Annotated in this window: 40 protein-coding genes and 2 pseudogenes; 23 read left to right on the top strand and 19 right to left on the bottom strand. The window is 73.1% G+C overall.

The window, feature by feature from the left end; genetic code table 11:
• Window positions 1-173 precede the first annotated feature (173 nt).
• Genes ACWD10_RS30785 through ACWD10_RS30775 form a run of 3 tightly spaced genes read left to right on the top strand, consistent with a single transcriptional unit; the run spans window position 174 to window position 4,302 of the window.
• Window positions 174-848 carry a class I SAM-dependent methyltransferase gene (locus ACWD10_RS30785; RefSeq protein WP_451096848.1) on the top strand — a complete coding sequence of 225 codons (675 nt, stop codon included), beginning with the start codon at window positions 174-176 and terminating at the stop codon, window positions 846-848.
• A 14-nt stretch (window positions 849-862) separates the two neighbouring features.
• Entirely contained in the window at window positions 863-1,732 is an 870-nt protein-coding gene (locus tag ACWD10_RS30780) for an ABC transporter ATP-binding protein (RefSeq protein WP_451096846.1), read from the top strand.
• Complete coding sequence (locus ACWD10_RS30775; protein ID WP_451096844.1) at window positions 1,726-4,302, top strand: ABC transporter permease; 2,577 nt, start codon at window positions 1,726-1,728, stop codon at window positions 4,300-4,302. Before ACWD10_RS30780 ends, ACWD10_RS30775 begins: the two co-directional genes overlap by 7 nt.
• Before the next feature lie 45 nt (window positions 4,303-4,347).
• Here the strand turns inward: ACWD10_RS30775 and ACWD10_RS30770 are convergent, their stop codons facing one another.
• The 4 genes from ACWD10_RS30770 to ACWD10_RS30755 form a co-directional block, all read right to left on the bottom strand.
• Complete coding sequence (locus tag ACWD10_RS30770) at window positions 4,348-6,282, bottom strand: serine/threonine-protein kinase (protein WP_451096842.1); 1,935 nt, start codon at window positions 6,280-6,282, stop codon at window positions 4,348-4,350.
• Window positions 6,283-6,355: 73 nt separating this feature from the next.
• Complete coding sequence (locus ACWD10_RS30765; protein ID WP_451096840.1) at window positions 6,356-7,099, bottom strand: Mut7-C RNAse domain-containing protein; 744 nt, start codon at window positions 7,097-7,099, stop codon at window positions 6,356-6,358.
• 110 nt (window positions 7,100-7,209) lie between these two features.
• Window positions 7,210-7,488 carry an acylphosphatase gene (locus ACWD10_RS30760; protein WP_451096838.1) on the bottom strand — a complete coding sequence of 93 codons (279 nt, stop codon included), beginning with the start codon at window positions 7,486-7,488 and terminating at the stop codon, window positions 7,210-7,212.
• Between the two features lie 26 nt (window positions 7,489-7,514).
• Window positions 7,515-8,288 carry a DUF72 domain-containing protein gene (locus tag ACWD10_RS30755; protein ID WP_451096836.1) on the bottom strand — a complete coding sequence of 258 codons (774 nt, stop codon included), beginning with the start codon at window positions 8,286-8,288 and terminating at the stop codon, window positions 7,515-7,517.
• A 101-nt stretch (window positions 8,289-8,389) separates the two neighbouring features.
• On the opposite strand from ACWD10_RS30755, the gene ACWD10_RS30750 reads away from it, so the two are divergent.
• The 4 genes from ACWD10_RS30750 to ACWD10_RS30735 all read left to right on the top strand — a co-directional run bounded on the left by ACWD10_RS30750 (window position 8,390) and on the right by ACWD10_RS30735 (window position 13,468).
• On the top strand, window positions 8,390-8,818 hold the full coding sequence (locus ACWD10_RS30750) for a GNAT family N-acetyltransferase (RefSeq protein ID WP_451096834.1): 429 nt from the start codon (window positions 8,390-8,392) through the stop codon (window positions 8,816-8,818).
• Window positions 8,819-9,204: 386 nt separating this feature from the next.
• Complete coding sequence (locus tag ACWD10_RS30745) at window positions 9,205-10,533, top strand: hemolysin family protein (RefSeq protein WP_451096832.1); 1,329 nt, start codon at window positions 9,205-9,207, stop codon at window positions 10,531-10,533.
• A complete protein-coding gene (locus ACWD10_RS30740) occupies window positions 10,530-11,543 on the top strand; it encodes a hemolysin family protein (RefSeq protein ID WP_451096830.1) in 1,014 nt (337 codons plus the stop codon). Before ACWD10_RS30745 ends, ACWD10_RS30740 begins: the two co-directional genes overlap by 4 nt.
• 257 nt (window positions 11,544-11,800) lie before the next feature.
• Window positions 11,801-13,468 (top strand): ABC-F family ATP-binding cassette domain-containing protein, encoded by a 1,668-nt coding sequence (locus ACWD10_RS30735; RefSeq protein WP_451096828.1) that lies wholly within the window; start codon window positions 11,801-11,803, stop codon window positions 13,466-13,468.
• A gap of 52 nt (window positions 13,469-13,520) precedes the next feature.
• Here ACWD10_RS30735 and ACWD10_RS30730 read toward each other — a convergent pair whose 3' ends face one another.
• Window positions 13,521-13,976 carry a VOC family protein gene (locus tag ACWD10_RS30730; protein WP_451096826.1) on the bottom strand — a complete coding sequence of 152 codons (456 nt, stop codon included), beginning with the start codon at window positions 13,974-13,976 and terminating at the stop codon, window positions 13,521-13,523.
• Between the two features lie 114 nt (window positions 13,977-14,090).
• Between ACWD10_RS30730 and ACWD10_RS30725 the strand changes: the two genes are divergently transcribed.
• From ACWD10_RS30725 to mug, 3 genes are all read left to right on the top strand, one after another.
• Complete coding sequence (locus tag ACWD10_RS30725) at window positions 14,091-14,927, top strand: SGNH/GDSL hydrolase family protein (protein WP_451096824.1); 837 nt, start codon at window positions 14,091-14,093, stop codon at window positions 14,925-14,927.
• An 87-nt stretch (window positions 14,928-15,014) separates the two neighbouring features.
• A complete protein-coding gene (gene purB, locus ACWD10_RS30720) occupies window positions 15,015-16,448 on the top strand; it encodes an adenylosuccinate lyase (protein ID WP_451096822.1) in 1,434 nt (477 codons plus the stop codon).
• Between the two features lie 62 nt (window positions 16,449-16,510).
• Window positions 16,511-17,008 (top strand): G/U mismatch-specific DNA glycosylase, encoded by a 498-nt coding sequence (gene mug / locus ACWD10_RS30715; RefSeq protein ID WP_451096820.1) that lies wholly within the window; start codon window positions 16,511-16,513, stop codon window positions 17,006-17,008.
• Between the two features lie 31 nt (window positions 17,009-17,039).
• Here mug and ACWD10_RS30710 read toward each other — a convergent pair whose 3' ends face one another.
• The 4 genes from ACWD10_RS30710 to ACWD10_RS30695 all read right to left on the bottom strand — a co-directional run bounded on the left by ACWD10_RS30710 (window position 17,040) and on the right by ACWD10_RS30695 (window position 20,024).
• Window positions 17,040-17,819: an SAM-dependent methyltransferase gene (locus ACWD10_RS30710; protein WP_451096818.1), complete on the bottom strand. Its 780-nt coding sequence runs from the start codon at window positions 17,817-17,819 to the stop codon at window positions 17,040-17,042.
• Between the two features lie 64 nt (window positions 17,820-17,883).
• Entirely contained in the window at window positions 17,884-18,273 is a 390-nt protein-coding gene (locus tag ACWD10_RS30705) for a hypothetical protein (RefSeq protein WP_451096816.1), read from the bottom strand.
• Window positions 18,274-18,332: 59 nt separating this feature from the next.
• On the bottom strand, window positions 18,333-19,073 hold the full coding sequence (locus ACWD10_RS30700) for an ABC transporter permease (protein ID WP_451096814.1): 741 nt from the start codon (window positions 19,071-19,073) through the stop codon (window positions 18,333-18,335).
• A gap of 3 nt (window positions 19,074-19,076) precedes the next feature.
• Window positions 19,077-20,024, bottom strand: coding sequence for an ABC transporter ATP-binding protein (locus ACWD10_RS30695; RefSeq protein ID WP_451096812.1), 948 nt, complete (start codon window positions 20,022-20,024; stop codon window positions 19,077-19,079).
• A gap of 108 nt (window positions 20,025-20,132) precedes the next feature.
• Between ACWD10_RS30695 and ACWD10_RS30690 the strand changes: the two genes are divergently transcribed.
• From ACWD10_RS30690 to ACWD10_RS30680, 3 genes are all read left to right on the top strand, one after another.
• A complete protein-coding gene (locus ACWD10_RS30690) occupies window positions 20,133-21,368 on the top strand; it encodes a sensor histidine kinase (protein ID WP_451096810.1) in 1,236 nt (411 codons plus the stop codon).
• A gap of 19 nt (window positions 21,369-21,387) precedes the next feature.
• The gene (locus ACWD10_RS30685) at window positions 21,388-22,050 is read left to right on the top strand and encodes a response regulator transcription factor (RefSeq protein ID WP_451096808.1); all 663 of its coding nucleotides are present in this window, start codon (window positions 21,388-21,390) and stop codon (window positions 22,048-22,050) included.
• Window positions 22,051-22,184: 134 nt separating this feature from the next.
• Complete coding sequence (locus tag ACWD10_RS30680; RefSeq protein ID WP_451096806.1) at window positions 22,185-23,342, top strand: ROK family transcriptional regulator; 1,158 nt, start codon at window positions 22,185-22,187, stop codon at window positions 23,340-23,342.
• 161 nt (window positions 23,343-23,503) lie between these two features.
• Here the strand turns inward: ACWD10_RS30680 and ACWD10_RS30675 are convergent, their stop codons facing one another.
• Window positions 23,504-24,226, bottom strand: coding sequence for a GntR family transcriptional regulator (locus ACWD10_RS30675; protein ID WP_451096804.1), 723 nt, complete (start codon window positions 24,224-24,226; stop codon window positions 23,504-23,506).
• A 260-nt stretch (window positions 24,227-24,486) separates the two neighbouring features.
• The gene (gene sigJ / locus ACWD10_RS30670; protein WP_451096802.1) at window positions 24,487-25,380 is read right to left on the bottom strand and encodes an RNA polymerase sigma factor SigJ; all 894 of its coding nucleotides are present in this window, start codon (window positions 25,378-25,380) and stop codon (window positions 24,487-24,489) included.
• Between the two features lie 250 nt (window positions 25,381-25,630).
• On the opposite strand from sigJ, the gene ACWD10_RS30665 reads away from it, so the two are divergent.
• The gene (locus ACWD10_RS30665) at window positions 25,631-26,461 is read left to right on the top strand and encodes an alpha/beta fold hydrolase (protein ID WP_451096800.1); all 831 of its coding nucleotides are present in this window, start codon (window positions 25,631-25,633) and stop codon (window positions 26,459-26,461) included.
• 555 nt (window positions 26,462-27,016) lie between these two features.
• On the opposite strand, the pseudogene ACWD10_RS30660 reads toward ACWD10_RS30665, so the two are convergent.
• Window positions 27,017-27,376, bottom strand: a pseudogene (locus ACWD10_RS30660) (EamA family transporter); the annotation flags it as partial.
• Between the two features lie 323 nt (window positions 27,377-27,699).
• On the opposite strand from ACWD10_RS30660, the gene ACWD10_RS30655 reads away from it, so the two are divergent.
• The 4 genes from ACWD10_RS30655 (at window position 27,700) to ACWD10_RS30640 (ending at window position 33,210) form a co-directional block, all read left to right on the top strand.
• Complete coding sequence (locus tag ACWD10_RS30655; RefSeq protein WP_451096798.1) at window positions 27,700-27,882, top strand: hypothetical protein; 183 nt, start codon at window positions 27,700-27,702, stop codon at window positions 27,880-27,882.
• A 542-nt stretch (window positions 27,883-28,424) separates the two neighbouring features.
• On the top strand, window positions 28,425-29,882 hold the full coding sequence (gene pdxR / locus ACWD10_RS30650) for a MocR-like pyridoxine biosynthesis transcription factor PdxR (protein ID WP_451096796.1): 1,458 nt from the start codon (window positions 28,425-28,427) through the stop codon (window positions 29,880-29,882).
• Window positions 29,883-30,074: 192 nt separating this feature from the next.
• On the top strand, window positions 30,075-31,655 hold the full coding sequence (locus ACWD10_RS30645) for an alkaline phosphatase D family protein (protein WP_451096794.1): 1,581 nt from the start codon (window positions 30,075-30,077) through the stop codon (window positions 31,653-31,655).
• Window positions 31,656-31,761: 106 nt separating this feature from the next.
• The gene (locus tag ACWD10_RS30640) at window positions 31,762-33,210 is read left to right on the top strand and encodes a GNAT family N-acetyltransferase (protein WP_451096792.1); all 1,449 of its coding nucleotides are present in this window, start codon (window positions 31,762-31,764) and stop codon (window positions 33,208-33,210) included.
• A gap of 6 nt (window positions 33,211-33,216) precedes the next feature.
• Here ACWD10_RS30640 and ACWD10_RS30635 read toward each other — a convergent pair whose 3' ends face one another.
• Window positions 33,217-34,461 carry a trans-sulfuration enzyme family protein gene (locus ACWD10_RS30635; RefSeq protein WP_451096790.1) on the bottom strand — a complete coding sequence of 415 codons (1,245 nt, stop codon included), beginning with the start codon at window positions 34,459-34,461 and terminating at the stop codon, window positions 33,217-33,219.
• A gap of 60 nt (window positions 34,462-34,521) precedes the next feature.
• Here ACWD10_RS30635 and ACWD10_RS30630 point away from each other — a divergent pair, with 60 nt between their 5' ends.
• Together ACWD10_RS30630 and ACWD10_RS30625 are read left to right on the top strand one after the other, a co-directional pair.
• Window positions 34,522-35,061 (top strand): Lrp/AsnC family transcriptional regulator, encoded by a 540-nt coding sequence (locus ACWD10_RS30630; RefSeq protein WP_451096788.1) that lies wholly within the window; start codon window positions 34,522-34,524, stop codon window positions 35,059-35,061.
• 84 nt (window positions 35,062-35,145) lie between these two features.
• Entirely contained in the window at window positions 35,146-36,840 is a 1,695-nt protein-coding gene (locus ACWD10_RS30625) for a DUF885 domain-containing protein (protein WP_451096786.1), read from the top strand.
• Between the two features lie 86 nt (window positions 36,841-36,926).
• Here the strand turns inward: ACWD10_RS30625 and ACWD10_RS30620 are convergent, their stop codons facing one another.
• On the bottom strand, window positions 36,927-37,421 hold the full coding sequence (locus ACWD10_RS30620) for a rhodanese-like domain-containing protein (protein WP_451096784.1): 495 nt from the start codon (window positions 37,419-37,421) through the stop codon (window positions 36,927-36,929).
• Between the two features lie 93 nt (window positions 37,422-37,514).
• Here ACWD10_RS30620 and ACWD10_RS30615 point away from each other — a divergent pair, with 93 nt between their 5' ends.
• Complete coding sequence (locus tag ACWD10_RS30615; protein ID WP_451096782.1) at window positions 37,515-37,961, top strand: Lrp/AsnC family transcriptional regulator; 447 nt, start codon at window positions 37,515-37,517, stop codon at window positions 37,959-37,961.
• Here the strand turns inward: ACWD10_RS30615 and ACWD10_RS30610 are convergent.
• The 4 genes from ACWD10_RS30610 to ACWD10_RS30595 all read right to left on the bottom strand — a co-directional run bounded on the left by ACWD10_RS30610 (window position 37,922) and on the right by ACWD10_RS30595 (window position 43,973).
• Entirely contained in the window at window positions 37,922-41,467 is a 3,546-nt protein-coding gene (locus ACWD10_RS30610) for an AAA family ATPase (protein ID WP_451096780.1), read from the bottom strand. The two genes, ACWD10_RS30615 and ACWD10_RS30610, sit on opposite strands and share 40 nt — an antisense overlap.
• Entirely contained in the window at window positions 41,464-42,630 is a 1,167-nt protein-coding gene (locus ACWD10_RS30605; protein ID WP_451096778.1) for an exonuclease SbcCD subunit D, read from the bottom strand. Before ACWD10_RS30605 ends, ACWD10_RS30610 begins: the two co-directional genes overlap by 4 nt.
• A gap of 95 nt (window positions 42,631-42,725) precedes the next feature.
• Entirely contained in the window at window positions 42,726-43,352 is a 627-nt protein-coding gene (locus ACWD10_RS30600) for a YigZ family protein (protein WP_451096776.1), read from the bottom strand.
• A gap of 180 nt (window positions 43,353-43,532) precedes the next feature.
• The gene (locus tag ACWD10_RS30595; protein ID WP_451096774.1) at window positions 43,533-43,973 is read right to left on the bottom strand and encodes a hypothetical protein; all 441 of its coding nucleotides are present in this window, start codon (window positions 43,971-43,973) and stop codon (window positions 43,533-43,535) included.
• A gap of 165 nt (window positions 43,974-44,138) precedes the next feature.
• Between ACWD10_RS30595 and ACWD10_RS30590 the strand changes: the two genes are divergently transcribed.
• Together ACWD10_RS30590 and ACWD10_RS30585 are read left to right on the top strand one after the other, a co-directional pair.
• A complete protein-coding gene (locus ACWD10_RS30590; protein WP_451096772.1) occupies window positions 44,139-45,155 on the top strand; it encodes a rod shape-determining protein in 1,017 nt (338 codons plus the stop codon).
• Between the two features lie 99 nt (window positions 45,156-45,254).
• Window positions 45,255-45,662 carry a CoA-binding protein gene (locus tag ACWD10_RS30585; RefSeq protein ID WP_451096770.1) on the top strand — a complete coding sequence of 136 codons (408 nt, stop codon included), beginning with the start codon at window positions 45,255-45,257 and terminating at the stop codon, window positions 45,660-45,662.
• Window positions 45,663-46,310: 648 nt separating this feature from the next.
• On the opposite strand, the pseudogene ACWD10_RS30580 reads toward ACWD10_RS30585, so the two are convergent.
• Window positions 46,311-46,894, bottom strand: a pseudogene (locus tag ACWD10_RS30580) (hypothetical protein); the annotation flags it as partial.

Genomic DNA, 46,894 nt, shown 5'->3' with positions numbered 1-46,894 from the left:
TCGAGGACGGCAGCGACATCGGGCGCGCCAAGGCGCAGCACATGTACATGAATTCGATGGTCCGCCCAGGATTTGTCGCCGCGGGCTTGCCTGCGGGCTTTCCTGCGGACTGGGGAAAAATCACCCACCCCGGGGGACAATCGAGAGAGGTCCGACCCGAGGAGGCCACACCCATGCCGCCACGCCGCGCCGCAGACAAACTGCCCGGGGACCCCGTCCACCACCCCATCTTCGCCCGGTTCTACGCCCGCCAGAGCGTTGCGGCCGAACGCATGGTCGGCCCGTACCGCGAGGAACTCCTCGACGGCCTCTCCGGCCGCGTCATGGAGATCGGCGCGGGCAACGGCCTGAACTTCGCTCACTATCCCCGCACCGTCTCGGAAGTCGTGGCGCTCGAACCCGAGCGCACCCTGAGGCAGTTGGCGGTGACGGCGGCCCTCCGCGCCGAGATCCCGGTCGACGTGGTGCCGGGCGCGGCCGAGGCCCTGCCGGTGAAGAGCGAGGCGTTCGACGCGGTCGTGGCCTCCCTGGTGCTGTGCACCGTGCGCGACCTGCCGCGGTCCCTGGCCGAGATGCGGCGGGTGCTGCGCCCGGGCGGCCAGCTGCGGTTCTTCGAACACGGCCTCGCCCCGGAGAGCGCGGCGATGCGCGGGGTGCAACGGGCCCTGGACCGCACGGTGTGGCCGTTCTTCGCGGGCGGCTGCCACGTCGCGCGGGACCCGCTGGCCGCGATCGCGGCGGCGGGCCTGGAGGTGGAGACTTACCGCAGGGTGCTGCTCCCGCCGAAGGGGCCGCGGCTGCCGATGTCGTACTGCGTGCTCGGAACGGCCCGCCGCCCCCTGGAGTAAGGAGGCAGCCTTTGTTGACCGAGGAACCAGAGGAGCCAGCGGGGCAAGCCGGACCAGCGGGCATCGCCGCCCGGGCGCGCGGCCTGACCAAGGCGTACGGCACCGGCCCGACCGCGGTGCTCGCCCTGAACGGGGTGGACGTGGACATCGCGCGCGGCCGGTTCACCGCCGTCATGGGCCCTTCCGGCTCCGGCAAGTCCACGCTGATGCACTGTCTCGCCGGGCTCGACTCGGTCACCGCGGGTGAGGTGTGGCTCGGCGAGCGGGAGATCACCGGGCTCAAGGACCGGGAGCTGACCCGGCTGCGCCGGGACTCCGTGGGCTTCATGTTCCAGTCGTTCAATCTGCTGCCCACGCTCACGGCCGCCGAGAACATCACGCTTCCCATGGACATCGCGGGCCGCAGGCCCGACCGGGCCTGGCTCGACCGGGTCATCGACACGCTGGAGCTGCGGGACCGGCTCACGCACCGCCCGGCGCAGCTCTCCGGCGGCCAGCAGCAGCGCGTGGCCTGCGCCCGGGCGCTCGCCTCGCGGCCCGAGCTGATCTTCGCGGACGAGCCGACCGGGAACCTGGACTCGCGGGCCAGCCTCGAACTGCTCGGCTTTCTGCGCGAGGCGGTGGACTCGCTCGGCCAGACGGTGGTCATGGTGACCCACGACCCGACCGCGGCGGCCCACTCCGACCTGGTCCTTTTCCTGGCGGACGGCCGGATCGTGGACCGGATGCCGGGCCCGACGGCCGAGGCGGTCCTGGAACGGATGCGCCTCTTCGCCGGGGAGCTCCCCGAACCCGCCGAGCGCCCCACTCCCTCTCCAACCACCGACTCTCCACCCACCGAACTCCACGACCCCGAGAACCCCCCAGAGGCGGCCTCATGCTGAAGGCGACCTTCCGGAGCTTTCTCGCGCACAAGGGGCGGCTCGCGCTCTCCGCCCTCGCGGTCGTCCTGTCCGTGGCGTTCGTCGCCGGGAGCCTGATCTTCTCGGACACGGTGTCCCGTACCTTCGACCGGCTCTTCGCCTCGACCGCGGCCGATGTCGCCATCACCCCGAAGGAGGGCGTCGCCGAGCACCTCCCGTCCGGGACCACGCCGACCCTGGCGGCCGACGTGGCCGAGCGCATCGCGGACGTGCCCGGCGTCGCGCGCGCCCACCTGGACGCGCGCGTCGAGCGGCTGACCGTCGTCGACGAGCGCAACGAACCGGTCGGGCCGACCACCGGCGCCCCCACCATCGCCACCAACTGGTATGTCACGGACCGCAGTCCGGTGCGCCTGACCGACGGGCACGCCCCGCGCGGCCCCGGCGAGGCGCTGCTCGACGCGGACACCGCAAAGAAGAAGGACGTGGCGATCGGCGACACCCTGAAGGTGCTCGCGCCGCCCGGCTCGTTCGAGGTCGAGGTGGTCGGCATCGCCACCTTCACGACCACCAACCCGGGCGCGGCCCTCGTCTACCTGGACACACCGACCGCGCAGCGGAAGCTCCTCGGCGACCCGGACCGGGCCACCGGCATCTCGGTCACCGCGGCGCCCGGCATCAGCGACGCCGAGCTCAAGCGGAACCTCGCCGAGCGCCTCGGCACCGCGTACGAACTCCGTACCGCGGACGAGCAGGCGAAGTCGGCCGCCGCGCAACTGGGCACGTTCCTGGACGTCATCAAGTACGTGATGGTGGGCTTCGCCGGGGTGTCGGTCCTGGTCGGGATCTTCCTGATCGTCAATACGTTCTCGATGCTGATCGCCCAACGCACCCGTGAGCTCGGCCTGTTGCGGGCGCTCGGCGCGGACCGGCGGCAGGTGCGCCGCTCGGTGCTCGCCGAGGCGCTGCTCCTCGGTCTCGTCGGTTCGACACTGGGCCTGGCGGCGGGGGTCGGGCTCGCGGTCGGCCTGATCGCGTTGATGGGTGTCTTCGGGATGAACCTGAAGAGCACCGAGATGGTGTTCGCGTGGGTGACTCCGGTGGCGGCGTACGTCATCGGGGTCGGTGTCACGCTCATCGCCGCGTATCTTCCGGCCCGCCGGGCCGCCCGTGTCCCGCCGATGGCGGCGCTGGCGGACGCCGAAGTCGCGGGGGTGGGGCGGCCGTTGACCGTGCGGGCGGTGGCGGGTGGTCTGGTCGGCGCCGCCGGGGCGGCCGCGCTCGCCGGGTGTGCGGTCAGTGCGGACACCGGGTCGGCCGCGGCGCTGCTCGGCCTGGGTGTGGGCCTCACGCTGATCGCCACGGTCGTGGCGGGGCCGCTCCTGGTACGCCCGGTGATCCGGGTCCTGGGCGCCGCGTTCCCCGCGGTGTTCGGCTCTGTGGGCCTGATGAGCCGGCGTAACGCGCTGCGCAACCCGCGCCGCACCGGTGCCACCGCGGCCGCCCTGATGGTGGGCCTCGCCCTGGTGACCGGGCTTTCGGTGGCGAGCGCGTCCATGACGGCGTCGTTCGACGAGCAGATCGACAAGACGCTCGGCGCCGACTTCGTGGTGCAGGACCGGACCTTCCGGCCGTTCCCGCGGGAGATCACCGAGAAGGTGCAGGCCGCCGCGGGCGGCGGTCTCGTCGTACGCCACCGCTTCGTGCCGCTCGCGCTGCGGCTGCCGGACGGTACGCGGGTGGAGTCCATCGCGGGGGCGTACGAGCCGCGGCTCGACGAGGTCGCGAACATCGAGTACGTCGCCGGGGACACGGCGGCGGCGCTGGCCGAGGGCCGGATCGCCATGGACCACGCGTTCGCCGCCGAGCACCGGGTGCGCGTCGGCACGGAGCTGGCGGCCGAGTTCCCCGGCGGCCGCAGGACCGAGCTGACCGTGGGGGCGCTCACGGACCAGGGCGGTACGGGCGGTCCTGGGGCGCGGGGCAACCTGTTCATGGGCATGGCCACGGCGGACGCGCTGCTGCCCGGCGGTGGGCGGGCCGTCCAGGACGGGGCGCTGTTCGTGAACGCCGCGCCCGGCACCGACCCCGCGACGCTGCGGGCCACCCTGGAGCGGGTCCTCGACCCGTATCCGCAGGTGCAGGCGCGCGACCAGGCCGACTACAAGGATCTGATCCGCGAACAGATCTCAGTGCTGCTGTACCTGGTGTACGCGCTGCTCGGCCTGGCGATCGTCATCGCGGTCCTCGGCGTGATCAACACCCTTGCCCTGTCCGTGGTGGAGCGCACCCGTGAGATCGGGCTGCTCCGCGCCATCGGCCTGTCCCGGCGGCAGCTGCGCCGGATGATCCGCCTGGAGTCCGTGGTGATCGCGGTGTTCGGCGCGGTGCTCGGCCTGGGCCTCGGCCTGGTGTGGGGCCTGGCCGTGCAGCAGGTACTCGCCCTGGAGGGCATGACCGCGCTGGCCATTCCGTGGGGCACGGTCGTGGCGGTGGTCCTGGGGTCGGTGGTGGTGGGGCTGGCGGCGGCGCTGCTGCCCGCGCTGCGCGCGTCGCGGATGAACGTCCTTGAGGCCATCGCTCACGAATGACGACGGGGCGTGGGGACTGTGCCCCCAGACCCCGCCATCATTTTTCTACTTCTCCGGCTCCCACATCGTCGCCGTCGTCAGATACGTCGGCAGGCTGTCCTTGGTGTCCCGGTTGATCTTCCGGATCCAGAGGTGGACGACGCGCTTCTCCTCGGTCTCCAGACAGATCCCGGTGTTCGCCTTGAACACCGAGTCGTTGCGCAGCTTGTCCAGGGGCACCGGGTTGGGCAGCGAGCTGTTGCGGGCGCTCTTCAGGCAGGCGCTCGGGGTGGGGAACTCCTGCGTGGTGGTGCTCATGATCGAGCCCGCCGTGGCCTGCAGGCCCTCCTCCTCGTCCGGCTCCTGGCAGGCGTGGTACGCGAGCGCGCCCAGGTAGTCCGCGGCGCCGATGTTGCCGGGGTGCGCGATCTGGAAGTCCTCGTCCGGGTCGATGTGGATCGTGTCGCACTTGGAGACGCTGGTGGACGTCTGCGGCTTGGGCGCCTGGAGGGTGACCGCCTTGTCCTGCTGCGTGAGGCGCCAGCCCGGCTCGGTCTTGGTGTTCCCGGCGGGCTCCTCGCCACCCTCGTTGCCGCCTGTGGAGCCGCCCGGAGTCTCGGCGGGGTCGACGTCACCGTTCTTGCCGCCGCCGTCGGCGTCGGCGTCGCTGCCGCCGTTCGACGCGTCGCCGCCCTGGGTCTGCTTCCCCGCGGCCTGCCCGCCCGGCTCCGCGGAGCCGTCCTCGGCGAGCAGCTTGTAGCCGAACACCGAACCAACGCCGCCCACGACCAGGGCTCCGGCGACGGCCGCCGCGACGATCAGCGGGGTACGGCTCTTCCGCCGGGTGCCGTCCCCCTGCGCCGCGGGCTGCGGGGGCTGCGTCGGCAGCTGGGCGAACGGGCCCGGGGCACCCGCCGGGGGCTGGGCCGGAGGTGCGCTCGGGGCCGGGGGCCCCGCGGCCGGGGGCGTACTCGGGGCCGGGGGCTGGGCCGGGGGCGTACTCGGGGCCGGGGGCTGGGCCGGGGGCGCGCTCGGGGCCGGGGGCCGAAAGCCGGGGGGCGTGACCTGGGGCGGCGTGATCGGCCCCGCGTTCGACCCCCCGTCCATGGTCTGCCGCTCCTGCGCCGCGACGGCCGCGGCCACGCCCGGCGGCAGCCACCAGCCCTCGCCGCGGCTCAGGCCCGCCTGCCCGGCGAGGGCGGCGCAGCGCTCGACGATGTCCTCCGGGGACGGCCGCGCCGTCGGCTCCTTGGCCAGACAGCTCTGGATCAGGCCGCGCAGCTCCTGCGGACAGTCCTCAAGGTCCGGCTCGTTGGCGACGATGCGGTACAGGACCGCCTGCGGGGAGCTGTCGCCATCGCCCCCGTACGGGTGCCCGCCGGTGACCGCGTAGAACATGATCAGGCCGAGCGCGAACACGTCCAGGGCGGGGGTGAGTTCACCACCGGTGGCCTGCTCGGGCGCCATGTACGCGGGGGTGCCGAGGGCCACGCTGGTGCCGGTGAGCGCCGCGCTGTCGGCGGCGCGGGCGATGCCGAAGTCGATGACGCGCGGGCCGTCGGCGGCGAGCAGCACGTTGGAGGGCTTCAGGTCGCGGTGCACGATGTCCGCGCCGTGAATCGTCTTGAGGGCCTCGGCCATGCCACCGGCCAGCTTCAGAACGGTCTCCAGCGGCAGCGCCCCGTACTGCGAGACGGCGACGGAGAGCGGGGGTCCGGGGACGTACGCCGTCGCGAGCCACAGCTCGGTGCCCTCGGTGCGGCTGTCCAGGACGGGCGCGGTGTAGGGGCCCTGGACCCGGCGGGCCGCGGTCACCTCCTGGGTGAACCGCTCCTTGAACACCGGGTCCTGCGCGTACTCACGGCGTACCACCTTCAGCGCCACCGGCTGGCCGCCGCGGGTGTGCGACAGATAGACCACGCCCATGCCGCCCTGGCCCAGACGTCCCCTGAGGTGGTAACCGGCTATCTCCGTGGGCTCGTCCGGAGCCAGTTCTTCCATCGCTGTGCGCCTCCCCGTGTGGTGGAGTGCACATGATACGAACGCGTCCCGACGGCCCGACCCGCACCCGTCCTCAGGGGATGACCCGGCGCTGCGCGGCCAGGACGATGCGCTCAAGGCTGGGGCTGTGCGCGCCCCGCCAGTAGACGCGGCCGCACTCCGGGCAGCGCGTGAAGGTGTCGTACGTACGGCGGGTGCCCGGCCGCAGCAGGTGCTCGACCTCGTCCTTCGGCACCGGTGTGAGCGGGGTGGCGTTGCACGCCACGCACCGGGTCCACGGTTCGAGCCGCGGCTCGAACCGCTCGAGCACATCGGCGAATTGACGGTCCGTGCCACTGCCGCGCACATACGCGCCCATCCACAGCGCCCTGCGGCGAAGCAGCCCGCGGTCCTGGGTCAGCAGCACCCGGCGCTCGGCGTTCGCCTGCGCGATCAGCGCGTCGTCGTCCATGTCGTTGCGGTACGCGGCGTCCAGGCCGACGAGCCGCAGCCGCCGGGCCAGTGCGCCCAGATGGACATCGAGGACCAACCGCAGCGGCTCGGGCCGTGCCTGCGGGCGCGCTACGGGTCGTACGTCCACGTGGTCGCCCGCGCGCGGCCGGTACGAGGGAGCGACGGGCCGCCCGTCGACGAGCAGCAGGCCGACTTCCGGCAGCGGAACGCCGAGGGACTCGACGACATGGCCGAGCGACGAGGTGCCGTCGGGCGTCACCCGTATCTCGCCTGCCCCTCGGTGCCGGGACGGCAGGAACAGGCGGAGCTCGACGGGAAAGCGGAGGCGGAGCACCGACTCATCCACATTTTCATTCTTCCGCATCACGTATCCGTGCCGTCGACTCGGGTGCCGCACCTGGGGGCTGCGCCCCCAGACCCCCCTTTCGCCCCTGAACTGGGCTCGTCCTCAAACGCCGGACGGGCTGAAATGGCTCAGTAAGGAGTCGGGCGGACTTCGAAGCCGTTCAGGCCCTCCTGTTCCTCGTCTTGGACGAATACGTGGTCCACGATCGCGGTGGGCGGGCCCTGGTGGGCCCAGTCGACCAGGGTCGCCACGCGGTCCGGCGGGCCTTCGAATACGGCCTCCACCGTCCCGTCCGGGAGATTCCGCACCCAGCCCGCGACCCCGTTCTCCAGGGCCGTACGGCGGCAGGTGTCGCGGAAGAAGACGCCGTGCACGTCCCCGGTGACCACCACGCGTTTGCGCGCCATGCCTGCCTCCTATTCCGGGTGTCCCGCTATTCCGGGTGTCCCGCGTGCTCCGGCGTCCGGCTGACCGTACAGCCCGCCGCCGCGGCCGCGCGGGCGAAGACGACGGCATCGTGGACGGCCGCCCCGCCCGGGTCGTTGTTGAAGTAGACGTACACATCCGCCGTGTCCGGCCAGGTGTCGGCGATGCGCCGGGCCCAGCTGGTCAGGGCCTGGCGGCCGTAGCGCGGCCAGGGCTCGGCGCGGCCGTGGTGCAGCCGCAGATAGCCCCAGTCGGCGGTCCGCCACAGCGGCGTCACCGGCCGGGACTCGGCGTCCGCCCAGCACAGCGCGGCGCCCCGCTGCTCGAGTACCTCCCGCACCTCGTCCGTCCACCACGAGTCGTGCCGCGGCTCGACGGCCACCCGGGTGCCGGACGGGAAGGAGCGGAGGCACGCGTCGAGGGTGGCCGCGTCGGCGCGCAGCGTGGGCGGCAGCTGGAGCAGCACGGGGCCGAGCCGTGGGCCGAGGCCCACCGCGTGGGTCATCAGGCGGTGCACCGGCTCCTCCGGGGCGCGCAGCCGCTTGATGTGCGTCAGATAGCGGCTCGCCTTGAGCGCCATCACGAAGCCGTCGGGGGTGCGCTCCCGCCACGTGGCGAAGTTCTCCTCGGTGGGGAGTCGGTAGAACGCGTTGTTGGACTCGACCGTGGCGAACTTTCTGGCGTACTCCTCCAGCCACAGCCGTTGCGGCACATCGGACGGGTAGAGGACGCCGCGCCAGTCCTTGTACTGCCACCCGGAGGTTCCGACGAGGACGCTCATGCCGCCAGTATCAGCGGCCGCCCGCGGACCCGCAGACCGGCGCCGCTGGGCCCAGGGAAACCCGGTCGCCGGGCAGGCCGGTGCTCTGCTTGGCTCGCCCCATGAGTGATCTCCACATCCGCTGCGCCACCCTCGCCGATATCGACGCCGTGCTCGAGTTCTGGCGTACGGCCGCCGAAGGCACGAGCATCAGCGACGACCGGGACGGAGTGGCCCGCCTCGTCACGCGGGACCCCGAGGCCCTGCTCCTCGCGGAGTGCGAGGGCGTCCTCACGGGGACCGTGATAGCGGGCTTCGACGGTTGGCGCTGCCACCTGTACCGGCTCGCGGTCCACCCGGACCACCGCCGCCAGGGCATCGGCGGTGCGCTGCTCGCCGCCGCGGAGGAGCGTTTCGTACGGCTCGGTGGGCGCCGCGGGGACGCGATGGTCCTGGTCGAGAACGAGCAGGGCAAGCACGCGTGGCGAGCGGCGGGCTACGGGCCCGAGGAGCGGTGGCGGCGCTGGGTGAAGCCGCTGACGGACCGCTAGGGCGTGTCCGATGGGTCCTGCCGGGGTCGCGGCGTCTGGCACGCACATCTGCGGCGTTGTCGTCAGTTGCCGACGCTCCGCGTCGCCGCCTTCCTCCGCCTTGCAGCTGCACGCACCAGACGCCGCTCGGGCCACCCGGCCAGTGCCGCCGTCCGAATCCGGCCTGACCCATCGGACACGCCCTAGAGCCCCTGCCCGCCGGTCCTTTGCTATTTGCCGGTCCTTTACTATTGGGGAAATCGATCGTTACGAAAACCGCTATCCGAAAGGTGTGAGCGTCCGCCCATGGGCGAGCCTCCTAGTACCAGCGCGTCGGCCGCCCGGCCGAGGTACCGACATCGCGCGTCCGTCCGTCCCCTGCCCGATCATGGGACGGAGGTGACCCGATGACCGAAGTACTCCTGCTGCTGCTCGCCCTGTTGCTCACGCTGCTGTGCGGGGTCTTCGTGGCCGCCGAGTTCTCCCTCACGACCGTGGAGCGCAGCACCCTGGAGCGCGCCGTCGCCGACGGTGAGCGGGGTGCCGAGAGCGCACTCAAGGCGGCGCGCAGTCTGACCTTCCAGCTCTCCGGGGCGCAGCTCGGCATCACGGTCACAGGCCTGATCATCGGCATGCTCGCCGAGCCGTCGCTCGGCAAGCTGCTCGCCGGGCCGCTCGACGACCTCGGCGTGCCGCGCGCCGCCGCTCACAGCACGGCCCTGATCATCGCCACCGCCGTATCGACCGTCGTCCTGATGGTCGTCGGCGAGCTGGTGCCGAAGAACTGGGCGATCTCCTCGCCGCTGGGCGTGGCCCGGCGCGTGGCCGCCCCGCAGCGCTGGTTCAGCGCCGCCTTCAAGCCGTTCATCACGCACCTCAACAACACGGCGAACCGTTCCGTGCGCCGCTTCGGCATCGAGCCCGCCGAGGAGCTGGCCTCCGCCCGCGGCCCGCAGGAACTCGTCGCGCTCGCCCGGCACTCGGCGAAGGAGGGCGCCCTGGAGGCGGACACGGCCGAGCTGTTCGTACGCACCCTCAACCTCGCCGACCTCACCGCGGAGAACGTGATGACCCCGCGTGTGCAGGTCATGGCGCTCGAGGCGGCCGCGACCGCGGAGGACGTGGCGTCCGCGACCCGGGCGACGGGCCTGTCCCGGTTCCCGGTCTACCGCGGCAACTTGGACACGGTCGTCGGCGTCGCGCACATCAAGGACGTCCTCGCCGTGCCCGCCGAGCGTCGCCCCCGCTTCCCCGTCGTGGAGCTGATGCGCGAGCCGCTGCTCGTGCCGGAGACCCTGACCGTCGACCGGCTGCTCGACCGGATCTCCGGGAAGCGGACCATGGCCGTCGTCATCGACGAGTACGGCGGTACGGCGGGCGTGGCCACCCTGGAGGACATCGTCGAGGAGGTCGTCGGCGACGTGCGCGACGAGCACGACCCGCACGAGACCCCCGATCTGGCCCCGGCCGGGACGGACGCGGACGGACGCCGCCTGTACTCGGCGGACGGCGCCGCCCGCACGGACCAGCTCGCCAAGATCGGCCTGCGCGTCCCGGAGGGCCCGTACGAGACCCTGGCCGGACTTGTGGCCGCCGAGCTCGGCCAGATCCCGGCGGTCGGGGACACCCTGACCGTGGCCGGGTGGCGGCTCGACGTCGTGGACGCCTCCGGGCACCGGGCCGCGCGCGTGCTCCTGCACGCCCCGGCCCGTACCGCTGAGGGGGATGGCCGATGACCGCCGTCCAACTCCTCATCGGCCTGGCGTCCCTGGTTCTCAACGCGTTCTTCGTCGGCGCCGAGTTCGCCCTGATCTCCGTGCGCCGCAGCCAGATCGAACCCTTCGTGGACAAGGGCGACCGGCGGGCCCGCAGCGTGCTGTGGGGCCTGCAGCACGTGTCGCAGCTGATGGCCGCGGCGCAGCTCGGCATCACGCTGTGCACCCTGGTCCTCGGTGTGGTCGCCGAGCCCGCGATAGCGCATCTCCTGGAGCCCGTCTTCGACGCGGTGGGCGTGCCGCACGGCCTGATCCACCCGATCTCGTTCGTGATCGCGCTCTCCCTGGCGACGTATCTGCACATGCTGCTCGGCGAGATGATCCCGAAGAACATCGCGCTCGCCGAGCCGGTGCGCAGCGCGCTGCTGCTCGGGCCGCCGCTCGTGGCGCTCACCCGGGCCCTGCGTCCGGTGATCTTCGCCATCAACGCCTTCGCGAACGGCCTGCTCAAGCTGCTCAGGGTGGAGCCGAAGAACGAGGTCGACGCGACGTTCTCGGACGATCAACTGGCCCGTATGGTCAAGGACTCCGGCGCCGCGGGCCTGATCGACGACCGCGCCCAGGAGCGCCTGTACGACGCGCTCGAACTGGGCCGCCGCCCGGTACGGGACGTCGTGCTCCCCCTGGAGCGCGTGGTGTACGCCGAGCTCGGCGTGACGCCCGACCGGCTTGAACGGCTCTCCGCCGAGTCCGGGTTCTCGCGCTTCCCGGTGGTGGACCAGGGCCGCCGGATCGTGGGCTATCTGCACGTCAAGGACGCCCTGGACCAGACGCCCCGGGATCTGCCGTTCCGCATCCGGGAGCTACGGCCGATCGCCCGGGTACGGGAGCTGACGCCGCTCGACGACGTCCTGACGGCGATGCGCCGCAGCCGCACCCATGTGGCGGCGGTGCTCGGACAGGACGGCCGCCTGGCGGGCCTGGTCACGATGGAGGATGTGCTGCGGGAGCTGTTCGGGCAGCCCGCGTAGGGGCCGGGGGGCGTAGGGCCTGTGTCGGAAGTCGCGGCGCCTTCCCTTCGGGCGGATGCCCGGAGGGCGGGCTCCGCGCCCGCGGCGGAGCCGCTGATGGACGCAGTCGGTGCGTGCGATCGCAAGGCGGAGGGTCGCCCCGATACTGGATGTATCGGGGCGCGCCCGACAACGCAGCGAGCGTGCGTGCCCGGCGTCGTCGGGCAGGCGGGACTTCCGACACAGGCCCTAGGGCAGGGCCCGCGGAAGGGGCGCGGATGAGTCAGCTGGTCCTTCGTGACGTGTCGTTCGGTTACCCGGAGCGGCCCGTGCTCGACCGGGTCTCGCTCTCCGTACCGCCCGGCGAACACGTCGGGGTGATCGGCGAGAACGGCTCCGGCAAGTCCACGCTGCTCCGCCTGATCGCCGGTCTCGCCGCGCCCGCGGACGGCGAGGTGGCCGTGGTCGCGGACGGCGGCACCGGCTATCTCGCGCAGACCCTGACGCTGCCCCCGCACGCCACCGTGCGGGACGCGGTCGACGACGCGCTCGCCGAACTGCGGGACCTGGAGCGACGGATCAGGGCCGCGGAGCAGACCCTGGGCGAGGCGTCACCGGCCGAGCTCAAGGCGTACGGCGATCTGGTGGCCGCCTTCGAGGGACGGGACGGGTACCGGGCGGACGCCCGCCTCGACGCCGCGCTGTACGGGCTCGGCGTGCCGCAGCTGGCTCCGGACCGCACCCTGGGCTCGCTCTCCGGCGGCGAGGCGGCCCGGCTCGCGCTCGCCTGCGTCCTTGCACCCGCGCCCGAGCTGCTGCTCCTGGACGAGCCGACCAACCACCTCGACTCGGCGGCGCTGGCCTGGCTGGAGGAGCGGCTGCGCGCGCACCGCGGCACGGTGCTCGCGGTCACCCACGACCGGGTGTTCCTCGACGGGTTCGCGGACGCCATCGTCGAGGTCGACGGCGACCGGCACACCGTGGCCCGCTACGGCGGCGGCTGGCCCGGCTATCTGGCCCAGCGCACCGCGGCCCGGCGCCGCTGGGAGCAGCGGTACCGCGAGTGGCGCGACGAGGTCGAGCGGCAGGAGCAGATCGCCGAGAGCCAGGCCGCGCGGCTCGCGTCGGGCCGACGGATGCGGGACAGCAGTACGTTCGCGAAGTTCTCGAAGCATCAACGCTCGGTCGAGAGCCAGGTCTCCGGGGTCGTACGCCAGGCCCGTGAGCGGCTGCGCAGGCTGCACGCGGAACCGGTGCCACGACCGCCGGACCCGCTCCGCTTCCGCGCGACGGTCCCGGTCCCGACCGCGCCGCTCGACCCGGAAACCGGCGAACCCCTCGTGGAACCGGTGGAGTTGACGGACGTCGAGGTGAACGGGCGCCTCTCGGTGGACCACCTGCGCCTCGAACCCGGCGCCCGGCTCCTGGTCACCGGCCCGAACGGCGCGGGCAAGTCGACCCTGCTCGCGGTCCTCGCGGGCGAACTCGCCCCGGACCGCGGCGAGGTGACCCGTCCCGCACAGGTCGGCCACCTGCCGCAGGAGGTCCCCTTCGGCGGCTCGCCGCTCCCACTGCTCGACGCGTTCGCCGCCGGGCTCGGCGGTCTCCCCGAGGACCACGCGGAGGCGCTGCTCGCCCTCGGCCTGTTCCGCGAGGAGGACCTGACGGTCGCGGTCAGCGGGCTCTCGGTCGGCCAGCGCCAGCGCCTCGCCCTGGCCCGTCTGGTGTCCCGCCCGGCGGACCTGCTGCTCCTCGACGAGCCGACGAACCACGTCTCGCCCGCGCTGGCCGAGGAGTTGGAGGAGGCGCTGGCGGCGTACCCGGGCACGCTGATCGTCGTCTCCCACGATCGCAGGCTCCTCGACCGCTTTGACGGGAAGCGGGTGTGGATGGCGGAGGGCCGGTTCGAGGGGGCCTGGGGCGGAGGGCGGTTCGAGGGAGCCTAGGGCGGCGTGTCGGGTGGCCCCTATCAGCCCGTCCGGCGTTTGAGGACGACCCCTAGCCCAACGCCCTCTCGTCGATCACGGGCATCTCCGAGCCCCCGGGGTGCCACAGGTCCAAGAACCCCGGCTGCAACGACGCGTCAAGCAGTTCGACCCGCGCCCCGATCGACTCCATCCGGTGGTACGCGAACGCCCTCCCGTACGGGCAACCGCTGAACTCCTGCGGCAGCCCGTGCCGTTCGAGGCGCGCGGCTCCATCCTCCAGGGAGCTGGTCCAGAAGCCCAGGTGGTCGAAGCGGGCGCCCGCCGACGCGTCCCAGGGGCTTCCTGGCGGGCCCTGGATCAGTTCGATGAAGGGTGGGCCGCCCGCGCTGAAGGTGAGCCGGTACTCCCAGTCGCCGAGCCGGTGCGTCCTCGGCTCGCGCCATTCGACTCCGGCCGCGTTGCTGAAGTCCCGCATGGCGGGCTCGAGTTCGGGCACGACGAAACAGACGTGGTAGTGGGTGGTCATCCGCGCAGGGTGCCATCGCGGCGACGGCTCTCGCAGCTGATTTCCGTGTACGTCAGGGGACACTGCGTACCGGCACGGAGCGCGCACGGGCCGCCCGATAGCATCCGTTCCGCCATGGAGATGAATGTCAGCTACACCAGTCTCGTCGCGGTCGGCGACTCGTTCACCGAGGGCATGTCGGACCGCGGGCCCGACGGCTCCTACCGCGGCTGGGCCGATCTGCTCGCGGCCCGGATGGCCGCCGCGACGCCCGGCTTCCGGTACGCGAACCTGGCCGTGCGCGGCAAGCTGATCGGGCAGATCGCCGCGGAGCAGGCGGACGCGGCGGCCGCGCTCAAGGCCGATGTCGTCACGCTGGTGGGCGGCCTGAACGACACGCTCCGGCCGCAGTGCGACCTGGGCCGGGTACGGGCCCTGCTCACGCAGGCCGTGGAGAAGCTCGCGCCCTCCTGCAAGCAGCTCGTCCTGATGCGCAGCCCGGGGCGGCACGGCCCGGTCCTCGAACGGTTCCGGCCGCGCATGGAGGAGCTCTTCGGGTACGTCGACGAGCTCGCGGAGCGGCATGGGGCCGTCGTCGTCGACCTGTACGGCGCCGCCGTCCTCGGAGACCAGCGGCTCTGGGACGTCGACCGGCTGCATCTGACGGCCGAGGGGCACCGCCGGGTCGCCGAGGCGGTCTGGCAGCGGCTCGGGTACCCGGCCGCGGAGGACTGGCGGGCCACGCTGCCGCCCGCGGCGCGCCCCGGCTGGGCGGCGCGGCGCCTGGCCGACGCGCGGTTCGCGCGGGAGCACCTGGTGCCGTGGATCGGCCGCCGTCTGACCGGCCGTTCCTCCGGGGACGGCCGGAGTGGGGCGCATTTCGACGCGGCCAACGGCCGGGCGTTCTGGATCACGCCGGTCGACGACGCCCGTCCGGGACCGGTCACGGGCTGGCGCCGGGTCGAGTCGTAGCCTCGCGGTGCCCCGCGCGCTCTCGTACGTTCCGACAACCGGGACGCGGGCACTGGCCTGCGGAAAGCACAAGTAAACTGGCCGACTGTGACTGCAAAGCCTCGCATCCCCAATGTCCTCGCCGGCCGCTACGCCTCCGCCGAGCTCGCCACCCTCTGGTCCCCCGAGGAGAAGGTGAAGCTGGAGCGCCGGCTCTGGCTCGCCGTCCTGCGCGCCCAGAAGGACCTCGGGATCGAGGTGCCGGACGCCGCGCTCGCCGACTACGAGCGCGTCCTCGACCAGGTCGACCTCGCCTCGATCGCGGAGCGCGAGAAGGTCACGCGGCACGATGTGAAGGCCCGCATCGAGGAGTTCAACGCCCTCGCCGGACACGAGCAGGTCCACAAGGGCATGACCTCCCGTGACCTCACGGAGAACGTCGAGCAGCTGCAGGTCCGCCGCTCCCTCGAGCTGATGCGGGACCGCACGGTCGCCGTCCTGGCCCGCCTGGGCAAGCTCGCGGGCGAGTACGGCGAGCTGGTCATGGCCGGGCGCTCGCACAACGTGGCCGCGCAGGCCACCACCCTCGGCAAGCGGTTCGCGACCGCCGCCGACGAGCTCCTGGTGGCCTACGGCCGGATCGAGGAGCTGCTCTCCCGCTACCCGCTGCGCGGCATCAAGGGCCCGGTGGGCACCGCCCAGGACATGCTCGACCTGCTCGGCGGCGACGCCGGGAAGCTGGCCGACCTGGAGCGCCGGATCGCCGGGCACCTGGGCTTCGCCCAGGCCTTCACCTCCGTCGGCCAGGTCTACCCGCGCTCCCTCGACTACGAGGTCGTCACGGCGCTCGTGCAGCTGGCGGGCGCGCCGTCCTCGCTCGCCAAGACGATCCGTCTGATGGCCGGGCACGAGCTGGTCACCGAGGGCTTCAAGCCGGGCCAGGTCGGCTCCTCGGCGATGCCGCACAAGATGAACACCCGCTCCTGCGAGCGCGTCAACGGCCTCATGGTGATCCTGCGCGGGTACGCGTCGATGACCGGCGAGCTGGCGGGTGACCAGTGGAACGAGGGCGACGTGTCCTGCTCGGTGGTACGCCGGGTCGCGCTGCCCGACGCGTTCTTCGCGCTCGACGGTCTCCTGGAGACGTTCCTGACGGTGCTCGACGAGTTCGGCGCGTTCCCGGCCGTGGTCGCTCGCGAGCTGGACCGTTACCTGCCGTTCCTCGCCACCACCAAGGTGCTGATGGGCGCGGTGCGCGGCGGTGTGGGCCGGGAGATCGCACACGAGGCGATCAAGGAGAACGCGGTGGCGTCCGCGCTCGCGATGCGCGAGCAGGGTGCCGAGCGCAATGAGCTCCTCGACAAGCTGGCCGCGGACGAGCGCATTCCGCTGGACCGTGCGGAGCTCGACGCCCTGATGGCCGACAAGCTCTCCTTCACCGGCGCGGCCGCCGACCAGGTGGCGACGGTCGTGGGCCGGATCGAGGAGATCGTGAAGCAGCACCCGGAGGCCGCGGGGTACGCACCGGGAGCGATCCTCTGACCCGCACCCGTCGCTACTCCCGCGAGGAGCTGGAGGCCGCCCGCGATCGCGTCGTTCCCGACGTGACCGCGGGCCGTCTGCGTGTGCTGTTCTGCGGGATCAACCCGAGCCTGATGACCGCGTTCACGGGGCACCACTTCGCCCGGCCGGGCAACCGGTTCTGGCCGGTGCTCCATCTGTCGGGGTTCACGCCGCGGCGGCTCGCGCCCGCGGAGCAGGGCGAGTTGCTGACGTATGGGCTCGGCATCACGAATGTGGTGGCCCGGGCCACGGCTCGGGCGGATGAGCTCGCGCCCGAGGAGTACGTGGCGGGCGGCCGGATCCTCGACGCGAAGGTGGCCCGCCTTCGGCCCGGGTGGCTCGCGGTGGTCGGCATCACCGCCTACCGCGCCGCGTTCGGGGAGCGGCATGCCCGGATCGGGCCGCAGGAGCGGCTCGTCGGGGGGCGGCCGGTTTGGGTGTTGCCGAACCCCAGTGGCCTGAACGCGCATTGGACGGCCGAGACGATGGCGGAGGAGTACGCGCGGCTGCGCTCCGCCGCGGTCTCTTCGTCGCACTGAACCAGGGGGTGGCGCGAAGCGCCTCGGTTTGTTACGGCTTGCGGGCCACCGCGCCGTACTGGGCGACCTGGGTCGCGTCGTCGTACGCCCCGGCGCGCCAGCGTGCGCAGGAGACTAGGCCCGGCTCGAGGAGTTCGAGGCCGTCGAAGAACGAGGCGATCTCCTCGCCGGTGCGGGCGGTGATCGGGGGCTTGGCGTTCTTGTTCCAGAAGGCCATCGCGTCCCGGTTGCCCTCGCCGCCCAGTTCGAGGGTGGGGTGGGTGAGGGCGAGATAGCTGCCGGAGGGCACCGCGGCCATGAGGCGGCGGACGATGGCGCGGGCCTCGTCGGTGTCCAGGATGAAGTTGAGGATGCCCAGCATCATCACGGCGACCGGGCGCTCGAAGTCGAGGGTCTCGGCGGCGGTACGGAGGATCGCGTCCGGGTCGTGCGCGTCGGCGTCGATGTACGCGGTGACGCCCTGGGGGTGGCCGGTGAGCAGGGCGCGGGCGTGGGCCAGGACGATCGGGTCGTTGTCGACGTAGACGACGCGGGCGTCCGGGGCGATGCGCTGGGCGACCTCGTGGGTGTTCTCCGCGGTGGGCAGGCCCGTGCCGATGTCCAGGAACTGGCGCATGCCCGCCTCGCCCACGAGGTGGCGGACCGCGCGGCCGAGGAACCGGCGGTCGGCGCGGGCGACTTCGCCGATGCTCGGGTACATGGCGGTGACCCGGTCGCCTACCTGCTCGTCGACGGCGTAATGGTCCTTGCCGCCGAGCCAGTAGTTCCAGACGCGGGCGTTGTGTGCGACCTGGCCGCTGTGCTCACTCACGAACCCATCTTGGCATGAGGTGTTGACGCACGGCATGCGGTGCCGGGTACGTAAGGAGCGGACCCTACGGCGGGTCCACCGTCGTCGCCACCGCGACTAAGCGCAGCAGCGTCTCCCCGTCCCCGTGTGTGACGCCCACGGCGAGCCAGCGGTCGTCGGCCCGCCACAGATACACATCCGGCGTCATCCAGCTCAGGCCGAGCCACGGTTCCGGTATCGATTCCCCCTCGCCCGCCCGTATCCGCACACCTTGCAGGCCGATCCACTGGGGCTCGCCCCATCGCGGTGCGAGCAGCCGTATCAGCGCGGTGCGCTCCGCCTCGTACTGCTCCGCGGCCGCGGCCCGTGCCGTGCCGTCGTCGTCCCAGAACTCGGCGCGGCTCAGCTCGACGACCCGGTGGCCGGACGGCTCCTCGGAGCACAGTCGGGTGACGGCGGCGAGATGTGCACTCATGCCTCAAGTAAAGCCGCCCGCACTGACAATGGGCCCGCGCGGGCGACCGCTCTCGGCCGTCACACGTCCCTGCGCCGCACCAGCCATCCGCCCGCGAGCACGGCGGCCGCCGCCCACAGCGCGAGGACGCCGATCCCCGTCCACGGGCCGAGCCCGTCGCCCGGGTCGGCGTGCAGGATCTGCTGGCCCGCGCGGTCCGGCAGATAGTCCGCCGCGGACCCGGCCACGTCTCCGACCACGAACGACACGATCAGGACGAACGGGAGGAGGATGCTGAGCACCGCCACGCCGCTGCGCAGGACCGCCGTGAGTCCGGCCGCGAGCAGCGCCATCAGGGCCAGGTAGAGGCCCGCGCCGAAGCAGGCCCGCAGTGCGCCGGGGGCGTCGAGGCCGATGGCGTACGGCCCCATGAAGGCCTGCCCGAGCAGGAACGACGTAAAGCTGGTGACCAGGCCCACGGCGAGCGCGAGTGCCCCGACGACCGTCACTTTGGCGGCGTAGAACACTCCCCTGCGGGGCACGGCGGCGAGCGAGACGCGCAGCGCGCCGTTCAGATACTCGGAGGAGAACGCGGTGGCACCGAACGCGATGGCCGCGATCTGGCCGAAGTTGAGGGCGTAGAACGCGCCGAAGACGGCTTCGAAGCCGGGGTTGTCGGCCTCGGCCTGGCCGACGGTGCCGACGGCGAGAGCGGTGATGCCGACGGTCACGAGGAAGACGGCGAGCAGGGAACCGGCCGTGCCGCGCAGCGACTTGACCTTGATCCACTCGGAGTGGAGCACGGCGGTGGGTGCGGACATGCGTCAGCCTTTCTCGGGGCGGGCGGCCACCGCGGTGGCGGCGGGGCGGGCGGCGTACTGCGTCTCGTCGGCGGTGAGCGCGAGATAGGCGTCCTCCAACGTGGCTTCCTCGGCGGCCAGTTCGAGGATCGGCACCCCGGCGCCCGCGGCGAGCGGCCCGATGTCCGCCACGCGCGCGTCGGGCACGGTCCACGACCCGTCGGCGGCGCGCTCGGGCGCGTAGCCGCGCGACTCCAACAGGCCGCGCAGAGCCCGGTCGTCGGTGGTGCGCACCCGCACCCGGGGGCGTACCTGCGCGTCGATGAAGTCCTGCATGGGCGTGTCCGCGAGCAGTCGGCCGCGGCCGAGGACGACCAGGTGGTCCGCGAACGACGCGGTCTCGTTCATGAGATGGCTGGAGACGAGGACCGTACGGCCCTCGCGGGCGAGGCGCCGCATCAGCTCGCGGATCCAGATGATGCCCTCGGGGTCGAGGCCGTTGGAGGGTTCGTCGAGCATGAGGACGGCCGGGTCGCCGAGCAGCGCGGCAGCGATGCCGAGGCGCTGGCGCATGCCGAGCGAGTACGTGCGGACCCGGCGCCGGGCCACGTCGGCGAGGCCCGCCTCTTCGAGGACGGCGTCGACCCTGCGGGCGGGGACTCGGTTGCTCGCGGCGAGCGCGAGGAGATGGTCGCGGGCGGTGCGCGAGCCGTGCGCGGCCCCGGCGTCGAGCAGCGCGCCGACGTGGCGCAGCGGTTCGTCGTATGTGGCGTAGGCGCGGCCGCCGAGCAGAGCGCTGCCGGAGGTGGGGCGGTCGAGGCCGAGGACGAGCCGCATGGTGGTGGACTTGCCGGCGCCGTTGGGCCCGAGGAAGCCGGTGACGCGGCCGGGCTCGACGCGGAAGGTGAGCTCGTCCACGGCGCGGGTCGTGCCGTACTCCTTGGTGAGTTCGAGGACGTCGATGCTGGTCATGGGGACAGCCTGGCCGGACCGGAGGGGGCTTCCCTCCCCCGTGGGTGGCTTCCTTCTCCCTCCTGCGGGGGAGCCGGGGCGACGGCGGCCGCTGGCACGATGAACGGCATGCGCATCCCGTCGCCCCTGCGGCACCTGCCACGGCCCCGGCGTCTGCTGCGTCCCCTGACGCGTGCGGTGACGTACACCCGGTGGCTGCACCTGTGGATCGCGATCGTGATCATCGGCCTGTGGCAGTTCGTCTTTCCGGGCCTGCGCATGCTGTGGGTGCCGGTGCTGCTTGTGGCCGCGGCGGGGCTTGTGCCGTGGGTGCGGCTTTCGGAAGGGACGCAGGCGCGGTTTCTGCTGTTTCCCTCCGGGCGGTCCGAGGTCCGGGATCAGAGCGGTGAGGCGATCGCGGCGGCGCCGTCCGCGTCCTGGTCCGACCGGGGCCGGACCGTCGTCTGGCTGCTGGCCCGCCTGGGCCTGGGCTCGTCGGTCGCGCTGCTGTCCGCGCAGTTGCCGATGCTCACCGTCGACCTGGTCGCGCAGGCGGCGGGCGGGCGACCCGACGCGGCCACGTTCGTCGCGCTGCCGGGTCACCACTGGTCGTACGCGCTGCTCGCGCCGCTGCCCCTGGTGGTACTCGCGGCGGCCGTGGTGCTCGGCGGGAAGCTGATCACGGTCCTTGCGGTACGGCTGCTCGGCCCGTCGCCCGCCGAGCGGATGGCCGCCCTGGAGGAGCGTACGGAGCAGCTGCTCGAGCGCACCCGGATCGCCCGCGAACTGCACGACTCCATCGGCCACGCGCTGACCGTGGCGGTGGTGCAGGCGGGCGCGGCGCGGGCCGCGGGGGACGCGGAGTTCACCGACCGGGCCCTGGGCGCCATCGAGGAGACCGGCCGTACGGCCCTGGAGGACCTGGAGCGGGTCCTGCGGGTGCTGCGCGAGGACCGGCCACCGGCGAGCGGGCGCCCGACCCTCGCGGACGCGGAACGGCTGCTCGACTCGGCCCGCTCGTCCGGCGCGAAGGTCGACGCGGAGGTGACCGGCCCGGTGGAGCGGCTGCCGGGCCCGGTGACCCGCGAGGGGTACCGCATCCTCCAGGAGTCCCTCACCAATGTGCTGCGGCACGCGGCGGGCGCGGAGGTACGCGTCCGTATCGCCGTCACGGACCGCTGCCTGGAGCTGGAGCTGACCAATCCCCTTGCGGGGGCACCGCAGCGTGGCGGCGGAGGCGGCAGTGGTCTGCGCGGGATCCGTGAGCGGGTGGCGCTGCTCGGCGGTACGGCGCGGACGGGAGCGTGCGACGGGCAGTGGCGGGTGTGGGCCGAACTGCCCCTCCCCGAACACCGGAGGGCCTGACTGTCTAGGCTTGCTGCTCGTGCCGGTCACTGTCCTCCTCGTCGACGATGAACCCCTCGTACGCGCGGGCCTGCGGGCCGTCCTGGAAGCGCAGCCCGATATCGAGGTGGTGGGCGAGGCGGCCGACGGGGCGTCCGTGATCCCCTTGGTGCGCCAACTGCGCCCGGACGTCGTCGCCATGGACGTACGGATGCCGCTCATGGACGGCATCGAGGCCACCCGCGCGGTGCTCCGCACGGTGCCTCAGCCGCCGAAGATCGTCGTGATCACGACGTTCGAGAACGACGAGTACGTCTACGAGGCGCTGCGCGCCGGCGCCGACGGGTTTCTCCTCAAGCGGTCCCGGCCCGCGGAGATCGTGCACGCGGTACGCCTCGTCGCCGAGGGCGAGTCGCTGCTGTTCCCTGCCGCGGTGCGGTCCCTGGCGGACTCGTACGGGACGGCGTACGGCAATCCGCAGGCGCGCGACGCCCTGGACCGGGCGGGGCTGACCGAGCGGGAGTCGGCGGTGCTGCGGCTGATGGCGCGCGGCCTGTCGAACGCGGAGATCGCGGCGCAGCTCGTGGTGGGCACCGAGACGGTCAAGTCCCATGTCAGTGCCGTACTGGCGAAGTTGGGCGCGCGGGACCGTACGCAGGCGGTGATCGCGGCGTACGAGTCGGGGTTCGTGTCACCGGCCTGAGCCACCCCACAGCCGGGGCACGTGCGGATCGGGCCGGGTGCGGTGGCGCGAGAGCGCCGGGTGCGGTCGCCGGAGCAAGGGGTACGATCCGCCCCACACACGCCATCGACAGGGTCTAGCTGGGAGGACGGACGTTGGGGCGGTTGACCGGCGGGGATCCCTCGCTGCTGCGGCGGATCAATTCGGCGGTGGTCCTGCACGCGCTGCGCGGCGTCGATTCCGCCACGCTGACCGAGATCACCCGGGTCACCGGCCTGTCCCGGCCGACGGTCGAGGGCGTCGTCGAGGGCCTGGTCGCCGCGGGGCTCGTGGTGGAGTCGGCCGCCGAGGAGGGCGTGGCCCGGCGGCAGGGGCGCCCCGCGAAGCGGTTCCGGTTCCGTGCCGAGGCGGGGCATCTGCTCGGCCTGGAGATCGGGCCGCACCGGGTGGCCGCCGTCCTCTCCGACCTGGACGGCCGGGTCCTCGACGGGCTGCACCGTGAGGTGTCCGCGACGGCGTCCGCGGACGAGCGCCTGGAGCGGCTGCGCGGCACCGTCGCCGAGGTGCTGCGCCGGGCCGGGGTGGCCCGTGGCTCACTGCGCGCCGTCGGGGTGGGCAGCCCCGGCATCGTGGCGGCGGACGGCACGGTGCGCCTGGGCACGGCGCTGCCCGGCTGGACCGGGCTCGCCCTCGGCGACCGGCTGCGCCGCTCGTTCAAGTGCCCGGTCCTGGTGGAGAACGACGCCAACACGGCGGCCGTCGCGGAGCATTGGAAGGGCGCGGCCACCGACTCCGACGATGTGGTGTTCGTCCTGGCGGGCCTGAGTCCGGGCGCCGGGTCGCTGATCGGCGGGCGCTTGCACCGGGGGTACGGGGGCGCTGCGGGCGAGATCGGGGCGCTGCATCTGCTCGGCCGCGAGGTCACGCCGGAGTCGCTGCTTTCGACGACCGGGGAGCCGCTGCACCCGCTGGACGAGCAGGCCGTGACCGAGGTGTTCGCGCTCGCCCGCGAGGGCGACGAGCGGGCCGAGGCGGCCGTGGGCCGATTCATCCGGCGCCTGACGCACGACGTGGCCGCGCTCGTCCTCGCCCTGGACCCGGAGCTGGTGGTGATCGGCGGCTGGGCGGCCGGGCTCGACGGCGTACTGGAGCCGCTGCGGCGGGAGTTGGCCCGCTATTGCCTGCGGCCGCCTCGCGTGGCGCTCTCGGAGCTCGGGGAGTCGGCGATCGGGGTGGGGGCGCTGCGGCTGGCTCTTGATCATGTGGAGGAGGAGCTGTTTGCGGTGGAGGGAACGGTTACCGCTCGCCGCTAGAGCCTGTCCGGCGGATCTTGGCGCCTGCGGCGGGCTTTGCTCCCCTACCCCGCCCCGTCCCGAAACTGGGGGCCTGCGGCCCCCGGACCCCGCCTTCATCGCGCTGAACGCGCTCGTCCTCAAACGCCGGACGGGCTGGTTGTTGCCGTACGAGCTCGTCGTTACGCCGCGTCCCCGAACGTAAGCCGACACGTATCCGCCCGATACGTCGCCACCGACACCGCCGCCGTACGCCCCCGCGAGAAGTACCGCGTCGTCACCACGAGAACAGGGGCGCCGGGCAGCCGGTCCAGGCGCTTCGCGTCGTCGGCGCGGGCCGAGCCGAGTTCGACCGCGCGGTCCTCGCCGTCGAGGCCGAGGCGCTGAAGTTCGCGCAGTACGGCTCGGGCGCGGGTGGGCCCGGCGGGGGCGTCGATGGCGGTGCGGTCGGGCACGGAGCGTTCGGGGACGTAGAGGAGCTCGGCGGCGACGGGCTGGCCGCCGTTGACGCGGACTCGGCGGACGGTGTGCACCGTGGTGTCGCCGCCCGCGTCGAGCAGTCGGGCGACCGCGGCGGGCGGGGTGGCCGGGGCGCAGTCCACGGGCTGCCACTCGTCGTCGGCCGCGGTGGGCCGGCCGAGGAGGGTCGAGCCGACGGGGACGCCCATGCGGGGCGGTGCGACGGTGGTGCCGACGCCGCGGCGGCGCTGCAACCGGCCTTCCAGCTCGAGCTGTTCGAGCGCCTGGCGGAGCGTCGCGCGGGCCACGCCGAAGCGGGCGGCCAGCTCGCGTTCGTTGGGCAGGATCTCCCCGACGGCGAACTCGGAGTCGAGCGCTTCGCCGAGCACGGTCTTGAGGTGCCAGTACTTGGGCTCCGGCACCGTTTCGAGCTGCGTGGTCCCCACCGCGCCTCCCCCTGTCGTCCGCAATCGCCGTGTCTGCGCGGCCTTTTACGTGCCCTTGTTTATTAAAGGTTCCTGCCTATCTCAGCGACGATAGGCCCGCCCCTACCCTTGGTCAAGACCAATCCGGACTCCGTTACAGGGCGCACGGGCGCGCGGGTTCAGGCGCGCAAGAGCCCCCGTCCGTGCGGGCGGGGGCTCCGTGGGGGCGGGGGCTGCGTGGGGAGCGAGGGCTCTGTGGGGGCGTTGCGTCAGGGAGCGTCTCAGTCGGCCAGGGCGGTCAGTGCCGTCAGCTTGTCCGGGTTTCGCAGGACATAGACGCACTGGATCTGGCCGTCGACGACCTCCACCTGCAAGACCGTGTCCGGCTTGCCGCCGGAGAGCACGAGCAGCCCGGGGGCGCCGTTGACCTCGACGAGCCGGTAGGACATGTCGGGGACGGGGCGGCCCGCGACGCCGACGAGGAAGCGGCCCACGTGGTCGGCGGACTCCAGGACGCGTAGCGGCGCCTTGGCCTTGCCGCCACTGTCGCCGACGAGGCGGGCGTCGGGTGCGAGCAGCGCGAGCAGTCCGTCGAGGTCGCCGCCCGTGGCCGCGGCCAGGAACCGCTCGGTGAGGTCGCGGCGCTCGGCGGGGTCGACGTCGTAGCGCGGGCGGCGCTCGTCGACGTGTTTGCGGGCGCGGCCCGCGAGTTGGCGCACGGCGGCCTCGGTGCGGTCGAGGACCGTCGCGATCTGCGCGAACGGGAAGCCGAACGCCTCGCGCAGCACGAACACCGCCCGCTCCAGGGGCGACAGGGACTCCAGGACGACCAGGACGGCGAGGGAGACCGTGTCGGCGAGCACCGCGCGCTCCGCGGTGTCGGGCACCTCCGGGCCGAAGTCGGTCACGACCGGCTCGGGCAGCCACGGCCCTACGTATGTCTCCCGCCGGGACTGCGCCTGGCGCAGCCGGTCGATGGCGAGCCGGGTGGTGATCCGGACGAGATAGGCGCGCGGCTCCTTCACCTCTCCGCGGTCCGCGCCCGCCCAGCGCAGCCACGCCTCCTGCACGACATCCTCCGCGTCGGCGAAGCGGCCGAGCATGCGGTAGGCGACGCCCTGAAGGATGGGGCGGTGTTCCTCGAATTCATCTGTCGCTGCGTCAGTGGTGGCCACGCTCCTATCCAAGTTGGCCGCCCCGGGGCTGTCCAGCGGGACAGCGTGTGGCGTACGGCGCAGGAAACCCGGTGGTCACAGACGTACGCCAAGAGCGTGTACGGACGGCGGACGGAGGGTGCGACCAAGGGTGCGACGCGCGGGCGGTCTTGAACCAGGCGCCGCCGAAGGGTAGTTGTTGCTGACACACTGTCTACCGACCACAACCCTTGACGCGCGCCAGGCGCCGCCCGCCCTTACGAGGAGCAGCATGTCCGCCACCGTCTCCGTCACCCTCGACACCTCGCGTGGGCCTCGGCCCGTGTCCGTCTCGTACCGCCGGGCGGGCGTCGGCGAGCCGTTGGTCCTGCTGCACGGCATCGGCCACCACCTCCAGGCGTGGGACCCGGTGTTCGACATCCTGGCCGCCGAGCGCGACGTGACGGCGATCGACCTGCCGGGCTTCGGGAAGTCGGCGGGGCTGCCCGAGGGGACGCCGTACAACCTGGAGACGGTGGTGCCCACCCTGAGCCAGCTCTTCGCCACGCTCGGCATCGACACCCCGCACGTGGCGGGCAACTCCCTCGGCGGGCTGCTCGCCCTGGAGCTGGGGCGGCAGAGGCTGGTGCGTTCGGTGACGGCGCTGTCCCCGGGCGGCTTCTGGAGCGAGGCCGAGCGGCGCTATGCCTTCGGCACGCTGCTCGCGATGCGGCAGGGCGCACGGCTGCTTCCGGTGCCGGTGGTGGAGCGGCTTTCGCGTTCCGCGGCCGGGCGGTTCGCGCTCACCAGCACCATCTACGCCCGACCGGGGCGCCGTTCACCGGAGGCGGTGGTCGCCGAGACGCTGGCCCTGCGGGACGCCATCGGGTTCGACGAGACCCTGGCGGCCGGGCGCCGGGTGCTCTTCCGGGACGACGTCCCCGACGTGCCGGTCACCATCGCCTGGGGCACTCGTGACCGGCTGCTCCTGCGCCGCCAGGGCGTCCGCGCCAAGCACACCATTCCGGGGGCCCGGCTCGTGCGCCTTCCGGCGTGCGGTCACGTTCCCATGAGCGACGACCCGGCCCTCGTCGCACGCGTGCTCCTCGACGGCTCCAAGTGACGTGCGGGCGTGCGCCGTTGGGGTACGCCTCCACTGTGGCGTACGCATCCGCAGCACGCCCGAGCCGAGGGCGACTCCTAGCCCCACCAGGGCGCTGCCCGCCGCCTGTGCCGCGCCGTACGAACCGGTGCCGACGAGTGGCGCGGTGGCGGCGGCTGCCACCGGGATGAGGCCGGAGAAGAGCGTGGCGCGCTCGGCGCCGATCCGCTGGATGCCCGCGTACCAGCAGACGAAGCCGACGACGGTGACCACCGCCGACTGCCAGACCAGCGCGCCCGCCTCGGCCACCGTCGGCGTGCGCAGCCACCCCGCGCCGTCCATGACAAGCCCCGCCACCGCGGACTCGACGGCCGCGAGCGCGCACACGGTGGCGGACAGGAGCTTCGGTCCCAGCGGCCGCAGCACCGGCACGGCAAGCACCGCGAAGCCGACCTCGCCGACGAGCGCGCCCACCGAGAACGCGATCCCGGCCGCGTCCGTACTCCCCCACCCCTGCACCACCCAGGCCCCGGCCGCCACGAGCAGCGCGCCGTGCAGCACGGTCCGCGCGGGTCTACGACCGTCCAGGAGCGGCACCAGGACGGCCACGACGACCGGCGCGCAGCCGACGAAAACACCCGGTACAGCCGGTTCCGCGGTGCGCTCGGCCGCCAGGATCGCCAGGTTGAAGCCGACCATACCGACGGCCGCGAGCAGCGCGAGCCGCCCCCACGCGCGGCGGCCGAGACGGCGCAGCGGCCGGGTGCCGCCGCGGCCGAGCAGCGGCAGGAGCAGCACGGCGGCGCATCCGTAGCGGAGGAACTGGCCACCTCCGTGCGGGTAGTCGACGAGGACGCTGTTCGCGGTGAAGGAGCCGCCGACGAGGCAGCAGGCCAGGGCGGCGAGCAGGGCGCCGCGTGCGGAGGACGTGATCATGCGGCCGACGCTAGGCGCGGGCGCGGCCCCGTCAGAGGTCCACATCGGGGGCTGTATCGGGGACCAATTCCCTGAGGGTGCCGGGCTTGGGTGCCAGGCTGTGGCGGGGGCCACTCTCCGGGGCGTCCGCCCCGTGGACGAGGCTGTGAATCGTCTCACTGACCGCCGGGCGCGGGCCGTGCGGCGCGCGCCCGGGAGGTTCCGTGCGGCGCTGGAAATCGGGCTGCGACGCCCTCTGCGCGTCGGTTGTCCGCCTCCGTCCGTGAGATCACCGACATCACTTTTACGCCCGGCTGACAGTGGCTGCCCCTACGCTGGCGAACATGGCAAGGATTCCAGCGCCCCGACGACCGCAGCGGCCCGCCGCATCGGTCAATGCGGACATACGTGCGCTCTGGAGCCGTGCTCAGGGCCGCCTCTCCGCGGAGCAGCGCAAGGCGTACGAGAACCTCGTCGTGGAGTGGGCGGCGGCCATCCGCACGGAACAGGGCCGCCAGGCCGCCTGACCTCGGCCCGCGCGGACGCGAGGTCCACGGCGACCTGACCGTACGGGGCCCGGCAACCTCGGGACCCGGCTACGTTGGGGCGCGAGCCGACAGCAATCGGGGGCCAGGCCCCGTCTCCCCGGTCTTCGTGGATCTGCCCGCGCCCGCCGCGCAGCGGCTGATGGATGCAGTTGGTGCGGTGCATCGGTGTATCGGTCGGTGTGCGGCCGGATCGCCCTCGTACTGGGCGTACGTGGGTGATCCGGCCGTGCGGCGAGGTGCCGTGCCAGGCGTCGCGGGCCCGCGAAGATCGGGGAGACGGGCCCTAGGTCCGGGCAGGACCGGGGGGCGTGTTGAGCAGCAGCGGACCAGAAGCACGGGCAGTACGGGGTGTACGGGGTGTACGGGGAGAACCGGCAGAACCGGATGCACGGGGACTACCGGATGCACGGGGAGTCCCGGCAGAACCGGATGCACGCCGAGTACCGCGAGCGCCGAAAGCACGGGGAATGCCCGGGGCGTCGGAAGCACGCCGAGTACCGCGAGCGCCAGAAGCAGGGGGCATGCCGGGAGCATCGGAAGCGCCCGTAGCCCCGGTAACGACAGACACGAGTACGGAGAGCGGCGGTGCCCAAGCGTGGTCCGCCGCCTGGGAGTTGTTGCTGCCCGCGGCGGCCGCGCCCGCACGCTCGCGCGGGCGCGCGCTGTGCGCGGCGCTGCGGGACGCGGTCCGCTCGGGGCGGCTCGCGCCGGGCACGCGGCTGCCCGCGAGCCGCGCCCTCGCCGCCGACCTGGGCGTCTCGCGGGGTCTGGTGACCGAGGCGTACGAGCAGTTGACCGCGGAGGGCTATCTGCGGTCGGCCCGGGGCGCGGGCACCTGGGTGAGCGGTGCCGCGCGGGCGGCCGCACCCCGGGCCCGTGACCTGGCCCCGCGGCCCGCGGGCCCCCGCCTCGACCTCCTCCCGGGCCTGCCGGATCTCGCCCTGTTCCCGCGCGCGGCATGGGCCGCCGCACAGCGTGCCGTCCTCGCGGAGCTGCCGCACCACGGGCTCGGTTACCCGGACCCGCGCGGCCTGCCCCGGTTGCGTACCGCCCTGGCCGAACTCCTCACCCGGCGCCGGGGCGTGGTCGCGGACCCGGAGCGGATCGTGGTGTGTTCGGGCGTGTCCCAAGCGATGGCGCTGCTCGGTTTCGTACTGCACGCGCGCGGCGAGCGTGCCGTCGCCTTCGAGGACCCCGGCAGCCCCGAGCACGCGCAGCTGCTCGCCTCGACCGGCCTGGCATCGGTGCGCGTACCCCTGGACGACGAGGGCCTCACCCTCGGCCCGCTGTACGAGGGATCGGCGCGAGCGGTGGTGACGACACCGGCGCACCAGTTCCCCTCCGGCCTTGCGTACTCGGCGCGGCGCCGGGCCGAACTCCTCGACTGGGCGCGGTCGGTGGACGGCCTGGTGATCGAGGACGACTACGACGGCGACTTCCGTTACGACCGCGCCCCGGTGGGTGCGCTGCAAGGTCTCGACCCCGAGCGGGTCGCGTACGCGGGGTCGGTCAGCAAGTCGCTCGCGCCCGGGCTGCGCCTCGGCTGGCTCGTGGTGCCGGAGGCGCTGCTCGACGAGGTGGTCGCGCGGAAGCGGCTGCTCGACCTCGGCAACCCGGTGCTCGATCAGGCCGCCTTCGCCCGCCTGGTCGAACAGGGCGGGTACGACCGGCAGTTGCGGCGCTGCCAGCGCGCCTACCGGGAGCGGCGGGACGCGCTCGTGGCGGCGCTGCACGAGAGGTTCCCAGGCGCGGCCGTGTCGGGGATCGCGGCGGGGCTGCATGTGATCGCGGAGCTGCCCGCGCGGTACGGGCCGCAGGACGTCTTCGTGAAGCGGGCGGCGGAGGCGGGGGTCGTGGTGCGGCCGCTGTCGGCGTACGGGTCGGCGGCGGGGGATGGGCGTGTCCGCCTGGTCCTGGGCTATGCGCAGTTGCCTGCGGCGCGGTTGCGGGAGGCGGTGGGGCTGTTGGCGCGCTCTTGAGCCCCTCCGGCTCAAGCCCCTCCGGCGTTCGAGGAGCGGGGTCCGGGGGCGGAGCCCCCAAACGCCGCACCGGCGCCACGCACGTCCGGGTTCCCTTCCCACCCCACGGAGTTGTTCACTTGGGGTTCGCATCTGCGCCGCCGCACGCGCGTAGATATGACCCCATCGGACCCGTCACTGGAGGCGCATCGAATGTCAGCAGGTCTGCCGAACCGGCTCCCCGGCCGCCGCTCCGTGCTGCGCGGCGCGGCCGTCGCGTCCGCGGGGTTCGCCCTGCCCGCGCTCGGCGGCGCGGCGCCCGCGCTCTCCGTGTCGGGGCGGCCGCAGGCCGCGTGGGGGGTGCAGGCCGGTGATGTGACGGCGCACTCCGGCCTGGTGTGGGTGCGCTCCGACCGGCCCGCTCGGATGCTCGTGGAGACCTCGGCCACCGAGTCGTTCCGCAACGCCACCCCCGTGTGGGGGCCGCTCCTCGGGCCCGGCACCGACTTCACCGGCACCACCCGGCTGCGCGGTCTTCCCGCCGGGGAGCAGGTGCACTACCGGGTAAGGCTCGCGGATCCGGACGATCCGAGGCGTACGAGCGAAGCGATCACCGGCACGTTCCGCACGGCTCCGGAGAGACGCGGCGACGGCGTGCGGTTCGTGTGGTCCGGGGACATCGCGGGCCAGGGCTGGGGCATCAACCCGGACCGCGGCGGCTACCGGGTCTTCGAGGAGATGCGCCGCCTGGACCCGGACTTCTTCCTGTGCAGCGGCGACACCGTGTACGCGGACGGCCCGATCACGGAGCAGGTGACGCTGCCGGACGGGCGGGTGTGGCGGAACATCACGACCGAGGAGAAGTCCAAGGTCGCCGAGACCCTCGCCGAGTTCCGCGGCAACTTCCGCTACAACCTGCTCGACGAGAACCTGCGCCGCTTCAACGCCCAGGTGCCGTCGATCATCCAGTGGGACGACCACGAGGTGCGGAACAACTGGTACCCCGGCCAGATCCTGGACGACGACCGCTACACCGAGAAGGACGTCGACGTACTCGCGCGCCGCTCCGTGCGGGCGTTCTCCGAGTACTTCCCGATCTCCACGCTGCCCACGGGCGACCGCGAGGGCCGCGTGTACCGGGCGCTCCGGCACGGCCCGCTGCTCGACGTCTTCGTCCTGGACATGCGCACGTACCGGAACGCCAATTCCCCCGGCCGGCAGACCGACGACCCGGTGGGCATCCTCGGCCGCGAGCAACTGGACTGGCTGAAGCGCGAGTTGTCCCGATCGCGCGCGGTGTGGAAGGTGATCGCCTCCGACATGCCGCTCGGCCTGGTCGTACCGGACGGCAAGGAGAACTTCGAGGCCGTCGCGCAGGGCGAGCCGGGGGCGCCGCTCGGCCGGGAGCTCCAGCTCGCCGAGCTGCTTCGGCACATCAAGCGGGAGCGGATCACCGGAACGCTGTGGCTGACGGCCGATGTGCACTACACGTCGGCGCAGCACTACGACCCGTCGCGGGCCGCGTTCCAGGACTTCGCACCGTTCTGGGAGTTCGTCTCCGGGCCGCTCGCGGCGGGCGGCTTCCCGGCCCTGAAGCTGGACGGAACGTTCGGTCCGAAGCAGGAGTTCGTGAAGGCGCCGGACCGGGCCAATGTGTCGCCGATGGAGTCCCCGCAGTACTTCGGTGAGGTCGAAATCGACGGCGAGAGCGGCGAGTTGACGGTACGGCTGCGCGAGGAGGGCGGGATCCTCTTCACCAAGGTCCTTCAGCCCGGACGCGTAGGACAGGGTTGAACAACGCCACGTAGGACAGGGTTAAACAAATCAGACAGAAGCACACTTAACCGATCGGTCACAAAGCGTTGGTGATCACGCAACACCGGTCGGTCAGAGTGCAGTCATGACAGATGTGACAACTGCCAAGCGTGCCCGCCGTACCCACCACCACTGGCGCCGCGACCTCGTCGAGCTCGCCGCGATGTTCACGGCGGTGGTGGTCGCGGACACCGTCGCCAAGATGGTCGTACGCGGACCGGACGGACCGACCGCCCTGACCGTCTCGGCCGTGGTCCTGCTCGTCACGGTGGGCCTGCACACCTGGTGGGCACGGCGCCACAGCCACGCACCGCCGAGCGGCGATACCGGCACCCCGCCCACGACGGCGGAGGCGCCGGAAACCACTGAGGCAACAGAGGCGACAGAGGCGACAGAGACATCCACGGCCACGACCGCGACCACGCTGTGGCGGATGCGGACCACCGTGCGCGACGAGCCGGGGTCGCTGGCCGCCCTGTGCAGGGTCCTGGCGGACCTGCGGGTCGACATCCTGAGCCTCCAGACCCACCCGCTCGCCACCGGCACGGTCGACGAGTTCCTGCTGCGGGCCCCGGCCGACCGCGCCACCGCGGAGCTGAGCCGGGCCGTCGCCGGGGCGGGCGGCTCGGGCACCTGGATCGAGCGGGCCGACGCCCACGACCTGGTCGACGCCCCCACCCGGGTGCTCTCGCTCGCCACCCGTACCGCCCTGGACGCCGCCGAACTCCCGCTCGCCCTGCGCCAGTTGCTGGGCCGCTGCACCATCAGGTCGCTGCCCGCCGTCTCGCCCGTCGGCGGCGGCCGGAAGGCCGGTAGTGCCTCCGACGCCCCGGTCGAGGGAGTCCTGGAAGGTACGACAATGCGGCTGCGTGACCCGTCGGGCGGGGTGATCGCGGTGGAGCGGCCGTATCTGCCGTTCACGCCCACCGAGTTCGCCCGGGCCCGCGCCCTGGTCGAGCTCGACGCCCGGCTCGGCCCGCGGGTGCCGCGCGGCCGGGACGTCCTGACGCTGGCCGAGGGGCCCGACATCACGGTGCGCCGTGCCGACCCCCGCGACGTGGCGGCCGCCAAGGCGATGCACGAGCGCTGCTCGAAGCGGACCCTGGGCCTGCGGTACCACGGTCCCGTCGGCGACGCGGACCGCTATCTGAACCACCTGCTCAGCCCCCGGTTCGGCCGGACACTCGCGGCCGAGAGCGCCTCCGGCCGGATCGTCGCGCTCGGCCATCTGCTCTGGGACGGCGACGAGACCGAGGTCGCCCTGCTCGTCGAGGACGACTGGCAGCAGCGCGGCATCGGCACCGAACTCCTCGGCCGCCTGGTCGCGTTGGCGGTCGAGGCGGGCTGCGAGAGCGTGTACGCGGTGACGCAGTCGGCCAACACCGGCATGGTCGCGGCGATGCGCGGCCTCGGGCTTCCGCTGGACTACCAGATCGAGGAGGGCACGCTGGTGATCACGGCACGGCTTGCGGCGGCGCCGGTCCCGGCCGACGCCGCCGCCGTCAGGCCGTCGGGCCGTCCGCACGACGCCTAAAAACGGTCACCGCACCCCGGAGCCCCGCCGCTCCTGGGCGTCCGCCCCCGCCGTAGCCGCCGACAACGCCCGGTCGAGGTCGCCCCACAGGTCGTCCACGTCCTCCAGTCCGACCGACATCCGCAGGAGCCGGTCGCTCACCCCCGCCGACCTGCGGTCCCCCGCCTCGACGATGCGGTGGCTGATGGACGCCGGGTGCTGGATCAACGTATCGACACTGCCGAGACTGACCGCCGGGGTGATCAGGCGTACCCCGGCGATCACCTCGTGCGGGTCGCCCGCGACCTCGAAGGCGACCATGGCGCCGCCGAGCTTCGGGTAGTGCACCCGAGTCACCCGCGGATCCGCCGCGAGGCGCCCGGCCAGCTCCGCGGCGGTCGCGGAGGCCGCCCGTACCCGTATCGGCAGCGTGGACAGGCCGCGCAGGAGCAGATAACCGGCGAGCGGGTGCAGCACGCCGCCGGTGGCGAAGCGCACCTGGCGCAGCGCGCGGGCGAACTCCTCGTCGCAGGCCACGATGCCGCCGAGTACGTCGCCGTGCCCGCCGAGGTACTTGGTCGCACTGTGCAGCACCATCCGGGCCCCGCTCTCGGCCGGGCGCTGGAGAACCGGCGTGGCGAAGGTGTTGTCGGCGAGCAGCGGCACCTCGCCGCAGGCGTGCGCGATCGCGGCCAGGTCCAGCTCGGCCAGGGTCGGATTGGCGGGTGACTCGACCATGACGAGGCCCGTGTCGGGCCGGACGGCGTCCGCGATGCCGTCCGGCCCGACCCAGGTGACCTCGGTGCCGAGCAGCCCGGCGGTGAGCAGATGGTCGCTACAGCCGTACAACGGGCGCACCGCCACCACATGCCGCAGCCCCATCGAGGCGCGTACGAGCAGCACCGCCGTCAGGGCCGCCATGCCGCTGGCGAAGGCGACCGCGCTCTCGGTGCCCTCCAGCCGGGCGAGCGCGGTCTCGAACCGGCCGACGGTGGGGTTGCCGAGCCGCGCGTACACGGGCGGGCCGTCATCGACCTCACCCGTGGTGGCGAAGGCGTCGATACGGGCGGCCTCTTCGCGGCTGTCGTACGAGGGGTAGGTGGTGGACAGGTCGAGCGGCGGGGCGTGCAGGCCGAGCGCCGCGAGGTCCTCGCGGCCGGCGTGTACGGCCTCGGTGGCAAGCCCGCGCACCGCGGTAGCGGTGGCCGGATTCCGTGGGTGCTTGGCAGCGCGGCGATCGGCCGCGGCGCCGTCGAAAGCGTCGAAGTCCATGCCTAGCAGGCTGAACGTGCACCGGGATCGAAAGGGAAACGTCCGTGTTACGTTCGCCGCATGGCCGAATCTGTCGTACTCGATCCGGTGGACCTCGAGATTCTGCGGCTCCTCCAGAACGACGCCCGGACCACCTACCGCGACCTCGCGGCCCAGGTCGGCGTGGCTGCTTCCACCTGCCTCGACCGCGTCGCCCGGCTGCGCCGCTCCGGGGTGATCCTCGGCCACCAGCTCCGCGTCGACCCGGCCAAGCTCGGGCGCGGCCTCCAGGCGCTGCTTTCGGTGCAGGTCAGGCCACACCGCAGGGAGCTGGTCGGGCCGTTCGTGGAGCGGATCAGGGCGCTGCCGGAGTCGCTCACGGTGTTCCACCTCACCGGGCCCGACGACTATCTGGTGCACGTCGCGGTCGCCGACGCCGCTGATCTGCAACGCCTCGTACTCGACGAGTTCACCGCGCGCCGCGAGGTGGCCCGGGTCGAGACCCGGCTGATCTTCCAGCAGTGGGACTGCGGGCCCCTGCTGCCCCCGGGAGCCGGTCCGCAGCTCCCGCCGCTGTCCGGGGCCGCGCTCGGGGACGCGGCCGACGGCCGCGACGACTGACGCACCGTTTTGACGCACCCGTTTCGGACTCCTCCGGGCAGACCCCCCTAGCCTCGAACAGGCAACTCCGTACAGGATGTCCGCATGTCCGACACCACCACGCGCACACCGTTGCCCCGACAGGTCGCCGACGCCTACGTCGACGATCTCATCGCCCTCGACCCCATCACCGGCACGTACCTCGGCGTCAAAGAGAGCGCGGCCAAGTTGCCCGACCTCTCCCCAGCGGGCGGCCGGGCCCTCGCCGAGCTCGCTCGCGGGACGCTGGACCGGCTCGCCGAGGCCGAGCGGGCGCCCGGCGGGGACAGCGATGTGGAGCGGCGCTGTGCCCGGCTGCTGCGCGAGCGGCTCACCGCCGAACTCGCGGTGTACGAGGCCGAGGAGGACCTGCGGGCCGTCGGCAATCTGAGTTCGCCGGTGCACTCGGTGCGCGGCGTCTTCACGGTCACGCCGACGGAGACCGAGGAGGACTGGGCGGCCGTCGCGGAGCGGCTGCGCGCGGTGCCGGAGGCGCTCGCCGGGTACCGCGAGTGCCTGACGCGCGGTCTCGAGCGGAAGTTGTACGCCGGGCCGCGTGCGACCGCGACGTTCATCGGGCAGCTCACCGAGTGGGCCGGACGGGACGGCGGCAAGGGCTGGTTCGAGGAGTTCACCGCCCCGGGCCCGGAGGCGCTGCGGGACGAGCTCGACGCCGCGGGCGCCGCCGCCACGCGCGCGGTGGCCGAACTGCGCGACTGGATGCGGGACGTGTACGAGCCCGCCGTGCAGGGCGCGCCCGACACGGTCGGCCGGGAGCGGTACGCCCGCTGGTCCCGCTACTTCAACGGCACCGATCTGGATCTGGACGAGGCCTACGCGTACGGCTGGTCCGAATACCACCGCATCCTGGGCGAGATGCGCGCTGAGGCCGCCAAGGTGCTGCCCGGCGCGACCACTCCGTGGGAGGCGCTCAAGCACCTGGACGAGCACGGCACGCACATCGAGGGCGTGGACGAGGTCCGGGACTGGCTGCAGGGCGTGATGGACGAGGCGATGGACGCGCTCGACGGCACGCACTTCGAACTGGCCGAGCGGGTACGGCGGGTGGAGTCCCGGATCGCCCCGCCGGGCGGCGCCGCGGCCCCGTACTACACGCCGCCGTCGGAGGATTTCTCGCGGCCCGGCTGCACCTGGCTGCCGACGATGGGCGAGACCCGCTTCCCGGTGTACGACCTGGTCTCCACCTGGTACCACGAGGGCGTGCCGGGGCACCATCTACAGCTCGCGCAGTGGGTGCACGTGCGCGAGAACCTCTCCCGCTACCAGGCGTCGATCGGCATCGTCAGCGCCAACGCCGAGGGCTGGGCCCTGTACGCGGAGCGGCTGATGGACGAGCTGGGCTTCCTGACGGACGCGGAGCGGCGCCTAGGCTATCTCGACGCGCAGATGATGCGCGCGGTCCGCGTGATCGTGGACATCGGCATGCACCTGGGCCTGGAGATCCCGGCGGACTCGCCGTTCCACCCGGGCGAGCGCTGGACGCCGGAGCTGGGCCAGGAGTTCTTCGGGCGGCACAGCGGCCGTCCGGCGGACTTCGTGGAGAGCGAGCTGACCCGCTATCTGTCGATGCCGGGCCAGGCCATCGGCTACAAGCTGGGCGAGCGCGCCTGGCTGCTCGGCCGCGAGAACGCCCGCGAGGCGCACGGCGACGCCTTCGACGCCAAGTCCTGGCACATGGCGGCGCTTTCGCTCGGCTCGCTCGGTCTGGACGACCTGGTGGACGAACTGTCCCGGCTCTGAGTGCGTACGGGTCCGTGGTCCGTGGTCGTGCCGCGCGCGCCGTCCCCTCGTGCGGCGGCGCGCGGCAACGGGGCACGTGGGGCGGGTCAGCAGCCGCAGTCGCCGCCCTCGACCGGCGCGGTGAGCGGGTCGGCGTCCTTGCGCGCGGGCCCCGCCCAGGTCTCGTACGCGAAACCCTCCCGCACCCAGTACTCGAAGCCGCCGAGCATCTCCTTGACCTGGAAGCCGAGTTGGGCCAGGGCCAGGGCGGCGCGGGTCGCGCCGTTGCAGCCGGGGCCCCAGCAGTACGTGACCACCGGCACCGCCTTGTCGAGCAGCTGCTCGGCCTGCTCCGGGATGAGGGCCGTGGGCAGGTGTACGGCACCGGGCACATGGCCCTGGTCCCAGGATTCGGTGGAGCGCGAGTCGAGCACGGCGAATCCGGGGTCGCCCTCGCCGTGCAGGGCGGCGGCGACGTCGGAAACGTCCGCGTGGAAGGCCAGGGAGGCGCCGAAGTAGGCGGCGGCAGCGGCGGGCGAGGCGGGCGGAACGCGCAGCACGGCGTTGGTCACGTTGGTCACGTTGGTCACGTTGGTCGTCATGGCCAAAACCTATGGCCCGCGATCATTACGGTGAAGAGACGATCCCCGGCACCACCCTTGATCTGCCGGGGATTCCCCTGCTACTCCTCGCAGATGACCGAATATTCCCCGGACAGCACCGACTGGCGGATCCTGGACGTCCTACAGCGCGAGGGCCGCGCCAGCTTCGCCGAGCTGGCCCGCGCCGTCTCCATGTCTCCGAGCGCGGTCACCGAGCGGGTGCGCCGCCTGGAGGAGGCCGGAGTGATCGCGGGGTACTCCGCCGTGGTCGCCCCCGAACGGCTCGGCCTGCCGATCCTGGCGTTCGTCCGCCTCCGCTACCCGAACGGCAACTACAAGCCGTTCCACGACCTGCTCGACACCACTCCGGAAGTCCTGGAGGCGCACCACGTCACCGGCGACGACTGCTTTGTGATCAAGGTGGCGGCACGCTCCATGCGGCACCTGGAGGAAGTCTCCGGCAAGATCGGCGCGCTGGGCGCGGTGACGACGAGCATCGTCTACTCCTCCCCGCTCCCGCGCCGCCCCCTGTCCCGCTGACGTACCACGGAGCCACCGCGCCCCTTGACGACCTCCAGCTGGGCATGGACCCGACGCCTCAGGTCGGCGACATGGCTGACGATGCCGACGCTCCGGTCCCGCTCACGCAACGAGTCAAGAACGTCAAGAACCTCGTCCAGGGTCTGGTCATCGAGGCTCCCGAAGCCCTCGTCGATGAAGAGCGTGTCGAGCCGCACCCCACCGGCCTCGTCCGAGACGACGTCGGCGAGCCCGAGCGCCAGCGCGAGCGAGGCGAAGAACGTCTCGCCGCCGGAGAGCGTGGCCGTGTCCCGCTCGCTGCCGGTCCAGGCGTCCACGACGTGCAGACCGAGCCCCGAACGGCCGCGTCCCGTGCGGTCGTCGGAGTGCACGAGGGTGTAGCGCCCCGCGGACATGCGCTGCAGGCGCACCGTCGCGGCCGCCGCGACCTGCTCGAGCCGAGCGGCCAGAACGTACGACTCAAGGCGCATCCGGCGCTCGTTCTCCGCCGAGGTACCCGCGGCCAGGCCCGCCATCCGCGCCACGCGCTCGTGCTCGGCACGCAGCGGCCCGAGCTCACGCGCCTCAATCGCCGCCTGCCGGGCGAGCCGGTCGAGCTCGGCACAGCGCCGCTCGGCGTCGGAGCGAGCACTGACGGCGGCCCGCAGCCGCAGCTCCGCCGCCTCGACCGCCGCACGGGCCGCGGCCGCATCGGCGGGCGGCAGTTGCGCCGCGGCCGCCGTACCGGGCTCGGCGAACACCGCACGCACCTCGGCCTCCTCCTGCTGCCGCACATCGATCCGGTGCTGCAACTGGCGATGCGCGGCATCATCGAGCGCCGCCTCGGCCGCCGCCCGCGGCGTCGCGAACCCGGCCCGGTACGCCGCATCCGCAAGCCGCGCATCGGCGTCCTTGAGCCTCCGAGCAGCCTCCTCAGCGGCCCGTACGGCATCAGCGGCCTCGGTCAGCAGCCGCACTTGGCGCTCCAACTGGGCGGCGCGAGCGGCTACGCGGCCGGGTCCGCCTGCACCGGACGCAAGGGCGCTGCCAGAGGCACCGCGCGCCGCGTCCCGACCGCCACCGGCCCCGGCCCCGGCCCGCCGACCCCCACCGCCGTAACCGCCCTCGGCCCACACACCCTCACCCGCAGGCCCGAACGAGCCATACGTACGAGCGCTTCCGGAACCGCCGCGCAACCCATCCCGGCCACCACCGGCCCCGGTCCCGCTGCCGCTGCCACCCTCAGCCCACGCGTCCCCACTCGCGGACCCATCCCGTTCGGATGTACCCCCGGACGCACCCGAAGCAGCAGTCCCGGGCAGGTTCACGGACCCGGCCGCGGCCCCGCCGCCATAACCACCCTCGACCCACGCACCCCCACCCGCGGACCCATCCCGTTCGCCCGTACCCCCGGACGCACCCGCAGCAGCAGCCCCGGGCACATTCGCGGACCCGGCCGCGGCCCCAAGAGCCGTCCCGGCCCCCTCGCCCTCGGCCTCACTCGCGGCCTCGCTCTCGCTCTCGTTCTCGCTCTCCACGCGAATCCCCGCCCGCGCCAACTCCCCCTGCAGCGCGGCCTCTTCGCGGGTCAGGGCCTCGCGCAGGGAGTCGCGGGAGGCGGCGCGGGTGGCGGCTTCCTGGCGGGCTGTCGCGCGGCGGTCGTGTTCGGACTCGGCTCGGGCGAGGGTTTCGCGGGCGGCGTGCAGGGCAGCTGCGCGGTCCCGTGCGGCGGTGTGCCGACGGGCCAAGTCCGCCTCTTCCTCGGCCAGTTCGGCCGTGGACGCCTCCCCCGCCGTCGCCTCGGCCGCCGCCAGCGTCGCGCGTACGTCGGCGAGTGCGGTGTCGGCCGCGGTGCTGCGGTCCTGGGCGGCGCGGTGGGCGGCGAGGGCCGACTCTTCCTCGCGGCGGCCCACGTGGCCCTCGGCGGGGCGGGCGGGTGCGGGGTGGTCGGTGCCGCCGCAGACGGCGCAGGGCTCGCCCGGGGTGAGCCCCGCGGCGAGCTCGGCGGCGATGCCGCGCAGGCGCTGCTCCTTGAGGGCGAGCCAGTGCTCGTGTGCTGCGGCGGCGTGTTCGCGAGCCGTGAGGGCATCTTGGTGCGCCTGGGCGGCGCGGGCGGTGAGGTGGTCGCGTTCGCGGGCGGCGTGAGAGCGGGCGCGGGCCTGGTCAAGGCGTCCGGCCAGCTGTTCCGCGAGGGTGGCCGCCTCTTGGGCCCGCTCGATCTGCTCCCGCAGCGCGTCCCTGCGTTCCTCCCAGCCGTCGAGCCAGGCCGTGGCCTCCTGCAGGGCCTCTTCGTCCGCGCGCTCCTCCGCGTCCAACCGGGCGCGTTCCGCGGTGAGTTCGGTGATGCGCTGCTCGGCGCGGCGGGCTGCCTCCAGGGCGCCCAGTTCTTCGGTCGCCCGGCGGGCGGCGGCGGTCAGGCCCTGCGCCCCGGCGTCGGCGTACTCCTCGGGCAGCAGCCGCAGCGCCCGCTGCTCCTCGGCCACGGCCGTGCGGTGCTCGGTCTCCGCCGCGGCGTGCAGCGCGAGCGCCGGGGCGACGGTCTCGGCCTTGCGGCCCCGCTCGAGGCGGGCCACGGCCGCGCGGTACGCCTCGGCGGTCTCCTCCAGGCGGGCGGCCCGCTGTCGGGCCTCGTGGTGCCTGCGCTGGAGCCGCTCCGTTTCCCGTACGTCGTCGAACGCGACCTGCGCCGCGGCCCGCCCGGACTCCGCGGCGACCACCAACGCCCGGGCCACGTCGAGGCGTTCGCGCGCCCCGGACCGGGCGACCGCGGCCCAGCCGAGCAGCGCCTCCGCCAGACCCGGCTCGCCGGGGGCCGGCTCAGGCAGCGGGAGTTCGGCCGCGTCCCCGGCGGCTTGCTGGACGCGGTGGGCGACGGCGAGGAGCCGGTCGTCGGCCGCCCGCACCCGGGCCTCGGTGCCCCGGCGCCGCTCGGCCAGCGCGGCCTCGACGGCGGCGAACCGGCGGGTGTCGAAGAGCCGCCCGAGCAGCTTGCCGCGCGCCTCGGCGTCGGCCCGCAGGAAACGCGCGAACTCGCCCTGCGGCAAGAGGACGACCTGGCAGAACTGCTCCTTGCTCATCCCGAGGAGCTGCCCGATCTCCTCGCCGACCTCCTGGTGGGAGCGGCTGAGGTCCTTCCAGGCCCCGGCCACCGCGTCGTACTCGCGCAGCCAGGTCTGCGCCTTCTCCGTCGTGAAGCCGGTGCCGCGCTTCTTAGGGCGGACCCAGGGCGGCTGCCGGGTGATCTCCAACCGGCGTCCGGCGACGGACAGTTCGAGACTCACCTCGGTACGGACGGTGGGCGCCGCGTGGTCGCTGCGCAGCGCCTGCGCCTGGTTCGCCTGATGCTGCCGGGCACCGGGCACCGAGCCGTACAGGGCGTAGCAGACCGCGTCGAGCACGGAGGTCTTGCCCGCACCGGTCGGACCGTGCAGCAGGAACAGGCCCGCCTCGTTGAGAGCGTCGAAGTCGACCTCCTGAGCCGCGCCGAAGGGCCCGAAGGCCGCCAGGCGCATCCGGTGCAGCCTCACCGGCCGCCCACCTCGCTCAGAGTCTCATCGGCCCGCACCTCGTCGAACGCGTCGCGCAGCACGGCCCGTTCACGCGCGTCGGGCCCGCTGCCCCGTACATGCGCGACGAAGTCCTCGGCGATCTCCCGGTCGTCGCGGCCCTTGAGGCGCTGGGCGTACGAGGCGAGCGGATCGCCCTCCTCGCGGCGCGGCGCGAAGACGAGGCTGACGGCGTGCGGGAAGCGTTCGGCGAGCCGGGCCATGGGCTCGGCGGGCCGTACCGCGTCGGTGAGCGTGGCCTCCACCCAGGACCCGGTGTGCCGTTCAAGGGCCGGGTCGGCGAGCAGTTCCTCCAGGGTTCCCTCGATCCGGGCGAGCGGCCGCGGCACCGGGCAGTCGATCCGCTCGGCGGCGAGCTCCCCGCCGGGGCCGAGGTCGACGAGCCACATGCTCTTACGGCGGTGTTCCTCGGAGAAGGAGTACGCGAGCGGGGAGCCGGAGTAGCGGACCCGCTCGGAGAGGGTCTGGCAGCCGTGCAGGTGCCCGAGCGCGACGTAGTCGACCCCGGCGAAGATCCCCGCGGGCACGGACTCGACGCCGCCGACCGTGATGTCCCGTTCGCTGTCGCTGGGCTCGCCGCCGGTGACGAAGGCATGCGCGAGCACGACGGAGCGGGTGCCCGCGGGGCGGGCGGCCAGGTCGGCGCGTACCCGGTCCATGGCGGCCCCGAGCACCGCCTCGTGCCCGGCCTTGGCAACCCCGAACTCGTCCTTCACGAGGGCGGGTTCGAGGTAGGGCAGCCCGTAGCACGCCACGTCGCCGTGCTCGTCGCTGAGCACCACGGGCGTGCCGCACTCCGCGGCCGCGGTGCGCAGATGGATCCCGGCCCGGCCCATGAGCCCGGCGCCGACGCCGAGCCGCCGCGCGGAGTCGTGGTTCCCGGAGATCAGCACGGCGGGCGCTCCGAGGTCGGCGAGCCGGTGCAGCGCCTCGTCGAACAGCTCCACGGCGGCGAGCGGCGGCACCGCCCGGTCGTACACGTCGCCCGCGACGAGCACCGCGTCGACCCGCTCGGCCCGGGCGGTCTCGACCAGGTGGTCGACGAACGCGGCCTGCGCGTCGAGCAGACCCACGCGGTGGAACGACCGGCCCAGATGCCAGTCCGACGTATGGAGGAACCTCATGATCCCTGAGCGTAGCGCGGGCCACAGACAGCCCGTCCGGCGTTTGTGGACAAGCGCGATCAGCGCGATCAGCGCGATCCAGGAGAAAGCCCCCCTCACACCTCCCCGTACGCCTCTCCACCGAGCTCGAGCCGCGCCGTACCGGCCGTAGCGTCCGCGAGCCACGCCTGAAAGGCGTCCACATCCGCGTCGGGCAGCCCGATCTCGATGGTCACGTCCTCGCCGTACCGCACGTCGCGCACCGCACGCCCGGTGGCCCGCAGATCGTTCTGCACCTTCCCCGCACGCTGGTGGTCGACCGTCACCGTGGCGAGGCGGAAGCGGCGCCGGGTGACCGTGCCGAGCGCGTCCAGGGCCTCACCGACCGCACCGCCGTACGCCCGGATCAGCCCGCCCGCGCCGAGCTTGACCCCGCCGAAGTAGCGGGTCACGACGGCGACGACGTACCGCATCTCACGGCGCGTGAGCATCTGCAGCATCGGCACCCCAGCGGTACCGCCGGGCTCACCGTCGTCGCTGGCCTTCTGCACCGAGGCGTCGGCCCCGATGACATACGCCCAGCAGTTGTGGTTCGCCGTCGGGTGCTCCTTACGGATCCGCGCGACGAACTCCTGCGCCTCGGCCTCGGTGCCCGCGGGTGCGAGTGCGCACAGAAAACGTGAGCGGCCGACCTCGGTCTCGTGCACGCCCTCGCGGGCCACTGTGCGGTACTCGTCCTGCATCCGGCCAGGGTACGGGGCGGGGGGCGGGCTCCTGCCGGGGGACGGGGGACGGGGCTGGGGGCCGGGTGGCTGAGGTCAGGGGCCAAGGTCAGGGGCGGAGGCATAGGCCGAGGCCCGAGGGCCAGGCGCCGGGGGCCTAGGCTCCGCGTCCGCCGTGTGGGCCTTGTCGGCCTCGGCGTCCTAGTCCGCTCGGTCGGCTCGGTCGGCTTGATCGGCTTGATCGGCTCGGTCTGCCTGGCCCGCTTCCCCGGCCTGGTCAGCTTCCTCCGCCCGATCCGCCCGATCCGCCTGATCCGCCTGGTCGGCTTCCTCCGCCTGATCCGCCTGACCTGCCTGTTCCGACTCGTCCCCGTCGGCCGCCTCGACCACCTCGGCCGCCTCGGCCACCCAGCCGTACGGCAGCTCGTACCCGTCGACCGTCACGGCCTCCACGGTCCGCGTGGCCGGATCGATGTCCGCCACCATGCCCTCCCCGGAGTACCGCGGGAAGCCGCTGGCCCCACGGCGGCCGGTGAACTCGACCGTGGCCGAGCGCAGGGCGCCGCCGTGGTCGACATGGCCCTCGGTGTCGGTGAGCTGGGGCTTCAGGATGACGGTGAAGCGCGCGGGCGTCGGGCTCATGACCCGAGGTTAAGCGCGGCGGGTGCGCGCTGCACCTGAACGCAGCAGGGTCCGGCCCTCGGCCCCCTTCGGCGCAACCTCGCTCGCTGCCGCCTGCCGCGTGTGCCAGCGTCGAAACAGCGCCGCAGTCGCCGGGACGATCCGGAACCAGAGAGCGGAGGCCACATGCGCAGCAGAGTCCACAAGCACAGCACCGGTCAGGGATTCGCCATCGATCTGGGCAGCGCCACGATGCGGATACGCACACGGGGCGCGGAGCAGGTGCTGCGCAGCCCCACCATCGCCGCCATCGGCCCTGACGGCCGAATACAGGCACGCGGCGCCCGCGCCCTCTCCCTGCAGGGCCTCCGCACCGAGAACCTGCGCCTCGTCCGGCCGGTCCACCACCGCACCGTCGCCGACCCGGCGCTGGCGAGCCACCTGCTGCAATGGGCCCTGACCGATGCACAGGGCGGCGGAACCACCGGCCGCAGGACGGCCCGCCGCACCCCCCGGCGGCTCCCCGGCGCGACGGTGTGCGTGCCCGACGACGCCGGTGAAGTACAGCTGCAGGCGCTGCTCGACGTCTGCGACCTCGCGGGCCTGCGCCACGTCCGTATGGTTCCCAAGTCCGTTGCCTCGGCCGCGGGTTCGGGCATACCGCAGGACCTACCGGCCGGTGCGCTGGTCGTGGACGTGGGGGCGGAGCGCACCTCCGCGTCCCTGCTGTGCTTCGGCGGTCTGGTCGCCACCCGCACCGCCGCCGTCGGCGGCGCGGACATCGACGCCGCCCTGATCCGCTTGCTGAAGCGTGAGCACGGCCTCATCATCTGCACCGCGGAAGCGGAACGCGCCAAACTGCGCATGGGCCCCGCGGCGGCCGCCAGCGCCACTATTTGCCTGCGGGGCCAGGACATGCAGCACGGACTGCCCGCCGACCGCGAGGTCCCGGCCACCGACCTGGTCGAGGTGCCCGGCCGCGTGTACGCCAGCATCTCGAGCCTCATCCTCGGACTACTCTCCGACAGCCCTCCGAAGCTGCTCGACGACGTCTACGACCGCGGCCTCGTGCTGTGCGGCGAAGGCGCCCAACTGCACGGCCTCGCCGACCATGTGAGGGACCGCGTCGAGATCGCGGTGCACGTCCCGCCCGAGCCCGGCGACGTGGGCGTGGTGGGCGCGTGGGCGGTCAGTCAGGACTAGCGCGTGCCCCCTGCCTCCGGTGTCGGGAATTCTCGCCGCCTCCGCGCAGTTGCTCGGACCGCGGGCCCTCGGCCGACGAGCGACCACTGGAGGAACGGCATGTACGGCGACGACGCCACCATCCGCAGGATTCTCATGGAGCTCGGTGACACCTGGGCGGTCGCGGGCCTCTCCAACAACCGGGCGCGGGCCGCGTACGGCGTCGCCGAGGTGCTCCAGCGGCACGGGAAGCGGGTCGTCCCCGTCCACCCGAAGGCCGAGACGGTCCACGGCGAGCAGGGGTACGCCACGCTCGCGGACGTACCGTTCCCCATCGACGTCGTCGATGTCTTCGTGAACAGCTCCCTCGCGGGCCCGATCGCCGACGAGGCGGTGGCCGTCGGCGCCAAGGCGGTCTGGTTCCAGCTGGGCGTGATCGACGAGGCGGCCTACACCCGCACCCGGGAGGCCGGGCTCGAGATGGTGATGGACCGCTGCCCGGCGATTGAATTCAATGCACTGCGTTAGCTCGCACTCGGGCATCAGCCGCTCAGGCCCGGGCTCGGTCATGTTCTCCACGATGGCGACGAGCGGAAAGCGGTAACGCGAGACGAACGCCGTGCCGGCCTTTGTGAGCAACGTTCATGAGCCGAAGCCGGAGCCGACACGGCACGTCCTATTCCAGTCTCCGCCTCGCAAGATCCGACTGTACGGCGGCGACCGCTCGCAGAGCCTCCCTCGCCCCTGTGTGAACCTGGAACGTTCCCTCATGGGGAGCTTCCGCGAGACGGAATGCGACCTCGATGCTCAGGTCGACATCGCGCAATGCCACTACTAGCCGTTCGCGCCAGCGGATCCCAACAACTACGCCCCTGCAAGGGCCGCCCGGAACCGCCGCCCGCTCACCCGTAGTCAGGAACGGTCCAACACGGCGCTGGCCGCCGCGGTCCGGGCGCCGGTCGAGCACGGCCTCGCGTACCTGAAGAACTGGCGCGTGCTCGGCAAGCTCCGTACCGACCCGGAGTGGGCGACCGTACTGGTCAGGTAACTGCTGGTCCTGGGTCTTGACGAACCGCGAAGTCGCCCACTGACCGATGATCTACACCGAAGTCATGCGCCCATGCCCAGCCCGAGCACACCGACACCCACGCACAACGAGACCCGTGACCAGCAACTTCACGATGCACACTGCTCAATGGTCTTGCTTGTCGTGGTGGTGTGCAGGCTTGGCGGGGTGTACGGGCGACGCCGGGTGCGCGGGATGCGCAGGTTTGGCGGGATGTGCGGGCGAGGCCGGGTGCGCGGGATGCGCAGGTTTGGCGGGATGTGCGGGCGAGGCCGGGTGCGCGGGATGCGCAGGTTTGGCGGGATGTGCAGGTGACGCCGGGTGCGCGGGATGCGCCGGCTTGGCGGGATGTGCGGGCGATGCCGGGTGCGCCGGATGCGCAGGCTTAGCCGGATGCGCAGGTGACGCCGGATGCGCCGGATGCGCAGGCTTGGCCGGATGCGCAGGTGACGCCGGATGCGCAGGCTTAGCCGGATGCGCGGGCGACGCCGGATGCGCAGGCTTAGCGGGATGTGCGGGCGACGCCGGGTGCGCCGGATGCGCAGGCTTAGCCGGATGCGCAGGTGACGCCGGATGCGCAGGGTGCGCAGGCTTGGCGGGATGTGCGGGCGACGCCGGGTGCGCCGGATGCGCAGGCTTAGCCGGATGCGCAGGTGACGCCGGATGCGCAGGGTGCGCAGGCTTGGCGGGATGT

The organism is Streptomyces sp. NPDC002851 (assembly GCF_053591935.1).
The sequence above is the reverse complement of the archived record's forward strand: the minus strand, read 5'-3'. Positions and strand labels throughout refer to the sequence as shown.

What these genes read in the sequence shown, in the direction of transcription:
- ACWD10_RS30600 (WP_451096776.1), bottom strand. Translation starts at nt 43,352, where the DNA reads ATGCAGGACGAGTACCGCACAGTGGCCCGCGAGGGCGTGCACGAGACC.
- ACWD10_RS30625 (WP_451096786.1), top strand. Translation starts at nt 35,146, where the DNA reads ATGTCCGACACCACCACGCGCACACCGTTGCCCCGACAGGTCGCCGAC.
- ACWD10_RS30620 (WP_451096784.1), bottom strand. Translation starts at nt 37,421, where the DNA reads ATGACGACCAACGTGACCAACGTGACCAACGTGACCAACGCCGTGCTG.
- pdxR (WP_451096796.1), top strand. Translation starts at nt 28,425, where the DNA reads ATGCCGGGAGCATCGGAAGCGCCCGTAGCCCCGGTAACGACAGACACG.
- ACWD10_RS30595 (WP_451096774.1), bottom strand. Translation starts at nt 43,973, where the DNA reads ATGAGCCCGACGCCCGCGCGCTTCACCGTCATCCTGAAGCCCCAGCTC.
- ACWD10_RS30705 (WP_451096816.1), bottom strand. Translation starts at nt 18,273, where the DNA reads ATGAGTGCACATCTCGCCGCCGTCACCCGACTGTGCTCCGAGGAGCCG.
- ACWD10_RS30700 (WP_451096814.1), bottom strand. Translation starts at nt 19,073, where the DNA reads ATGTCCGCACCCACCGCCGTGCTCCACTCCGAGTGGATCAAGGTCAAG.
- ACWD10_RS30725 (WP_451096824.1), top strand. Translation starts at nt 14,091, where the DNA reads ATGGAGATGAATGTCAGCTACACCAGTCTCGTCGCGGTCGGCGACTCG.
- ACWD10_RS30585 (WP_451096770.1), top strand. Translation starts at nt 45,255, where the DNA reads ATGTACGGCGACGACGCCACCATCCGCAGGATTCTCATGGAGCTCGGT.
- ACWD10_RS30740 (WP_451096830.1), top strand. Translation starts at nt 10,530, where the DNA reads ATGACCGCCGTCCAACTCCTCATCGGCCTGGCGTCCCTGGTTCTCAAC.
- ACWD10_RS30655 (WP_451096798.1), top strand. Translation starts at nt 27,700, where the DNA reads ATGGCAAGGATTCCAGCGCCCCGACGACCGCAGCGGCCCGCCGCATCG.
- ACWD10_RS30695 (WP_451096812.1), bottom strand. Translation starts at nt 20,024, where the DNA reads ATGACCAGCATCGACGTCCTCGAACTCACCAAGGAGTACGGCACGACC.
- ACWD10_RS30765 (WP_451096840.1), bottom strand. Translation starts at nt 7,099, where the DNA reads ATGCGGAAGAATGAAAATGTGGATGAGTCGGTGCTCCGCCTCCGCTTT.
- ACWD10_RS30760 (WP_451096838.1), bottom strand. Translation starts at nt 7,488, where the DNA reads ATGGCGCGCAAACGCGTGGTGGTCACCGGGGACGTGCACGGCGTCTTC.
- ACWD10_RS30590 (WP_451096772.1), top strand. Translation starts at nt 44,139, where the DNA reads ATGCGCAGCAGAGTCCACAAGCACAGCACCGGTCAGGGATTCGCCATC.
- ACWD10_RS30770 (WP_451096842.1), bottom strand. Translation starts at nt 6,282, where the DNA reads ATGGAAGAACTGGCTCCGGACGAGCCCACGGAGATAGCCGGTTACCAC.
- ACWD10_RS30615 (WP_451096782.1), top strand. Translation starts at nt 37,515, where the DNA reads ATGACCGAATATTCCCCGGACAGCACCGACTGGCGGATCCTGGACGTC.
- ACWD10_RS30750 (WP_451096834.1), top strand. Translation starts at nt 8,390, where the DNA reads ATGAGTGATCTCCACATCCGCTGCGCCACCCTCGCCGATATCGACGCC.
- ACWD10_RS30605 (WP_451096778.1), bottom strand. Translation starts at nt 42,630, where the DNA reads ATGAGGTTCCTCCATACGTCGGACTGGCATCTGGGCCGGTCGTTCCAC.
- ACWD10_RS30730 (WP_451096826.1), bottom strand. Translation starts at nt 13,976, where the DNA reads ATGACCACCCACTACCACGTCTGTTTCGTCGTGCCCGAACTCGAGCCC.
- ACWD10_RS30775 (WP_451096844.1), top strand. Translation starts at nt 1,726, where the DNA reads ATGCTGAAGGCGACCTTCCGGAGCTTTCTCGCGCACAAGGGGCGGCTC.
- ACWD10_RS30630 (WP_451096788.1), top strand. Translation starts at nt 34,522, where the DNA reads ATGGCCGAATCTGTCGTACTCGATCCGGTGGACCTCGAGATTCTGCGG.
- ACWD10_RS30665 (WP_451096800.1), top strand. Translation starts at nt 25,631, where the DNA reads ATGTCCGCCACCGTCTCCGTCACCCTCGACACCTCGCGTGGGCCTCGG.
- ACWD10_RS30745 (WP_451096832.1), top strand. Translation starts at nt 9,205, where the DNA reads ATGACCGAAGTACTCCTGCTGCTGCTCGCCCTGTTGCTCACGCTGCTG.
- ACWD10_RS30755 (WP_451096836.1), bottom strand. Translation starts at nt 8,288, where the DNA reads ATGAGCGTCCTCGTCGGAACCTCCGGGTGGCAGTACAAGGACTGGCGC.
- ACWD10_RS30735 (WP_451096828.1), top strand. Translation starts at nt 11,801, where the DNA reads ATGAGTCAGCTGGTCCTTCGTGACGTGTCGTTCGGTTACCCGGAGCGG.
- ACWD10_RS30640 (WP_451096792.1), top strand. Translation starts at nt 31,762, where the DNA reads ATGACAGATGTGACAACTGCCAAGCGTGCCCGCCGTACCCACCACCAC.
- ACWD10_RS30635 (WP_451096790.1), bottom strand. Translation starts at nt 34,461, where the DNA reads ATGGACTTCGACGCTTTCGACGGCGCCGCGGCCGATCGCCGCGCTGCC.
- ACWD10_RS30645 (WP_451096794.1), top strand. Translation starts at nt 30,075, where the DNA reads ATGTCAGCAGGTCTGCCGAACCGGCTCCCCGGCCGCCGCTCCGTGCTG.
- ACWD10_RS30785 (WP_451096848.1), top strand. Translation starts at nt 174, where the DNA reads ATGCCGCCACGCCGCGCCGCAGACAAACTGCCCGGGGACCCCGTCCAC.
- ACWD10_RS30690 (WP_451096810.1), top strand. Translation starts at nt 20,133, where the DNA reads ATGCGCATCCCGTCGCCCCTGCGGCACCTGCCACGGCCCCGGCGTCTG.